We start from the raw sequence: 56,286 nt of genomic DNA, 5'->3' as shown, positions 1-56,286 counted from the left end.
CACCGCTCTCGCCGAGGCGCTCGGCGGCACCACCTCCTGACGCGCGCGAGCGCCCACCCGGAAGACCGCACACGATGAACACACACCACTCCGCCGCGGAAACCGGCACGTCCGCACAGAGCCGGGAACTCGACGACGAGTTCGAGCACGGCCCGGTACCGGCCGACCGCCGCAAGTCGCTCCTCACGGTCTCGGCCGTCTGGTTCGGATTCCCGATGATCCTGACCAACGCCATCCCCGGCGGCGTGGTCGTCGCCATGCTCGGCTTCTGGCGCGGGCTCGCGGCCATCCTGGCCGCCAACCTCGTCATGCTCCTGTACGTGGGCGTCCTCAGCCACCGCGCGGGATCCACCGGCGAGAGCTTCTCGCTGCAGGCCTCGCGCACCTTCGGCCGCGGCGGCTACGTCGTGGCCGCCGCGTTCCTCGCCACGATCGTCGTCGGCTGGTTCGCGTTCAACACCGGCGCCACCGGTGCGACGCTGCACGCCTCGTTCGGCTGGCACGAGCGACTCGTCACCGTCCTGGCGGGCCTGGGATTCATAGCCCTGACCTACCTCGGCATCAAGGCACTGTCGTGGCTGGGCGCCGTCGCGGCGCCGCTGTTCATCGTGGCGGGCGTCATCGCCCTCGTGCTCGTGGCCCGCGACCACGACATGGGCGCCGTCTTCTCGTACGACGGCGTCGGCGGCGCCTCCACGCTCACGTTCGGCGCCGCGGTCTCGACGATCATGGCGACGTTCGCCGACTCCGGCACCATGACCGCCGACTTCACCCGCTGGTCCAAGAACGGCCGCCAGGCCGTCCTCGCCACCATCAGCGCCTTCCCGGTCGCGAGCCTCGTCGCCCAGATCGCCGGCGGCCTCGTCGTCGCCGCGGGCGCGATCGCCTCCGCGGGCACCACGGGCGGCGACTTCCTGCCGATCCTGACCGGCGAGCACTCCGGGGTCCTGAACGTGATCGCGGCCGTGTTCGTCTTCGTCAACCTCGGCTCCGTGTGCAGCCACTGCCTCTACAACGGCGCGCTCGGCTGGTCCCACCTCACGGGCACGACGATGCGCCTGATGACGATCGTCCTCGGCCTCATCGGCACACTGGCCGCGCTCGCGGGAGTCTGGGACCACTTCCTCGACTGGCTGGTCATCCTCAGCGTGTTCGTGCCCCCGCTGGGCGGTGTGCTCATCGCCGACCAGCTGTTCGCCCGCGGCGGGCGCGGCGCCATGGACCGCCGCCCCACGGCGACGATCCGTCCCACCGCCTTCGCGGCCTGGGCGATCGGCGCGGCGGCCGCGGGCGCCGCCCACTGGTGGGCCCCGCAACTGTCGGACGCCGTTACGGGCCTGGTCGTCGCGGTGGTGGCGTACGCGGCCCTGGAGCGGGCCGTGCCGGAAATGGGGGTGCGCGCATGATCGGGGCGGCGTTACCGTGGCAGACATGAACGTCATCGGCCTCGGCACCACCGCAACCGCGCGAGCGACCAGCTCCCCGGTTGCCGCCGCCTGACGCACTGCTTCATCCCTCGGCGACCGGAGACGGTCCGCCGAGGGACTTTTTTGTTACGGCCTCCTCCGCGGTCCCGTGTCCGGCGCCCGCCCGCACCCCGCGAAGGAGCCACCCGCCATGAAGCCCGTGAAGCCCGTGAAGCCCATGAAGACGATGCGGACCACGACCGTCGAGGACACGATCCGCACCTTCGTCGAGTACTACGAGGAACGCGGCCACCGTCGCATCACCGGCTCGACCCTGCTGCCGCCGCCCGGCGACCCGGTCCTGTTCACCACCTCGGGCATGCACCCCCTCACCCCGTACCTGGAGGGACGGCAGCATCCGCTCGGGCAGCGCCTGGTGAACGTCCAGCGCTGCCTGCGCACCACCGACCTGGAGGAGGTCGGCGATGCCACCCATCTGACCGTGTTCGAGATGCTCGGCACCTGGTCGCTCGGCGACTACGAGGGACCCCGGAGCCTGGAATGGGGATACGACCTGCTCACGGAGGGGCTCGGCGTCGACCCGGACCTGATCCACGCCACCGTCTTCGGCGGCGACGGCCAAGTCGGCCTCGACACCGCCTCGTTGGAGGTGTGGCAGCGGCGCGGCGTCCCCGTCGAGCGGACCGTCGAGGACAACTGGTGGTCCAACGGCCCGACCGGCCCCTGCGGACCCGACTCGGAGATCTTCGTGTGGACCGGCGACACCCCGCCGCAGTCGACACCCACCCGCGACGACCGCTGGGTCGAGGTCTGGAACCACGTGATGATGCGTCACCGACGCCTGGGCGACGGCACGTTGGTGCCCCTGCCGCAGCGCAACATCGACACCGGGCTCGGCCTCGAGCGACTCCTCGCCCTGCTCCAGGGCGTCGACTCGGTCTTCGAATGCGACGTGTTCACCCCCTGGCGAGAGCGCCTGCCCGGACTGTGGCACCTCGACGAGCCGTCGCTGCGCCTGGTCAGCGACCACCTGCGGTCGGCCGTCGTGGTGACCGGGGACGGCGTGCGCCCCGGCAACACCGGCCGCGCCTACGTGCTGCGCCGCCTGATGCGGCGCGTCCTCACCACGCTGTGGCGCGACGACCCGACCCGCCAACTCACCGACCTGCCCCAGGAGTTGGTGCGGCACACCCTGGACCACTTCCGGCAGTCGGCCGACCCGGACGAGGTGCGCCGCGTCCTGCTCGACGAGGAGCGCCGCTTCGGCGAGCTGCTGCAGCGCGGCCGGCGGATCCTCGACCGCCCCCGGTTCCGCGGCCCCCTCGACGAGGAGGACTTCCACTACCTCCACGACACGCACGGACTGCCACGGGACCTCGTCGTGAGTCTGCGGGGCGACAACTGACCGGAGTGGGCCGCCCGTGACGGGGTAGGCGCAGCGCGTACGAGCTGCGACGCGTGGGCGGCTCACGGCCGAGGGGTTGACCATGGAGCCAGCACGGACGCGTTTCCCGGCGCGCTGGGAGGACGGCGGCGTCCTGGTCGTGGACGTCGTCGGCGAGTTCGGCAGCAGCGCCGCGACCGAGCTCGGCGACCTGCTGAAGCGCATGGGCGCAACCGGACAGCGGGCCTACGTCGTGGACTTCGGCGCCGTAGGACGCTGCGGGCCCGGCGCCGCCCGGCAGTTCGTGGAGACCGCCTCGCGGGCGCTGCCGGCCGACGGGGTCCTCGCGGTCGTCGCGGGAGCCGCCGCCCGGCCCGCCCTGACCACTGCCGGGGCGGGCGACGTCACCGGCGGCCTCCACGACGTGGCCGCACACGCGATCGGCGCCTGCCTGGCCCGCGCGTCCCAGGCCCCGGCCTGACCGGGGGCCGGTCTTCGAACTGGGAGCCCGTCAGTCGTCCAGCGCTGCCCGAACCGCCGCCTCCGCATGCAGCCGCGCGGTGGGGAAGACCGGGACCGGGCTGTCCCCGGCGCCGATCAGCAGCTCGATCTCGGTGCAGCCGAGGACGATCCCCTCGGCGCCGGACGCGACCAGATCGGCGATGACCTCCTGGTACGCGGCGCGCGACGCGTCCCGTACGACACCGAGGCACAACTCCTCGTAGATCACGCGGTGGACGAGTGCCCGCCCCGCGTCGTCCGGGACGCGGACGTCCAGGCCGCCCCGCGCGAGCCGGCCGCGGTAGAAGTCCTGCTCCATCGTGAACGCCGTGCCCAGCAGCCCGACCCGCTTCACCCCCGCCGCGCGTACGGCGTCGGCGGTCGCGTCGGCGAGATGGATCAGCGGCACGGCGGTGGCGGCCTGCACCTGGTCGGCGACCTTGTGCATCGTGTTCGTGCACAGGAGCAGCAGATCGGCGCCCGCCGCCTCCAGGCGTCGCGCGGCCTCGGCGAGGATCCGGCCCGCCTGCTCCCAGTCGCCCTCGACCTGCAGCCGCTCGATCTCCGCGAAGTCGACGGAGTAGACGACGCAGCGCGCCGAGTGCAGCCCGCCGAGACGGTCCCGCGTCAGCTCGTTGAGGAGGCGGTAGTACTCCGCCGTCGACTCCCAGCTCATCCCGCCGATCAACCCGATGGTTCTCATCGGCTAATGTTCGCACCCGTACTGCCCGACACGGGGTGCCCCGCACATGCGACGGGGCTGAGATCACACCCGTAGAACCTGAACCAGTTAGCACTGGCGGAGGGATGTCAGCGATGTCGATACCGCACGTTTCCACGGCCTTCGAGGCGGGCCGGTCGGCCGCGCCGGGGGACTGGCGCCCCGAGGCACGCGGCATAGCACCGGTCTGCGAGAGCGACCGGTACGGCGGTGCCGGACGGCTGTTCACCGTCTGGTTCGCCCCGAACCTCACCATGAGCGGCGTCTTCACCGGGACCGTCGGCATCGCCCTCGGCCTCGACTTCGCGACGGCACTCGCCGCCGTGCTCGCGGGCACCGTCATCGGCGCCGTGCCCACCGCCTACCTGGGGACGTGGGGCCCGCGCACCGGCGCCGGCCAACTGCCGCTCGCCCGGCTCGCGTTCGGGCGCGCCGTCGTCGTTCCCGGCGCCCTTCAGTGGCTGTCGTCCATCGCCTGGGACGCGCTGATCGGCCTGTTCGGCGGCGACGCCCTCGCCCGGCTGTGCGGCTGGCCGTTCTGGCTGGGGGCCCTCGTGATGATGGCCGCCCAAGGGGCGTTCGGCGCGCTCGGCTACGAGGCGATCCACCGCCTGCAGAAGGGGATGACCGCCGTGCTCGCCGTCGCGTTCTGCGCGCTCGCGGTGCGCCTCGCGCACGCCGGCGTCACGCCTGCCGGGCACGGGTCCGCGCACGGCGCCGACCGCGTCGGGGCGTTCGTCCTGACCGCCACCATCGCGTTCAGCCTGTCTGTGTCCTGGGCGCCGTACGCCAGCGACTTCAGCCGCTACCTGCCGCGCACCACGTCCTCGGCCCGCATGTTCTGGTACACCCTGTGCGGCATCGTCGTCTCCTTCACCGCCGTGGAGGCGCTCGGCCTGTGGGGCGCCTCCGTCTTCACCGACCAGACCGCCCAGGGCGTCGACACCCTGCTCGGCGGCGGCGTGATCGGCTCGCTCGGACTGCTCGCCGTGGCGCTGGCCGCGCTGTGCAGCAACGCCATGAACGACTACAGCGGCTCGCTCGCGCTCCAGGTCGTCGGCGCCCGCGTGCCGCGCCCGCTCGCCGCCGCACTCGCCGCGCTCCTCGGATTCCCGCTGGTGCTGTGGATGCACGCCGCCGACACCGCGGCCCGCTTCCAGAACGTGCTGCTGTTCGTCGGCTACTGGATCCCCGGCTTCGTCGCGGTCGTCGTCGTGGACTGGCTGGCCCGCACCCGCGCACGCGGCGGCGCCCCCGTCGACCTCGCGGCCGAACAGGCCCATGCGCAGCCGGTGTTGCCCGCCCTGACGGCGTTCCTCGCGGCCTTCGCCGCCACCGTTCCCTTCATGAACACCGCCCTGTACGTGGGACCCGTCGCCGAAGCGCTGCACGGCGCCGACCTCGGCTACTACGTCGCCTTCGTCACCGGGCTCGTCCTCTACGCGCCGTTCAGGCTGCGCCGCGGACAGACGCGGAGCCCCGCCGCGTCGAGCCGGACCTGAGGGCGGCAGTCGAAGGCCCTGTCCAGGGCGCGGGTGACGGCGGGCGCGACGGACCGGATGCGGAACCAGGCCGGGTCGATCACCGCGTAGCGCGCGGCCGGATCGTCCAGACAGCGCAGGTTCTCGCGGAAGCTCGTCAGGCGCGTCACGGCCCGGTCGTAGGACGTGCGCTGGAGGAAGACGGGCGACGGGTAGCGGCAGTGCGTCGGGTTGCCGAGCTGGTAGCCGATGTCGCCGAAGGCCAGGTACACGACCGGGGTGCGGGCGCCGATCCCGGCCCGCAGCGCGGCCAGTTGGGGCTCCAGGCTCTCGCGGGCGTGCAGGCGAGAGAGCGCGGTGTACCCGGCGTGCCGGACGTCGAACGAGTACGGCGCGGTCGGCCACGCGGGCACGGCGGCCGCCAGCGCGAACACCGCGACCGGGACGGCCGCGCGGGACAGCAGGGGAGGGGCGCTCCGGACGCCGCGCGGACGGACGACCACGAGCCACAGCGCCGTCCCGGCCACGACCGCGCACAGGGCGGCATCGACCGGGATCCCGTGGGACGTGCGCCAGGCGAGCGGCCGCGCCGCCGTGAGCGGGGCGGCCACCCCGAGCCCGGCCGTGGCCAGTAGCAGCGGCAGCACCGGACGCCCGGCGCGCACACCGTGCCGGACGACGGCCAGGGCCCACAGGGCGGCCGCGAGCGGAACCACTGCGGCCAAGTGGTAGAGGAAGTACTGCCCTTGGACGACGAGCGCCGCGACCACACCGGCCAGGCCCGCGCCGACGAGCAGCGGCCAGGCCCGGGCGGCACGCGGCGTCCCGGCGGTGCGCATCAGCACCACGACGCTGACCGGCAACAGGGCCACGACGGGCACGAGCAGGGCCTCGTTCGCCAGGACGAGCACCAGCGAACGCACCTGCCCGGACCCGAAGCCCGTACGCATCACACTCTCCGGATTGAGCGCGGAGAACTCCCGCAGCCAGCGCCACTCCCGCGGCTCCACGTACGTCGCCAGGGCCGGCCCGGCAGGGGTGGCGACCAGGGCCCAGGCGGCAGCGGCCAGGGCGCGGCGCCGGTCCAGGACCGCGACCACGCCGAGGCCCAGCAGCGCGGTCGGCGCGGTGGTGTACTTCATCAGCACCGCCAGGGCGAGCAGCAGCCCGGCCGGTGCCGCGCCAAGGAACCGGCCGCGCGCGGTGAGCGCGGCGCCGACGGCCGCCGTGGCCAACACCGCGGCCAGCCACTCCGGTTGGAGGAAGTCCCAGGCCGGAGCGGCGATCAGCGCGACGCCGACAGCGCCCGCGACGGCACCCGCCTCCCGGCGCGGCAGCCGCGTCGCGAGCCCGCGGCGCAGCCACAGCGCGACCCCGGCGACGCACACGACGACCAGGATCCGCAGCACCGCCTCCCGCACGGCGAGCGAACCGAAGGCCGGTGCGTCGAGGCCGGCCATCAGCCACCGGTACGCCAACGGGCGGTGCACGAACGTCTCCGCCGCGCTCAGCCCACCGGCCCCCGTGACGTGCAGGCCACCGAGCACGTAGCGCACGTCGTGGTTGAGCCCGCTCACACACAGAGCGGCGAGAACGCCTGCGGCGACCACCGCAGCAGCGGCTCCGCCGACGCGGCGGCCCACGATCCCGGTCCCGGACCCCGGGCCGTCCGCCACCGACCGGACCCGGCCGGAGGGTTCTCGAAGACCGGAAGGCTCGTGAAGACCGGAAGGCTCGTGAAGAACTGACACGAGCGCAGACGCTAACCCGCGCCGCCACCACCGAAGGACGCGGATACGGACAATTCCGCCGCGTGCACCCACTGTTCACCGGGGGTTCGCCGCCTCGGTGGGCGTACGGGGCGGGTGGGCGGCCGCCCCGCGACATGTCATCATGCAATGACATCGCTTGATGACAAGAACGGGAAGCCTTCCTTGCAGCCCTCCATACCGGAGCCCGCGTCCACTCCTGCCGCACCGCCCACCGCCCTGCGGCACCCCCGGACCCTCGTGCCCGTCCTCGTCTCGCTCGGCATGCTCGTCGCCGTGGTCAGCAGCCTCGGCGCACCGCTCATCCCGACCATCGCGGCCGAGGACCACGTCGGCGTCTCCACCGCGCAGTGGGCGCTGACGGTCACGATGCTGGTCGGCGCCGTCGCCACTCCCGTCATGGGACGCCTCGGCGACGGCCCGCACCGCAAGGGCGTCATCCTCGGCGGGCTCGCCTTCGTCCTCGCGGGCAGCCTCCTCGCGGCCCTGCCCCTCGGCTTCGCCTGCCTGCTCGCGGGACGGGCGCTGCAGGGCGTCGGCATGGGGCTGGTGCCGCTCGCCATCGCCACGGCCCGCGACGCACTGCCCCCGGAGCGGGCGCGGTCGGCGGTGGCCACGCTCTCCCTGACCACCGCCGCGGGCATCGGGCTCGGCTACCCCATCACCGGGCTGTTCGCCGAGTACCTCGGGATGTACGCCGGCTTCTGGTTCGCGGCGGCCACCGCCCTGGCCGCGCTCACCGCCGCCGCGCTCGTCGTGCCCGCGGCCCCGCACCGACCCGCCCTTCCGATGGACGTGCCCGGGGCGCTGCTGCTCGCCGGAGGCATGGCGGCCCTGCTGATGGCACTGGCCGAGGGCGAGCGATGGGGATGGGGCTCGGCGCCGCTGCTCGCGCTCGCCGCCGCGACCGTCGTCCTGCTCGCCGGATGGGTCCTGCACTCCCTGCGCAGCACCCACCCGCTGGTGCGCGTGCGGCTCGTCAAGGACCGCGGCGTCCTCGTCGCCAACCTGACCACGATGGTCGGCGGCGTCGGCACGTACCTGCTCATCGCCCTCGTCACCCGTTACGTGCAGACGCCCGAGTCCGCGGGATACGGCTTCTCCGCGTCCATCGTCCTCACCGGCCTGCTGCTCGTCCCGTTCTCCGTGGCCAGCCTGATCACCGGCCGGCTCGTCCGCGGCATGGGACGCGCCGCGACACCCGGCCGGATGCTGCCCCTTGGCTGTCTGCTCTCGCTGGGCTCCCTGGTCTGCTTCCTGCTCGCCCGCTCCAGCCTGTGGGGCATCGGCGCGATGATGGCGATCGCCGGGCTCGGCGTGGGCGTGACCTTCGCGGTGACGCCCGGCCTGATCGTCGCCGGGGTGCCCGCGCAGGAGACGGGCAGCGCGATGAGTTTCAATCAGGTCGTGAAGTACATCGGATACTCGACCGGCAGCGCGCTCAGCGCCGTCATCCTGCAGGCCGCCACCGCCCCCGGCTCGGCCCTGCCGGGCAACGACGGCTACCGCACCGCGGGCCTCGTCGGCTGCGCCGCGTTCCTGGCCACCGGCATCATCGCCGTGGCGCTGACCCGCCGGGGCACCGGGACCCGGCCGTCCGTCGTCGCGGCGGGATCGCCCGCCGTCGCGGGCGACCAGGCACCTGCCGCGCCGAGCCGCTCGTGAGCGCGGCGACGCCGGGCCCGCGCCGCGACTCCGCCCGCAGTCGCGAGGCCCTGCTGCGGGCGGCGACCGCCCTCTTCTCCGAGCGCGGCTACGACCGCACCACCATCCGCGAGATCGGCGACCGGGCCGGCGTCGACCCCGCCCTCATCGCCCGCTACTTCGGCAGCAAACCCCTGCTGTACGTGGAAGTGCTGCGGGCCGAGCACGGCGACAGCGCGCCGGACGACCTGCTCACCGAACCCCGGCTCCGCGACGTCGCGGCGCGTGCCGAGCGGCGCGGACCCGTGCCGCTGCTGCGGGTCGCCGTCCAGCCGCTGAGCGACGCGGCCGCGCAGGACGCCACCCGCGCCGCGCTGCAGGACCGCCTCGTGCACCCGCTGCGCGCACGGTTCGAGCGCGAGGGGCACGACCGGCCCGGGCTGCGGGCCGACATCCTCGTCGCGGCCGTCTCCGGGGTACTGCTCGCCCGCCACTCCGGGGCCTTCGACGACCTGGCGGAGGCGAAGGTGGACGACGTCGTCGACGTCCTTCTCGACATGCTCGGCGCGGACCCGCGCGACCTCGGGTGATACAGATGTTCCTGCAGTGATCGTCACCGGAAGGAACCCTCGTTGACCTCCGACGCCGCCCCCGTGCTGGTTGCCGTCGACGGACGCACCGCCCGCATCACCTTGAACCGGCCCCGGGCCCTGAACGCGCTCACCCCCGCCATGGTGCGCCGGATCGCCTCGGTACTCGACACCCTCGAGAGCGATCCCGCGGTCCGGACCGTGGTGCTCGACGGCGCGGGGGAGCGAGGCCTGTGCGCGGGCGCCGACATCCGGCTGTTCCACGACGACGCGCGCAGCGGCGACCACACCGCCTCACAGGACTTCCTGCGCGACGAGTACCGCCTCAACTCCCGTATCGCGCACTACCCGAAGCCCTACGTCGCCGTCATGGACGGCATCGTCATGGGCGGCGGCGTCGGCCTGTCCGCGCACGGCAGCGTGCGCCTGGTCACCGAGCGGTCGAGGATCGCCATGCCCGAGGTCGGCATCGGCCTCGTCCCCGACGTCGGCGGCACCTGGCTGCTCGCCCGCGCACCCGGCCACCTCGGCACCCATCTCGCCCTGACGGGTGCGTCGATCGGCGCCGCCGACGCCCTGCTGTGCGGCCTCGCCGACCACTGCGTACCGTCGTCGCAGCTGCCTCAACTCCTAGCGGATCTCGCCGAGTCGACGCCCGACGAAGCCGTGGCACGCCATGAGCGGCCCGCGCCCGTGGGCGTACTCGCCGAGCAGCGTGCCTGGATCGACGCCTGTTACGCCGCGGACACCGTCGAGGAGATCGTGGACCGGCTCGTCTCCTGCGGTGAACCCGCTGCGAAGGAAGCCGCCGAAACCCTGCACTCCCGCTCGCCCGCCGCCCTCAAGGCCACGCTGGAGTCGCTGCGCCGCGCGGCCCGGCTCGACTCCCTGGAGCAGGCGCTCGACCAGGAGTACCGCGTCTCCTGCGCGGCCCTCGGCACCCACGATCTGCCCGAGGGGATCCGCGCCCAGATCATCGACAAGGACCGCAACCCGCAATGGTCCCCGGCGACCCTCGCCGAGGTCGAACAGGCCGACGTGGAACGCTACTTCGCGCCGCTGGGGGAGCGGGAACTGGGCCTCGGCTGAGCAGCGGGCGACTGCGTGGACCGGGGCGCTCAGAGAGCGGCGAGCAGGCTGTCGAGCGGGGCGGGCGTCCGGGCCGGGTCGAGCGCCGCCACGAGCACATGGCCGTACCGGATCTTGCGGCCCTTCTTCGTACCGAAAAAGCGCCGGAACTGCTGCTGCGGGGTACGGCCCCGCTGCGCGGGCTGGCGCAGGAACGTCTCCAGGGAGCGCAGATCGCCCTCCTGCCCGACGAGTTCCCGCACCCGCGTCACCCCGAGCGCGCGGATCAGCTCGTCCTCCAGGTCCGCCGCGCAGACGAAGAACTCCGGCCGCGACGCACCGGCCCGCTCCCAGCCGCGCTCGTAGTAGCCGCGCTCCGCCTCGTCGCACAGGCCCGTCAGCCGCAGGCCGAGCCCCGACGGGCCGAGCAGCCCGGCGAAACGGCCGACGCTCATCGCACCGCCCATCGACACGACGCAGATCCCCTCGGCCGCGAGATCCCGCCCCCGGCGCGCGGCCAGCGTCGAGACGGCGGCCGCGTCGCTCGGCCCCTCGAGCAGGACGACGGTCCGCACCGGCAGCAGCGCGGCCAACTCCCGCGCCGGGTCACCGGGGCCACCGGCCGCCCACGCCACGACGGCCTCCTGGAACGCTCTCATGTCAGCCACGGGCACGAGTCTGCGTCCTTTCGCGCAGCACCGGTAGGCAATATCCGCAGGCAGCCGTAGCCAGTCAGCCGCAGTCAGCCGTGGGACGAGGCCGTCCGTACGGATGCCGTACGCCTGCCGCGGGAACGGGGTCGTTTCACGCGATCCGAAAAAGTCCCGAAGAAAATTGCGCCGACGATGTCGAGAACCGGTGACCGGCTCCGTCCCCGCCGTGCACGCGACCACAATGGGCCGCACCCGTACCGAGGAGAACGACCATGGCCAAGTACCTGCTCCTGAAGCACTACCGAGGCGCCCCGGCAGCGGTCAACGACGCGCCCATGGACCAGTGGACGCCGGAGGAGATCACGGCGCACGTGCAGTACATGCAGGACTTCGCGACCCGCCTCGAAGAGACCGGCGAGTTCGTCGACGGCAAGGCCCTCGCCCCGGAGGGGACGTGGGTCCGCTACGACGGTGAGGGGCGCCCGCCCGTCACCGACGGCCCGTTCGCCGAGACGAAGGACCTCATCGCGGGCTGGATGGTGATCGACGTCGACAGCTACGAGCGCGCCGTCGAACTGGCCGGAGAGCTGTCCGCCGCTCCCGGCGCGGGCGGCAAGCCGATCCACGAGTGGCTGGAGCTGCGCCCCTTCCTGGCCCCGCACCCCACCGTCACGGACGACTGCCCCCACCGATGAACCCGATGAACGAGGCCCTGCTGAGGAACCTCACGCCGAGCGTGATCGGCATCCTCGTCCGCCGCGGAGCAGACTTCGCGGCGGCCGAGGACGCCGTGCAGGACGCCCTCGTCGAGGCCGTCCGCGTCTGGCCGGACGAGCAGCCGCGGGACCCCAAGGGCTGGCTCGTCACCGTGGCCTGGCGCCGGTTCCTCGACGCGACCCGGGCGGACACCGCCCGCCGCAGGCGCGAGGACCTCCTCGACGGAGAACCGGAGCCCGGGCCCGCGCCCGCCGTGGACGACACACTGCAGCTGTACTTCCTGTGCGCCCACCCGTCGCTGTCGCCGTCGTCCGCGGTCGCGCTCACCCTGCGCGCCGTGGGCGGCCTGACCACCCGGCAGATCGCCGCGGCCTACCTGGTGCCCGAGGCGACCATGGCCCAGCGGATCAGCCGCGCCAAGCGCACGGTCTCGGCCGTACGCCTGGACCGGCCGGGCGACGTCGCCACCGTGCTCCGCGTCCTGTACCTCGTCTTCAACGAGGGCTACTCCGGCGACGTCGACCTCGCCGCCGAGGCCATCCGCCTGACCCGCGGGCTCGCCGCCGCCATCGACCACCCCGAGGTGGCCGGACTGCTCGCGCTGATGCTGCTGCACCACGCCAGGCGCGCCGCCAGAACCGCACCCGACGGCAGCCTGGTGCCGCTCGCCGAACAGGACCGCGGCCGCTGGGACACCGCCGCGATCGCCGAGGGCGTCACGATCCTGCAGGCGGCACTCGCCCGCGACCGGCTCGGCGAGTTCCAGGCCCAGGCCGCCATCGCCGCGCTGCACGCCGACGCCCGCACCGCCGAGGAGACCGACTGGGTGCAGATCGTCGAGTGGTACGACGAACTCGCGCGGCTCACCGACAACCCGGTCGTGCGGCTCAACCGCGCCGTGGCCGTCGGCGAGGCGGACGGCCCGCGCGCAGGCCTCGCGGCGCTCGCGCCCCTGGACGCCGCACTGCCCCGGCACAGCGCCGTGGCCGCGTACCTCCACGAACGCGACGGGGATCTGACGGCGGCGGCACGGCTGTACGCGGAGGCCGCCCTGAAGGCCACCAACGTCGCCGAACGCGACCACCTGACGCGCGAGGCCGCCCGGCTCAACGCCCGCCGCAGTCGCTGACGAGGCATGGACGCCCGCGCCCGGATCCGTGAGGATGTCCGTCATGCCCGCCTGGAGGATCACAGCAGAGCCCGTCACCGACGACGTGGTCGACGAGGTGATGCGGCAGTACTTCACCGAGATGGGACAGCAGGTTCTCGGCCGTGCGGTCACCGAGGCCGAGGTCGACGCGGTGCTCGCCGAGGACCCGCACGACGAACTCGCCCCGCCCGACGGCGAGTTCCTCGTCGCACGCGACGCCCACGGCGCGTTCCTGGGCTGCGCGGGCCTGCGCCTGTCGCCGCGCCTCCCCGCGACCGCGGAGCTCAAGCGCATGTACGTGCTGCCCGCCGGCCGGGGTTCCGGTCTCGGCCGCGGCCTGCTCCTCGCCGTCGAGGAGGCCGCGCGCAGGCTCGGCGCGTCCCGGATCGTCTGCGAGACCAACACCCAGCTCACCGCCGCCCGGGCCCTGTACACCCGGCACGGCTACGAGGAGACGGCGCCCTACGAGGGCCACGGCCGGGCCGACCACTGGTACGCCAAGGCCCTCGGCTAGCAGCCGAGCGACGGCAGCGTGGTGTTGCCGGTCCGCATGCGGTTCTTGATACGCGGACGATATGTGCCCGCTCGTACCATCGAGAGCATGCGTGTGCTGATCGTCGAGGACGAGCCCTACATGGCAGAGGCCATCCGCGATGGCCTGCGCCTGGAAGCAATCGCGGCCGACCTCGCGGGCGACGGCGACACCGCCCTGGAAATGCTGAGCGTCAACAGCTACGACATCGCGGTCCTCGACCGCGACGTCCCCGGCCCGTCCGGCGACGAGATCGCCCAGCACATCGTCGCCTCGGGCAGCGGCATGCCGATCCTCATGCTGACCGCGGCCGACCGACTCGACGACAAGGCGTCCGGCTTCGGGCTCGGCGCCGACGACTACCTCACGAAACCGTTCGAACTGCAGGAGCTCGTCCTCAGGCTCCGGGCGCTCGACCGCAGGCGCGCCCACAGCCGCCCCCCGGTCCGTGAGATCGCGGGCCTGCGTCTTGATCCGTTCCGGCGCGAGGTCTACCGGGACGGCCGCTACGTCGCGCTGACGCGCAAGCAGTTCGCCGTGCTCGAGGTCCTCATCGCCGCCGAGGGCGGCGTCGTCAGCGCCGAGGAACTTCTGGAACGCGCGTGGGACGAGAACGCCGACCCGTTCACCAACGCCGTCCGCATCACCGTGTCGGCGCTGCGCAAGCGGCTCGGCGAACCCTGGATCATCGCCACCGTGCCCGGCGTCGGCTACCGCATCGGAGGCGACGGTGGATAGGTCCCCCGGCCTCAGCGTCCGCCTCAAGCTCACCCTCAGCTACGCCGGATTCCTCATGGTCGCCGGTGCCCTGCTGCTCGCCGCCGTGGGCTGGTGGCTCCTGCAGGAGGGGTGGCTGCAGACCAACGAAGAGGGGGCATGGAAATCAACTCCGGGCACCACCTTCGTACGCGGCTTCGCTCCCGTCGCGGGCGCGGTCATGGTGTTCCTGCTGGTGTTCGGCCTCCTCGGCGGATGGTTCCTCGCCGGCCGGATGCTCGCCCCCCTGACCCGCATCACGGACGCCACCCGCACCGCCGCGACGGGGTCGCTCGCGCACCGTATCCGGCTGCCCGGTCGCCAGGACGAGTTCCGCGAACTGGCCGACGCCTTCGACGCGATGCTCGAACGGCTGGAAGCGCACGTCGCCGAACAGCAGCGTTTCGCGGCCAACGCCTCGCACGAACTGCGCACCCCACTGGCCATCTCGAAGTCACTTCTCGACGTGGCCCGCAGCGATCCGTCACACGACACCCGCGAGGTCCTCGACCGCCTCGAAGCCGTCAATACCCGAGCGATCGACCTCACGGAAGCACTGCTCCTGCTCAGCCGAGCCGGCCAGCGGTCCTTCAGCCGAGAACGGGTCGACCTGTCCCTCCTGGCGGAGGAAGCCACCGAAACGCTGCTGCCCCTCGCAGAGAAGAACGGCGTCACCATCGAGACCCGCGGCGACATCACGCCCACGAGCGGATCGCCGGCGCTCCTGCTGCAACTGACCATGAACCTCCTGCACAACGCGATCGTCCACAATCTGCCCGGCCAGGGCATGGTGTGGGTCACCACCGGCGTCCACCCCGGCACCGTGGTGCTCACGGTCGAGAACACCGGCAGGAAGCTGACTCCACGCCTGGTCTCGACGCTCACCGAACCGTTCCAGCGAGGCACCGAGCGCATCCACGCCGACCAGGCGGGCGTCGGCCTCGGCCTGGCCATCGTCACCACCATCACGCGCGCACACGACGGCGTCCTCACCCTCACCCCGCGCGAGACCGGCGGCCTGCGCATCACGGTGCAACTGCCCGCGCGTACGCACCCGCAATAGACGGGTCGACCACTTATCGGCGGCGTATCAAAAACCGCATACGCGCCGGCAACGCCGTGTTTCCTTCAATGGAGGCATGACCTACAGCGAACCAGTGGGAATCACCGCCTTCGGATGCGGGCGGGACGAAGCCGCACGGTTCCGGGAGCTGGCTCCCCGATTCGGAGTGACGCCGACGATCACGGAATCCGCGGTGTCGCAGGAGACCGCCCGTCTGGCATCCGGAAACCGGTGCATCAGCGTCGGGCACAAGACCCGGATCACCCCGGAGACACTGGGTGCACTGAGCCGCGTCGGCGTCTCCTACATCTCCACAAGAAGCGTCGGGTACGACCACATCGACGTCGAGAGTGCGGGCCGCTTCGGCATTTCCGTCGGGAACGTCCGCTATTCCCCCGACAGCGTCGCCGACTACACGGTGATGATGCTGCTGATGGCGGTGCGCCACGCCAAGTCCACCGTCCGCCGCGCGGATGTGCACGACTACCGTCTGCACGACGTACGCGGCAGAGAGCTGCGCGACCTGACCGTCGGCGTGGTCGGAACCGGGCGCATCGGCACCGCCGTCATGGAAAGGCTCCGCGCCTTCGGATGCCGGATTCTGGCGTACGGAAATCGCGTCGGAGAGTCCGAGGAGTCCGGGAAGTCCGGGAAGTCCGGGAAGTCCGGAGAATTCGGGGAGTCCGGGGAATTCAGAGATTCCAGGGAATCCGGTGAATTCGGCGACTGCGGTGGCCTCGGCGACGAGGTGCCGCTCGATCAATTGCTGAGGTCGAGCGACGTCGTCACGCTCCACGCACCGCTCAACGCCGACACGTACCACCTTCTCGACCGCGAGCGCATCCAGCGGATGAAACCCGGCGCGTTCGTGGTCAACACCGGGCGCGGTGCCCTCATCGATTCGACCGCGCTGGTCGCGGCGCTGGAGGACGGACGCCTGGGTGGTGTCGCGCTCGACGTCGTCGAGGGCGAGGAAGGCGTGTTCTACGCCGACCGACGGAACGCGCCCATCGACAGCAAGCCACTGCTGCGGCTGCAGGAAATGCCGAACGCGTTCATCAGTCCGCACACCGCGTATTACACGGACCGTGCCCTGAGCGACACGGTCGAGAACTCGATCACCAACTGCCTGGAATTCGAAAGCAGGAACAAGCGTGCCTAAGACCAAGCTTCAGGTGGGAATCCTCTTCGGCGGCTGCTCGGAGGAACACCCCATCTCCGTCAAGTCCGCGCGGGAGATCGCACGGAACCTCGACCCGGACACGTACGAGCCGTACTTCATCGGGATCACGCGCGGCGGAGCCTGGAAACTCTGCGAGGGCCCCGCCGCGGACTGGGAGAGCGGCGCATCCCGGACCGCCGTGCTGTCCCCGGACCGTGACGTGCCCGGACTGCTCGTCCTCGACCAGGGGAAGTACGAGACGATCGGCCTGGATGTCGTGGTGCCCGTCCTGCACGGAAAGCTCGGGGAGGACGGCGCGATCCAGGGTCTGCTCGAACTGTCCGGCATCCCGTACGTGGGCTGCGACGTCCAGAGTTCCGCGCTGGGCATGGACAAGTCCCTCGCCTATGTCGTCGCCGCCGGCGCCGGAATCGCCACGCCGAACTTCCGGACGGTCGCGGAGGGCGAGGACATCGATGCCGAACGGCTCACCTATCCCGTCTTCGTGAAGCCGGCCCGCTCGGGATCGTCCTTCGGGGTCAGCAAGGTGGCGCATGCGGAAGAGCTGCCGGGCGCGCTCGACATCGCCCGCCGGTACGACACGAAGGTCCTGGTCGAGGAGGCGGTCGTCGGCAGTGAAGTCGGCTGCGCGATCCTGGGTCGCGGAACGGACCTGACCGCGGGAGAAGTCGACCGCATCGCCCTGTCCCACGGATTCTTCCGGATCCACCAGGAGGACGAACCCGAGACAGGCTCCGACAATTCGACGCCGATCGTCCCCGCCGACATTCCCGCTGAATCCCGGGCACGCGTCCAGGAAACGGCGAAGGCCGTCTACCGCGCCCTGGGCTGCAGCGGACTCGCCCGCGTGGACCTGTTCTTGAAGGACGACGGGCAGGTCGTCCTCAACGAGGTCAACACCTTCCCCGGCATGACCTCGTACAGCCGCTATCCGCGGATGATGGCCGCTGCCGGAATTCCGCTGTCCGCGGTCATGGACCGCCTGGTGGCCGGGGCACTGCACCGGCCCCTGACCACGACGGAGCCGGCCGGTGCGTAACGACTTCGTCTTCATGGACGAGTTCCTGCCCGGGGTCCGCTGGGACGCCAAGTACGCCACCTGGGACAATTTCACCGGAAGACCGGTCGACGGATATCTGGCCAATCGCATCGTCGGCACCAGGGCCCTGTGCGCGGCATTGCAGACCGCACGAGAAGAGGCGGCCGCTCACGGATTCGGCCTGCTCCTCTGGGACGGCTATCGCCCACAACGCGCCGTGGACTCCTTCCTGCGCTGGTCGGAGCAGCCGGAGGACGGCCGTACCAAGCACCGCCACTACCCCCGTATCGACCGGCCCGCGATGTTCGAGAACGGATACGTGGCCACCAAGTCGGGCCACAGTCGCGGCAGCACCGTCGACCTGACGCTGTACCACCTGGACAGCGGCGACCTTGCCGCCATGGGCGGCGACCACGATCTGATGGACACGGTCTCCCACCACGGAGCGGAAGGAATCTCGCGGACCGAGGCGGACAACCGCAGGAGTCTTCGATCCGTCATGGAGAACAGCGGATTCAGCTCCTACGCCTGCGAATGGTGGCATTACACGCTCAAGGACGAGCCCTACCCGGACACCTATTTCGACTTTCCCATCACGCAGGTCAGTCTGGGTTGAAGGGCGAAGGGTGAATACGGCGAGGTTGGCGAGCCCTGGCGGGGCCCGCCACCTATCGCCCGCGTATCGAGAACCGCATACGCACCGGCAACACCCCGCCGTCTTCACTGGAGTCATGACTCAGAGCCGGCCGTCCCCCGCCCCGCACCCCCTCTCGCTCGCGGAGATCGCCGCGCTCGTCGGCGGCCGGGTGGCGGGTGACGCGACCGTCACCGTGCGGGCGCCGGCCGTGCTCGACAGCCGGCACGGCGAACCGGGTGGTCTCTTCGTCGCCATGGCCGGTGAGCGCGTCGACGGCCACGACTACGCGGGCCGCACCCGTGCGACCGCCGTGCTCGGCTCGCGGCCGACACCGCTGCCCACCGTCGTCGTCGGCGACGTACAGGACGCACTGCAGACGCTCGCCGCCCACGCCGTGGCCCGGCTGCGCGACCGGCTGACCGTCGTCGCCGTGACGGGCTCACAGGGCAAGACCAGCACCAAGGACCTGCTGTCCGCGGTCCTTTCGGGCGCCGGGCCGACCGTCGCCACGCACGGTTCGTACAACAACGAACTCGGCGTACCCCTGACCATGCTGCGCGCCGACGCGCACACCCGCTTCCTCGCCCTCGAAATGGGCGCCCGCCACCTCGGCGACATATCCCACCTCACCGGCCTGGTCGCACCCGACATCGCGGTCGTGCTCAACGTCGGCCAGGCCCACATCGGGGAGTTCGGCTCGCGCGCGGCCATCGCACGGACCAAGGGCGAACTCGTGCGCGGCCTCGCACCCGGCGGCACCGCCGTCCTCAACGCCGACGACCCCCGCGTCGTCGCGATGCGTGCGCTGACCGGCGGGCCGGTCCTGACCTTCGGCCGCGCCGCACACGCCGACGTGCGGGTCCAGGACCTGGTCCTCGACCGCCTGGGCCGGGCGACGTTCACGCTGCGTGCCTCCGGCGCCTGCGCCCGTGTCGCGCTGCCGTTCGCGGGCGCCCACCAGGCACTCAACGCGGCGGCCGCCGCCGCGGCGGGACTCGCGGCCGGCATCCCCCTGCTCACCTCGGCGGTGGCCCTCAGCACCGCCTCACTGTCCAGGTGGCGCATGGAGCTCCGCACCCTGGCCTGCGGCGCGACCCTGCTCAACGACTCCTACAACGCCAACCCCGATTCCACCCGAGCCGCCCTGGACACGCTCGCAGCCGTCGCGGGCCGCCGCCGTATCGCCGTACTCGGCGCGATGCTCGAACTCGGCGCCGACAGCGAGGCCGAACACCGGGCGGTGGGCGCGTACGCGGCCGCGCGCGCCGACCTGGTGGCCGTCGTCGGCGCGACCGCCCGCCCCGTCGCCGACGCCCCGGGGGAGCGGGCGATCGCCTTCAGCGACAACCAGGCGGCCGTCGCCTGGCTGCGCGAGACCCTGACCGGCGGCGACGTCGTCCTCGTCAAGGCGTCGCGCGGCGCCCGTCTCGACGAGGTGGCCGCCGCACTCGGGTAGCCGTGCGGCGCGGGCTCAGCGCGCGCGGCGCCGCATGTACAGGTCGAACGCGCGGTGCACCAGCGGTCGCAGCGGCAGGTCCCACTCCCCGACGTACCGCACCGCCCGGCCCCCGGTACCGACCTTGAAGCGGATCAGCCCCACCTGCGGATCAGCGGCGTCCAGCGTCGGCGTGATGCCCCGCAGGTCGTACACGTCGCAGCCCGCCGCCAAGGCGTCACGGATCATCGCCCACTGGCACGCGTTGGATCCCCGCACCTCGCGCTTGGCCGTCGACGAGGCGCCGTACACGTACCAGGCGTGCCCGCCGACCAGCACCAGGATCGTGGCGGCCACCAACTCGCCCTCGTGGCGCGCGAGATAGAGCGAGATCCGCCCGGGATCCTCGGCACTCAACTCCGCGAACATCGTCTCGAAGTACGCCGGCGGCCGCGGCCTGAATCCGTCGCGCGCGGCGGTGTGCACATAGAGCTCGTGGAACGCCGGGAGGTCCGACGCGCCACCGACCGTGACCTCGACGCCCGCCTTCGAGGCCTTCTTGATGTTGCGGCGCCACTGCTGGTTCATGCCCCTCAGGACGTCGTCCTGTGACCGTCCCGCCAGCGGTACCTCGTACGTGAACTGCGGCTGCCCGGCGCCGAACCCGTCCTCGGGGCTCTGCGGCAGCCAGCCGGCCGCCCGCAGCCGCCGGCTCACCTCGGCACCGACCGGATCGACGTGCCCGCCGGGCAGTCCCGTGAGCCGCCGCACGCCCGGATCGGCCACGCCGTCCTTGACCTGCGCCGCATCCCACGTGTGCGTCCGCACCGGCGGGCACAGTCGGATCGCGAACGCACCGCGGGCCTTGAGGTAGGACGCCAGCGGGTCGAGCCACGCACCGATGTCCCCGGACCAGTCGATGTCGGGGCCCCACGGCAGATACGCGAGCGTGAACCGCGACAGCCCCGGCACCGGCCGGTGAAGAACAAGCCCCGCCCCCACGAGCCGTCCGCCGTCGAACCATCCGAGCGACTCACTGCGCCAATCCGTCTTCACCCGCCCCCACGCCGGGGTCTGCACGAAGTTCACCGACCGCCGCGCCCGTACGAAGGACAGGTGCTCGGTGTCGCTCAGCGGCGCGACGGTCAGTGTCACAGGGAGGGACAGGGGTGGCGGTTCGCGGTATGACATGGCGCCAGTCAAGTCGGCGCTGTGTCGCCGGCACGTATCCGCTTTTCGATACGCCGACGATAGGCGCCGATGCCCCTACGGCACGCGGGCGACCCCGACGTAGAAGCCGCTCAGCTCATCGGCGGGCGCGGGCTCGTCCTTGTACCACCTGGTCGCCGTCACCAGGCCGGGCTCGACCAGGTCGAGGCCCTCGAAGAACGGCTCGACCTCGGCCCGCGTCCGCATCCGCAGCGGGATCTCGCCCTTGCGGTACGTGTTCTTCACCGACTGTGCGAGGTGCGGGTGCTCGTCGGTGGTGCCGTGGGAGAACATGAAGTAACTGCCCGACGGCAGCGCGTCGACGAGCGTCCGCGTCAGGCCGTAGGGGTCCTCGTCGTCCGTGATGAAGTGCATCAGCGCGACCATCGACAGCGCGACGGGACGGCTGAAGTCCAGGAACGTACGCGCGTGGTCGAGGATCGCCTCGGGCCGGCGCACATCCGCCTCGATGTAGTCGGTGGCCCCTTCCGGGGTGCTCACCAGCAGGGCCTCCGCGTGCCGCAGCACGATGGGGTCGTTGTCGGTGTACGCGATCCGGGCCGAGGGCACGATGCCCTGCACGATCTGGTGCAGGTTCGGCCGGGTCGGGATGCCGGTGCCGATGTCGAGATACTGGTCGACCCCCTGGCCCGCCAGCCAGGCCGCGGCGCGGTGCATGAACGCGCGGTTGCGCCGCGCGCTCCGCTGGGACTCCGGCGGCAGCTTCTCCGCCACCTCCTGATCGACCGGATAGTTGTCCTTGCCGCCGAGCAGCCAGTCGTAGACACGGGCCGGGTGGGGCCTGCTCGTGTCGATGCGGTGGGGGGAGGACTGTGCCGTCATGCCTGACTCCAGCGTGTGCTCGATCGCTGACCGGTTCACCAGGATCGTGCCGCGCCCTGGATGTGGCCGTTGAGGACCCTGGGATTATGTCATTGGCCATGGCATCGCACAGCGTCGCCGTGGACGTCCGATCATCCCCATCTGCCGTGCAGGCGAGGGGTGTTGGACCGGCAGCGGTCCGTCAGCTCTCCGCCATCCCTCGGACGGCCCTCCGTCATGCGCGACGCCGACGGCGACGGCAGGAGCCGCAGCCGCGAGTTCGGCGGTAGCCCGCGACTTCACTCCCGAAGGCAGTGTGGGATGTGACATGAGAACCCCCGATGCGGCGTCCGGACCACCACGGCATGACAGAGCGTGACCTCGACGTCCGGCCCGCAATGCGCCTACTCCCCAATGCCGCTTCGGCGTTGGGCGGGAGCGAGGGCCGAAGGGGCCAGTTGGGCGGCGCGTCAGGGAGAGGGAAGGGGCGCAGCCGTGCATACGCACGGGAGGCGCGGCGTGAGATTACTGTCGTAGCCATGACTGACAACGCACTGCGCTCCGTCACCATCGAGCGTGCCGGTCCCGGCCGGTTCACCGCGACCAATGCCCGTGGCGGCACACTCGACTTCGGGACCGGCTCGGGCACCGACTTCACGCCCGTCGAACTCTTCCTCGCCGCGATCGGCGGCTGTACCGCGGCCGATGTGGAGGTCGCCACGAGCCGTCACACGGAACCGACGACGTTCACCGTCACCGTGAACGGCAACAAGGTCGAGGACGAGAGCGGCAACCGGATGGCGGACCTCGGGGTCACCTTCTCCGTGACATTCCCGGACGGCCCTTCGGGCGATCGGGCCCGCGCGATCCTGCCGCGGGCGGTGAAGACCTCGCACGACCGGCTGTGCACGGTCAGCCGGACCGTCGAGGCGGGCACGCCGGTCGATGCGACTGTGTCCGACACGGCCGGGGGCAACTAGCCGGTGTAACCAGGGGGGCACCTGGAAGCGGCGACCAACTGACGCACGGGCCATCGCACCGTCCTGGCCGAGGCCGACCGAGGCCGGTGCGGCGGCCCGGCCTCGTTCACAGGGAGCGGGAGAATTCCTGGCGGTCGGCGAAATTCTCGTAGCCCGCTCGCGCGAACGCCTTGCTCATGGCGGTGTTGGCCCGGTCGCAGTCGCCCCGGATCTCCTGGGCTCCCGCCTCCACCAGCACCTTCGTCCCGCGGGCGACGACCGCGGTCGCGTAGCCGTTGCCGCGGTGGGCGGGGGCGACGGCGACCAGCCCGATGACCGCCACCGACGGATTGCGGGCGGGCAGGCTCAGGGCGGCCGGTGTGCCGTCCGGCGCGTGGCCGATCTCCCACCAGTGGGGTTCGTACGCAAACGCCTCCATGTCCGCGAGGACCTCCTCGGCCGCCCCGCGGGCGCCGTGCCGGGCCACCCCCGCGGCGAAATGAGCATCGGCGCTCGTCGGCAGCGTCTCCGCGAGCAGCGCGAGGAACGGCTCCCGGCCGAGCTCGGCCAGGGAACGCCAGGTCAACCGGTCGTCCTGCGGCGGGAGTTCACCTCCCGCCGCGCGGCGGAAGCGGCGGCCGTCACGGGCGAGCGAAAAGCCCGCGAGACGGAGCAGCTCGGCACGCCGCTCGGGATCCGCCTGGAACTGCGGCGCCTGCGCAGGAGAGTCGATGACGTGCTCCAACTCCGAGGCCCCCAGCGAGGCGGCCAGCTTCCCGGCCTCGGCCAACAACGCCTGCCCGGTGGCCAGTTCCGGCTCGTCCCACGGAACTTCGAGGAGCACCAGGGCTCTTGGGACGTCACTGCCGGGAAGCGTCCACAAGGCGGTGGCCGCGCCGACGCGCCCGTCACCGTCCTCGGCGACGAGACACCACTCGGGTCGGGTGCACTTCTGCGAGAGCAGGTCGGCGAGGTAAGCGGCGGTCCCGGCGTTGTGCTCGGGCCGGTCGGCGTACTGGACGAGGGCGGGCAACTCGGATGCGTGGGCGACACGTAGGTCCATGGCGGCGAGTGTTCCATATACAGAACGATGCGTAAACGGGGTTGCCGACCGCGAGGCGCGGGATCCGCTCGGGGCGCGGCCATCTGGCAGCTCGGGACTGAGCGAGCGGAAAGTCGGCCCCTCACAGAAGACTCAACCCCCACCCGGCACACGCACACGATCGTCCGCCCCGACGAACCGGACCGCTCCTCCTCGTGGTGGCCGACGAAGTGTCGCGCGGTGTCGCTGCCCTACCTTCCGGACAACACCGGTTCGAAGCCTCGGAGATGGGGGTCCGCATGTCGACGACGGACGAGTGCACGCGGGAGTGGGGATGAGAGGCGGCGCGGGACACGCCGTGCGCGTCGGGCCCGTGGTGGTGGTCGCCGCGCTGCTCGCCGCCGGGTGTGGGGGAGGGGGCTCCGGCTCGGGTGCGGGTGGGAAGGGGGCGTTGGCGGACGGGGGGAACTTCACCGTGGCGTACGCGTCCGATCCGGGGAGTCTCGACCCGGCGAAGACCGTCATGTCGATCGCCATCGGTATCAACCGTTATGTGTACGACTCGTTGGTGGGTCTCGACCGAAACGGCGAGCCCGTCGCGGGGCTCGCGCAGAGCTGGCAGGCGACGACAACGAAGGCGACCTTCACGCTGCGGCCCGGCGTCACCTGCTCCGACGGTGCGCCGCTGACCGCGAGCGACGTCGCCGCGAACATCGACTACATCGGCGACCCGAAGAACAAGTCGCCGCTGGCCGGTGTGCAGATCCAGCCCGGCACCACGGCGAAGGCCGACGACGCGCAGCGCACGGTCACCCTCACCAGCGGTGCCCCGGACGCGTTCCTGTTGCGCAACGCGGGCTCCGTGCCGATCGCCTGCGGGCGCGGCCTGAAGGACCGTACGGTCCTGGCCCAGGGCGGCAAGGGGAGCGGCACCGGCATGTTCGCCATGACCGAGGCCGTCGCCGGCGACCACTACACCCTGACCCGGCGCAAGGACTACAAAGGGCCCGCGGCAGCGGCCAAGGGGCTCCCCGACAAGGTGACGGTCCGCGTCGTCGCCAACGAGACCACGACCGCCAACCTACTGCTCTCCGGAGAGCTGAACGCGGCCGCGGTGGCCGGGCCCGAGCAACAGCGGCTGGCCGCGCAGAAGATGTTCCACGCCGATGTGCAGGCGCCGCTGGGCGAGATGTACTTCAACCAGGCCGGCACCCGCCCCGGCGCCGACGAACGGGTGCGGCGCGCGCTGGTCCAGGCGCTCGACCTGTCCGACCTCGGCAAGGTCATCACCAGCGGCACCGGAAAGCCGTCCCGGGGCATGCTCACCGACGAACCGCGGGCCTGCACCGGTGACTCCGTCACGGGCAACCTGCCCGCACACGACCTCGACGCCGCCAAGTCCGCACTGGACGCGGCCGGTTGGACCCAGGGCGCGGGCGGCACCCGTACCAAGGGCGGCAAGAAGCTGACCCTGAGCCTGCTGTACGGAAGCCAGAACGGGCCCACCATGGCCGCGGGCGCCGAGCTGATCCAGAAGGTGTGGAAGAGCGCCGGCGCCGAGGTCACGCTGAAGGCGGTGGACAGTCCCGGACTGAACAGCACCCTGTTCGGCTCCGGCAACTGGGACGTGTCCATGGGGCCGGTCGCCCTCTCGGTCCCCACCCAGCTCGTTCCGTTCATGTCGGGGCCCACGCCGCCGAAGGGCGTGAACTTCTCCGGGGTCGACAACTCCGCGTACACGGCCCTCGTACAGAAGGCGTCGCAGCAGGTCGGCGCCGCCGGCTGCGCGCAGTGGCAGCAGGCCGAAGCGGCGCTCATCAAGCACGTCGACGTCGTGCCCTACTACAACTCGCTCACCCCCGTCTTCGGCAAGTCGGCCCGCTTCGAGGTCGGCCAGGGCTCGATCGTCCCGTCCTCGATCCGCATGTACGCGGAATAGGGGGTCGCTGCGATGACGACAGTGATGACGCCGGCGGCGGCCGGAGCCGCTCCGCCGTCGACGGCGCCCGCGCCCTCCTGGCGGCACAACCGCTGGCTCCGGTTCGGCGTCCGGCGCGCGGCCCGGCTCGTGCTGTCGCTGTGGGTGCTCGTCACCGCCGCGTTCCTGATGATCCACCTCGTCCCCGGTGACCCGGTGCGCGCCGCCCTGGGCATGACCGCCTCGCCGGACGTCGTCGCGGCGCGCCGCGCGGAGCTCGGGCTCGACGACTCGCTGTGGCGGCAGTACGCGCACTTCCTCGGCGGACTGTGCACCGGAGACCTCGGCAGCTCCACGATCTCCGGGCTGCCGGTGACCCGGACCATCGCCGACCGGCTGCCCGCGACCGCCCAACTGGCCTGTCTCGCCTTCCTGTTGGCGCTCGCCGTCGCCGTCCCGCTGGGCACGGCGACGGCTGCCCTGACCCGGTCGGGGCGCCGCCGCGGCGCCGAGCTGGCCTTCACCTCGGTGAGCGGACTGCTGGCCGCCGTACCGGAGTTCCTGCTCGCCGTCGTCCTCGCCTACGTGTTCGCGGTGCGCCTCGGCTGGTTCCCCGTCGCGGGACGGCAGGGCCCCGGCTCGTACGTCCTGCCGGTGCTCGCCCTGTCCGCCGGGCCGGCCGCGGTGCTGGCCAGGATCTGCCGCGTGGAGGTGCTGTCGGTGCTGTCCCGCGACTACGTGCGCACCGCGCGCGCCAAACGGCTGCCGCCGCGCCGCGTGTACCTGCGCCACGCCCTGCCCAACGCGGTGACCGCCACCCTCACCCTCGGCGGCCTGCTGCTGTCGGCGCTGGTCGCGGGCACGGTCCTGGTGGAGAACGTGTTCGCCTGGCCCGGGCTCGGCTCGACGATCGTGCAGTCCATCCTGCAGAAGGACTATCCGCTGGTGCAGGGCATCGTGCTGGTCTACGGCGCCGGGGTGCTGGCCGTGAACCTGCTGGTCGACGTGGCGCTGGCCGTGCTCGACCCGCGCTCCGCGATCGGGGAGGTCTGATGTCCGCGGCACACTCCCGATGGCGCGCGGTCGCCCGCACCCCCGTCGGCGCCTGCGCGGGGCTGCTGCTCCTCGCGGTCGTCGCCCTGGCCGTCCTCGCTCCGGTCCTGTGGGGCGATCGGGCCGACGTGGTCGACACGGCCGCGATCCAGCAAGGCCCGTCCGGCGCCCACCTGTTGGGCACGGACGCGCTCGGCCGCGACGTCTTCCTGCGCGTGCTCGTGGCCACCCGCCTCTCCCTGTTCCTGGCGGTGACCGCGACCCTGCTGGGCGTGGCCCTGGGTCTGCTGCTGGGTGCGGCGCCCTCGGTGCTGCCCCGCCGCACCGGCCGCCTCGTCACCTCCGTGGTGAACATCGCCGTCGCGTTCCCCGGCCTGCTCCTCGCGCTGTTCTTCGCCGTCGTCATCGGCGTGGGCACGCGCGGCGCCGTCCTGGCGATCGGGCTCGCGACGGCCCCGGCGTTCGCCCGGCTCGCCCAGACGCTGAGCGCGTCGGTCGCGGGGCAGGACTTCGTGGCCGCCGCCCGCACCGTCGGCGTCGGCCGCATCCGGCTGCTGACCCGCCACATCCTGCCGAACATCGCCGAACCCCTGGCCGTCAACGCCACGATCGGCGCGGGCAGTTCACTCCTCGCCTTCGCCGGGCTCTCGTTCCTGGGCCTGGGCGTCCAGCCCCCGGACTACGACTGGGGCCGGCTCCTCGGCGAGGGCCTCGGCAGGATCAACCTGACCCCGGCGCCCGCCCTCGGCCCCTGCGTGGCCGTCGTCGTCACCGGCCTGGCGTTCCACCTCTTCGGCGAGGCCGCGGCCGCCGCCCTCGGCATCCGCACCCTGCCCCGCGCCACCGCGGCCCGTCGCCCGCCGGTCCCGCCCGGGCCCGCCGCCGCACCGCAACCCGTGGACGGGGAACCGGTCCTCGCCGTGGAGGACCTGCGGGTCGCCTTCCCCGGCCCCGACGGGTGGATCACCCCGGTGCGCGGCGTCAGCTTCCGCGTCCACCCCGGTGAAGCCGTCGGCGTCGTCGGCGAGTCCGGATCCGGCAAGAGCCTCACCGCGCTCGCCGTCTCCCGGATCCTGGAACCACCCGCCCACGTGACCGCCCGCCGCCTGGAGTTCACCGGGCAGCCGCTGCTGGACACCGGGCCCCGCGCACTGCGTACCCTGCTCGGCACCTCGCTGGCGATGGTCTTCCAGGACCCGGCGTCCTCGTTCAACCCCGTGACGAGCGTCGGACGCCAGCTCGCCGAGGTCGCCGAACAGCACCAACACCTGTCACGGCGCGCCGCGTTCGCCCGCGCCGAGGACCGGCTGCGTGCCGTCCGCGTGCCCGCACCCGAGCGGCGCGCCCGGCAGTACCCGCACGAGTTCTCCGGCGGGATGCGCCAGCGCGCCATGATCGGCATGGGCCTCATGGGCGACCCCCGGCTGATCGTCGCGGACGAACCGACCACCGCCCTCGACGTCACCGTGCAGCGCCAAGTGCTGCGCCTGCTCGCCGAGGTGCGGGAACAGCGGGGCGCCGCCGTCCTGCTCATCAGCCACGACATCACCGTCGTCGCCCGCACCTGCGACCGGGTGCTGGTCATGTACGCGGGCCGCATCGTCGAGGACCTGCCCGCCGCCGACCTGTTCAGCCGGGCCCAACACCCTTACACGCGTGCCCTGTTGGCCGCGGTGCCCGACCTCGACACCGACCGGGACCGGCCGCTCGCCGTGATCCCCGGACGCCCGCCGGAACCCGACGGGATGCCCGCGGGATGCGCCTTCGCCCCGCGCTGCCCGTACGCCGACGACCAGTGCCGCCGCGAGGACCCGGAGCCGGTCGTGTACCCGGCCGGGCACCGGGTCGCGTGCTGGCACCCCGCTACGGGCAAGGGCGAGTTGGCCGAGAACCGCACGACAGGAGGGACGGCATGAGCGAGCTCGTCTTCGACGACGTGAGCGTGCGCTACGGCAGCCGGCGCCACGCCCTGACCGCCGTGGCAGGGGCGCACCTGACCGTCCCGTCCGGTCAAGTGGTCGGCCTGGTGGGGGAGTCGGGCTCGGGGAAGTCGACACTGGCCCGCGCCGCCGTCGGCCTCGCGCCGCTCGCCCGCGGGCGGATCCTGCTGGACGGCACCGACGTGCGCGCCCTGCCGCGGCGCCACCGCCCGCTGCAGATGGTGTTCCAGGACCCGTACGCGTCCCTGGACCCGCGCATGACCGTCGGCGCGTCCATCGCCGAGGCGCTGCCCCGCGCACGCGACCGGGGCCGGGCGGACCGGCGTACCGAAGTCGCCCGGCTGCTCGACCAGGTGAACCTCGATCCGGACCGCGCCTCGATGCTGCCCGGACAGCTCTCCGGCGGTCAGCGCCAACGCGTCGCCGTCGCCCGCGCGCTCGCCGGGCGGCCGCAGGTCGTCATCGCCGACGAGATCACCTCCGCACTCGACGTCTCCGTCCAGGGCGCCGTGCTCAACCTGATGCGCGATGTACAGCGGCGGCTGCGCCTGAGCATGCTGTTCATCTCCCACAACCTGGCCGTCGTGCGCCACCTCAGCGACCACATCGCCGTGATGTACCTCGGTGCGATCGTCGAGGCGGGCCCCACGGAACAGGTCCTCGCCGACCCCCAACACCCGTACACCCGCGACCTGTTGGCCGCCGTGCCCCGCCGCACCTCGGCCTGGGACATCGCCACGGAACCCGCGCTCGACACCGCGGAACCGGCCGACCCGCACCACCCTCCCACCGGCTGCGCCTACCATCCGCGCTGCCCCGCAGGACCCCTCGCCCACGCCGGGCGCGACGTGTGCCGCACCACGGATCCCGCCGTGGCCGCCGCGACCCGGCCCCACCGCGCCGCCTGCCACTTCGCCCTCCCCAAAGAGCCACGGGAGGACGGAAGTTCATGACTCGAGCACACACCCCGCACCCATCCACCCCCGTCCGCGAGGAGACCGCACACCGTGACGCGACGCCTGGGCCTCGACGATCTGTACGCCATCGCCCTGCCGGAACAGCCGGCCATCGCCCCGGACGGCACCCGCATCGCCTACGTGCTGCGCACCGCCGACCGTGAACACGACCGGAACGAGCGCGCGTTGTGGACCGTGCCCACCGGCGGCGGCCCCGCGCGACGCCTGACCCGCGGCCCGGCCGACACCGCCCCTGCCTGGTCCCCCGACGGCCGCCGGATCGCGTTCCTGCGCGGCGGCGACGGACCCGCCCAGGTGTGGCTGCTGCCCGCCGACGGCGGTGAACCCGAGCCGCTCACCGACCTTCCGGCGGGCGCGGGAGCCCCGGTGTGGTCCCCGGACGGCACCGCGATCGCCTTCACCGCACCCACCGGACCCGCCCGGGGCAAGGAGCCGGTCGTCACGGACCGGCTCACCTACAAGGCCGACGGACCGGGCCTGTTCGGCACGGCCCGCAGCCATCTGCACGTCGTGGACGTCTTGGAGGGCGACCGGCGGACCGTCCGGCAGATCACCCACGGCGACTGGCACGCCGGACACCCGGCCTGGTCGCCGGACGGCCGCGGCCTCGCCTTCTGCGCGGCACGCGGCACCGACGCCGATCTGACGCGACGCTCCGCGGCGTACGTCGTGAACGCCACGGGCTCCGGCGCCGCACCGCGCCTCGTCGGCCCGCGCGAAGGCCTCGCGTACGCCGCCGCATGGGCCGCCGACGGGGACGCGCTCCTGGTCGCCGGCCGCACGGACACCGCCCTCGGCCACGCACACGTGCTGCGCATCCCCGTGGACGGGGGCGCACCGGCCGTCCTCACCGCCGGGCTCGACCGCAACGTCATGCCCGGCGGCCCCGGCTACCCGGGCGCGGTACCCCGGCCCACCGCCGACGGCGGCTCGGTGCTGTTCTGCGTACGGGAGCACGGCTGCACCCACCTCTACGCGACGGACCCCGACGGCGGTGCACCACGCGTCCTCGTCGGCGGCGCGGGACGGGTCGTCTCTGGACTGTCCGTCGCCGCCGGCCGCGCCGCGCTCGTCCTGGCGACCCCCATCTCGTACGGCGAGATCACCACCGTCGACCTCACCACCGGCCGCGAGCGGGTGCTCACCCGGCACGGTGCCGCACTGGGCGAGGTGGCCCTGTTCACGCCGCAGGAACGGGAGTTCACCGTGTCCGACGGCACCACCGTGCAGGGCTGGCTGCTGCGCGACCCGGCCGCCGACGGGCCGACCCCGCTGCTGCTCGACATCCACGGCGGCCCGCACAACGCGTGGAACGGCGCGGCCGACCCCCACCACCTCTACCACCAGGCGCTCGTCGCACGCGGCTGGTCGGTGCTGCTGCTCAACCCCCGGGGCAGCGACGGCTACGGCGAGGAGTTCTTCACCGCCGCCCGCACGGCGTGGGGCGAGGCCGACGCGGCGGACCTCCTCGAACCGCTGGACGCCCTCGTTGCCGAACGGATCGCGGACGCAGCCAAGTTGGCCGTAGCCGGTTACAGCTACGGCGGGTTCATGACCTGCTGGCTGACCAGCCGCGACCACCGCTTCGCGGCCGCCGTCGCCGGTGGCGTGGTCAGCGACCTCACCAGCATGTGCGGCACCAGCGACGAGGCCCACGCCCTCGCCGAGGCCGAACTCGGCGGGCAGCCGTGGGAACAGCGCGAACGCTACGCCGCACTGTCCCCGTACGCGCGCGTGCAGGACGTGCGCACCCCGACCCTGGTGGTGCACGGCGCGGCCGACGAACGCTGTCCGGTCGGGCAGGCCGAGCAGTGGTTCAGCGCGCTGCGCGTGCGCGGCGTTCCCACCCGGCTGGTGCGCTACCCGGACGGAGCGCACCTGTTCCTGCTCGACGGGCCGCCCTCGCACCGCGTCGACCTCGCGCGGCGCGTCGTCGACTGGGTGGAACGGCACGCGGGCACCGGCCGTCCCCCTCTGGACGTCGCGCACTGGCAGCGGCGCCTCGACGCACTCGCCGCCCGCCACCGCGTGCCCGGCGCCGTCCTCGGCATCGCCCGCGGCGACGAGACCGCCCTGGCCGCAACCGGTGTGCTGAACAAGGACACCGGCGTCACGGCCACCCAGGACTCGTTGTTCCAGATCGGCTCGATCACCAAGGTGTGGACCACCACACTGATCATGCAACTCGTCGACGAGGGCAGGCTCGACCTCGACGCACCCGTCACCGACGTCCTGCCGGACCTGCGCCTCGCCGACCCGCACACGGCGAAACAGGTGACCGTACGCCATCTGCTGACCCACACCAGCGGCATCGACGGCGACGTCTTCACCGACACCGGCCGCGGCGACGACTGCCTCGAGCGGTACGTCGACCAGCTGGACGCGGCGGCGCAGAACCACCCCCTGGGCGCGACCTTCTCGTACTGCAACTCCGGTTTCGTGCTCGCCGGCCGGATCGTCGAAAAGCTCACCGGCACCAGCTGGGACGCCGCCGTCAAGGAGCGGATCTGCTCCCCGCTCGGCCTCGCGCACACCGTCACCCTGCCCGAGGAGGCGCTGCGTTTCCGCGCCGCCACGGGGCACGACGCGCAGGGCGACGACGACCCGCGGCCCGTCCCCGTCTGGGGGCTGCCCCGGTCGGCGGGACCCGCCGGACTGATCACCGCGTCCGCCGCCGACGTCCTCGCCTTCGCACGCCTGCACCTCGCGGACGGCCGTGCCGCGGACGGCACCCGCGTCCTGTCGCCGCAGGCGGCACGCGCCATGACCGAGAAGCAGGTCGACCTGCCGGACGTGCACACCCTCGGGGACTCCTGGGGCCTCGGCTGGATCCGCTTCGACTGGGACGGCCACCGGCTCGTCGGGCACGACGGCAACACCATCGGCCAGTCGGCGTTCCTGCGCCTGCTGCCCGAACAGGACCTCGCCGTCACGCTGCTCACCAACGGCGGCGCCACCCACGACCTGTACCTGGAGCTGTTCCGGGAGATCTTCGCCGAACTGGCTGACGTCGCCATGCCCGCTCCGCTCGCACCGCCCGCCGGGCCGAACACCGCCGACATCCAGCGCCACACGGGCAGGTACGAGAGGGAAGGCGCGCGCATCGAGATCCTGCAGGGCGCCGACGGGCCGAGGCTGCGCCACACCGTGACCGGCCCGCTCGCCGCGCTCGTGCCTCAGACGGTCCAGGAGGCCGCTCTGGTGCCCGTGAGCGACGACCTCTTCGTCGTACGGCTGCCGGGAACCCGCTCCTGGACCCCCGTGACCTTCTACTCGCTGCCCACCGGCGAGCCGTACCTGCACTTCGGCGTGCGCGCGACCCCGAAGGTGTCCTGACATGAACCAGAAGGTGTCCTGACGTGAACCAACAGCACAGCGGCGTCGGCCGGTTCGACGCCGCACTTCCCGCCATGGTCGACGAGATCGGACGCCTGGTGCGCACCGAGTCGCCGTCGTCCGACCTCGCCGCCGTGGCACACAGCGCCGAGGCGGTCGCAGCCCTCGGCGCCTCGCACCTCGGCGCCGAGCCCGACCGGATCGTCCTCGACGGCCGCACCCACCTGCGCTGGCGTCTGGGCGGCGGACCACGCCGCGTCCTGCTCCTCGGACACCACGACACGGTGTGGCCGCTCGGCTCGCTGACCGGCCACCCGTTCACGGTCGAGGGCGGCATCCTGCGCGGCCCCGGCTGCTTCGACATGAAGGCCGGTCTGGTGATGGGCCTGCACGCGCTCGCCGCGCTCGGGCCCGTCGACGACGTGACGTTCCTGGTCACCGGGGACGAGGAGCTCGGCTCGCCGTCGTCGCGCGCGCTCATCGAGTCCGAGGCGGCCGGCTGCGACGCCGCGCTGGTCCTGGAGGCCTCCGCCGACGGCGGCGCACTCAAGACGGCACGCAAAGGCGTGTCCCTGTACGAGATACGCGTCGACGGGCGGGCCGCCCACGCCGGACTGGAACCGGAGCGCGGCGTGAACGCCGGGGTCGAGCTCGCCCATCAGATCCTCGCCGTGTGCGCACTGTCCGACAGCGCCGCGGGCACGACCGTCACGCCGACGTCGTCGCGGGCCGGAACCACCACCAACACCGTCCCCGCCCACGGGCGGTTCGCCGTGGACGTCCGCGTCCGTGACACCGCCGAACAGGCCCGCGTGGACGCCGCCCTGCACGGCCTGCGCCCCGCCCTCGACGGCGCGCGCGTCCACGTGACGGGCGGACCCAACCGGCCGCCGCTGTCGGCCGCCGCGTCCGGCGCGCTGTACCGGCGCGCCCGGCTGCTCGCCGACGACCTGGGCATCGGACCGCTGTCGGCCGCCGCCGTGGGAGGAGCGTCGGACGGCAACTTCACCGCGGGCATCGGCGTCCCCACCCTCGACGGACTCGGCGCGGTGGGCGGCGGCGCACACGCCGACGACGAACACGTCCTGGTCGCCGAACTCCCGCGCCGCACCGCCCTGTTGGCCGCCCTGATCGACGCCCTGCGCACCGCCGACCGCACGGACAAGAGCGTGGCCGACAGGAGCGCCCGATGACCAACCCGCCCGCCGCCACCCCGCTCGCCCCCGGGACGCGGCAGCGCATCGCGGCCGACGCCCTCGACGCCGCCACCGCGGCGGCCCGCGCGGCAGGCTGCCACGTGCGGCCCATCAGCGCCCTGCCCGACCTGGAAGCGACCTGCCGGCTCTTCGAAGGCATCTGGAAACCGGCCGGCGAGAACGGCCTCGCGACCACCGAGCTGCTGCGCGCGATGGACAAGGCAGGAAGCTACGTCGCCGCCGCGTTCGACGCGGCCGACGGCGGCGACCTCGTCGGCGCCTGCATCGGCTTCTTCGGACCGCCGCCCGACGGCTCCCTGCACAGCCACATCGCGGGCGTCTCGGCCCGCATGCGCGGCCGCAGCGTCGGCTTCGCCCTCAAGGCGCACCAGCGCGCCTGGGCACTGGAACGGCGCACGGGCCACGTGTCCTGGACCTTCGACCCGCTGGTGCGCCGCAACGCCTACTTCAACCTCGGCAAACTCGCCGGGCGGGCCGTCCAGTACCTGCCCAACTTCTACGGCCCCATGAACGACGGCATCAACGGCGCCGACGACACCGACCGCCTCCTCGTCGAGTGGCACCTGGCCGCACCCGAGGTCGCCGCCGCCTGCCACGGACACCCGCCGCGCGCACGGCGACTGCCCGACGCCGCCGTCGCCCTGGGCGCCACCTCCGACGGCCGCCCGCACGCACGGGCCGCGACCGGCCCCATGGCCCTGGTCGCCGTGCCCGCGGACATCGAGCGGCTGCGCCACAGCGACCCGCGGTCCGCGGCGGCCTGGCGCTCCGCCGTCCGCGACGTCCTCGGCGGACTCCTCGCCGACGGCTGGCAGGTGACGGGATTCGACCGCGCCGGCTGGTACCTCCTCGTACGAAAGGACACACCGTGAAGCTCACCGGCGTCGAACTCCGCGAGATCCGGCTGCCGTTGGTGGCCCCCTTCCGCACCTCCTTCGGCACCATGACGGACCGCACGGCGCTGCTGCTGCGCGCGGAGACCGCCGACGCGGAGGGCTGGGGCGAGTGCGTCGCGATGGCCGACCCCCGCTACTCGTCGGAGTACGCGGCCGCCTGCGCCGACGTGCTGCGCCGCTTCCTCGTGCCCGCGCTGGGCGGCGGACGGCAACTCGACGCGGCGGGCGTCGCACCGGCCCTGGCACCGTTGCGGGGACACCGGATGGCCAAGGCCGCCCTGGAGACGGCCGTCCTGGACGCCGAACTGCGCGGCCACGGCGAGCCGTTGGCGCGCGCACTGGGCGCCGTCCACGACCGCGTCCCGTGCGGCGTCTCCGTCGGGATCATGGACTCGGTGCCCCACCTGCTCGACGTCGTCGCCGGATACCTCGCCGAGGGATACCGCCGCATCAAGCTCAAGATCGAACCGGGCTGGGACCTCGCACCCGTACGCGCCGTGCGCGAACGCTTCGGGGACGACCTGCTGCTGCAGGTCGACGCCAACACCGCCTACACCCTCGCCGACGCGCGGCACCTGGCCCGACTCGACCCGTACGGGCTCCTGTTGATCGAGCAGCCGCTGGAGGAGGAGGACCTCATCGGCCACGCCCAGCTGGCCCGAACGCTCACCACGCCGATCTGCCTGGACGAGTCGATCACCTCGGCCCGCTCCGCCGCCGCGGCCATCACCCTGGGTGCCTGCGCCGTCGTCAACATCAAACCCGGCCGCGTCGGCGGCTACCTGGAAGCCCGCCGCATCCACGACGTCTGCGCTGCGCACGGCGTCCCGGTGTGGTGCGGCGGCATGCTGGAGACCGGACTCGGCCGCGCCGCGAACGTCGCCCTGGCCGCACTGCCCGGCTTCACCCTGCCCGGCGACACCTCCGCGTCCGACCGCTACTACCGCACCGACATCACCGAGCCGTTCGTCCTGGCCGACGGCCACCTGCCGGTGCCGGACGGGCCGGGCATCGGGGTGGTCCCGCTCCCGGACGCGCTCGACGAGGTCACCGTCGGCACCGAGTGGATCGCCCTGTGAGGGCCGCACCGCCCGGGGCGGATGCGACGCGCCCCTTGTGCCCGGCGACGAAAACGCCGCACAATCCCGTCCACGCCGACCACGTACGGCCGTGACCCCGGCCGGGGGGACCGTCGCGACAGGGGGAGCGGGCACCGTGAACACCCAGCCGAGGGCCAGCCTCAGCCGGGTCCTGGAAGACCTCGGGACCACCCTGCTCGACCTCGTGTGCGGCGACCCGGACACGGCGGACGAGATCGGCGGCGTCGTCATCCACGACCCCCTCGACGAACCCGTCCTGCCCCGCCGGGCCCTGGTGCTCGGCATCGGCGTCCACGGGCCGCACGACACCGCCCGGCTGCTCACCGCCCTCGGCGACACCGGCGCGGCGGCCCTGGTGGTCCGCGCCCCCGCACCGAACGACCCGGAGGTGACCGCGGCCGCGCGGCACTCCGGCGTCGCGCTGCTCGCGCTGACCCGCGGCGCCTCCTGGGCCCAACTCGCCGCACTGCTGCGCTCGTTGCTCGCGGACGGCGACATCGGCGAGGCGGGTCCGCAGACGCTCGGCGGCACCCCGTCCGGCGATCTGTTCGCCCTGGCCAACGCGGTGGCCGCACTCCTCGACGCCCCCGTCACCATCGAGGACCGCAGCTCCCGCGTCCTCGCCTTCTCCGGCCGCCAGGACGAGGCCGACCCCTCCCGGGTGGAGACCGTCCTCGGCCGCCAGGTCCCGGAACGCTTCACGCGGTTCCTCGAGGACCAGGGCGTCTTCCGCTCCCTCTACCGCAGCGACCGGCCCGTCCACGTCGTCCCGCCCGAGATCGACGGCTTCCACATCCCGCGCGCCGCCATCGCCGTCCGCGCCGGGGACGAGTTCCTCGGCTCCATCTGGGCCGCGACGCACACCCCGCTCAGCGCCGAGCGCGGCCGGGCCCTGCACGACGCCGCCCAGTTGGTGGCCCTGCACCTGCTGCGCCTGCGGGCAGGTGCCGACGTCGAACGCCGGCTGCGCACCGACCTCGTCTCCACCGCCCTGGAAGGCGGCCCGGGCGCCGCCGAGGCACTGGGCCGCCTCGGCCTGACCGACCACGCCGGTGTCGTCCTCGCCCTGACGGTGCCCGACCCGCCCGAACTCACCGGCTCCACCGACCTGCACGCCCAGCACGCGGCCGAACGACAGCGCCTGGCCGACGCGTTCGCCATGCACCTCTGCGCGATCCACGCCCGCGCCGCCACGGCCCTCATCGGCGACGTCGCCTACGGCATCCTGCCCGTGCCGCACCACCTGGCGGACGCGGAGGAGCGCGCGGCCCGCATCGGCACCGACTTCCTCACCCGCATCGGCGACCGCCTGAACCCTCTGATCGGCATCGGCCCCACCGCACCGAACGGCAGCGCGCTGGCCCGCTCCCGGCAGGGGGCCGACCGCGCCCTGCGCGTCCTGCGCGCGGACGGCGGCCCGCGCCGCCTCGCCCGCATCAGCGACATCCACGTAGAGGCACTGCTCCTCGACCTCGCCGACCTGGCGGCCGAGCGGGACGACCCGCCGACCGGACCGCTGGCCCGCCTCCTCGCGTACGACCGCCTGCACGACTCGCACCTGACCGACACCCTCAGTACGTGGCTCGACGCCTTCGGCGACGTGCCCGCCGCGGCCGAGGCGATGTACGTCCACCAGAACACCTTCCGCTACCGCCTGCGCCGGGCCACCGAAGTCGCGGAGACCGACCTCGCCGACCCCGGCATCCGCTTCGCGCTCATGCTCCAACTGCGCCTGCTGCGCCGCCCGGACGCGTAGGGCGGCGCAACAGACGGCGGGCCTCACTGCGGGCAGTACTCGGCCTCCAGGACGGACTGGGTGTCACCGGCCCAGTCGCCGTTGAAGTTGAAGGCCAGGGAGTGCTTGCCGTCCGCCGTGGTGACCGCCTCGGACGCCGACCCCTGGATGTTGCCGCCGTGCCCCCACACCGACGTCCCGCACGACAGGTCGAACTTCATCAGCCCCAGGCCGTACCCGGTGAAGGGAGCGCCGGAACCGGGCGGGACGGCGACGGTGGTCTTCATCTCCGCGAGCTGCCGCGCGGGCAGCAGCTTGCCGCCGAGCAGGGCGGAGTAGAAGCGGTTCAGATCCCCCGACTCGGAGATCATCGCGCCCGCCGAACCGGCCGCGGAGGGATTGAGCTCGGTGACGTCGTAGACCTGTCCGCCCGGTTGCGGCTGCAGGGACAGCTTCGAGTACGCACGTGAACTCGGCTGCGGCAGCGAGGAGTTGGTGCGCGGCACGGACGTGCCGTACAGGCCGAGCGGCTTGACGATCCGGCGGTCGATCTCGTCCGCGTACGAACGCCCCGTCACCTTCTCGACGATCATCCCGGCCAGGACGTAGTTCGTGTTCGAGTAGCTCCACCCGGCACCCGGGGCGAACAGCGGCTGATGGCGCACGGCCATGGCCACCAACTGCTCGGGCGTGTACGTGTCGTAGCGGTGCTCCAGGAACTTCTCGGTGAAGCCGTTCTCCAGGAACTCCGGATCCATGACGTAGTTGAAGAGGCCGCTGGTGTGGTCGAGCAGCTGCCGCACGCTCACCAGACGCCCGTCGTTGCCGTTGCCCTGCACCACGCCCGGCAGCCACGTCTCCACCGGGTCGTCCAGATCGATCTTCCCCTCGGCCTCCAGCTGGAGGAGCACGGTCGCGACGAACGTCTTCGTCATGCTCCCGATCCGATAGCGGTCGAACGCCGAACGCGGCTGCCGCGTCTGGAGGTTGCCCACCCCCGATGTCCCCGGCCACACCGAGATCCCGTCCTTGACCTGCGCCGCGACCCCGGGCACCCCGGCCTTCACCGCGGCGTCCATGGCCGCCTGCGTCCCGGCGTGCACGGTCCCGCCGGTGCCGCCGGAGGCCACCGCGGGCGCCCCCGCCGAGGTGACGGCCAGCATCGCCACGGCCGCCAGCCCCGCCGCACCGATCCGCACTCTGCCCACTGACATCTGCTGCCCCTCTCGTCGTCCACGTGCTCTCGTCGTCTGCTGCTCCGGTCGTCTGCTGCGATGACGGGAAGGTAGGCCGACCGCCGGGGCCGCAGCTTCGTCGTGCGCGACAACGTGCGCAGCGGCGCTTATGCGGAGGAACGAACGGCCTGTGGGACAGCCGGTAGGGTCCTGGCGGTGCGGGCCGCCGACGATGGGCGCCCGGGCACGACCACGATCGTCGGCCAGGAGGCTTCGATGGATGTACTGCTGCGTGAAGTGAGCGACTCCGACCTGCCCGTTTTCTTCGCCCACATGAACGAGCCCGAGGCGATCCGGATGGCGGCGTTCACCGCCGAGGACCCTGCGGACAGGGAGCGATTCGAGGCGCACTGGGCGCGCAACCGCCAGGATCCGACGGTCGTCCTGCGCACCGTCGTGACCGACAGCGGTGAAGTCGTGGGCCACGTCGCGGTGTTCGGGCCGCCCGAGGAACGCGAGGTCACGTACTGGATCGGGCGGCGGTTCTGGGGCCGGGGCGCCGCCATCGCCGCGCTGCGCGCGCTGCTCGCCCTCGCGCCGCAGCGCCCGGTGCACGCCCGTGTGGCCGCGGACAACGGCGGCTCCCTCCATGTCCTCAAGACCTGCGGATTCGTGACCACCGGCAGCGAGCGGGACTTCGCACACGGGCGGGGCGAGGACGTCGACGAGGTGCTCCTCACGCTGCTGGAGTGACCTCGGCATCGTCCTGCGGAGCCGCGCGGCGCAGGGTGCGGATCGCGGGGATCACGAACAACGCCGCACAGCCCGCCACACAGGCACCCGCCGACACGAGCAGCAGCCGGCCGGGCGGGGCGAGCGCGGTGGCGGGACCCGCCAGGATCTGGCCGAGCGCGATCCCGGACACGGAGCCCGCCTGCTCGTAGGCGGTGACCCGGTTCAGGACCGCGGGCGGCGTGTGGGTCTGCACGCTGGTCGCCCACATCACCGACCAGAAGGCCATGGCGCCGCCGCCGAGCGCGTGCCCGGCCAGCAGCGCGGGCAGTCCGGCGTCCAGGGCGACGCACAACGGCAGCAGCGTGAACAGGGCCATCGCCAGCGCCCCCGCGGCCAGCGGCCTGACCGGGCGCAGGCGCAGGGCCAGCAGGCCGCCGAGCACCGTTCCCACACCGAGGAAGGACACCGCGAGACCGTACGCGTTCGGGCCGAGCCGGTCGCCGATCAGCGTCGAACTCAGCGGCACCAGAGGTCCGAAGACCAGCACGCCGTAGACCATCCAGATCAGGATCACCGCCCACATCCAGGTGCGGGCCCGGAACTCCTGCCAGCCCTGGCGCAGATCGCGGCGCAGCGAACTGCCGGTGCGCGCGGGCGAGTTGGCCTCGACGGCCCGGCTCGACGGGGCGAGGCGGATGAGCGCCAGGCACAGGGCGCTGAGTGCGAAGGTGCCCGCGTCGATCGTGTACACGGTCCCGGCGTTGGTGAGCGCGATCAGTACGCCCGCCAGGACCGGGCCGAGCAGATGGGCGAGGGCGTCGGCCACCTTCAGCGTGGCGTTGGCCCGTTGCGGCTCGTCGGTGACCAGGGGGACCATTCCGTTCACCCCGGGCAGGAACATCGCGACGGCCGCACCGGCCACGGCCGCCATGGTCACCAGGAGCCAGAACGGGGGCGGCCCGGCGAAGAACGCGGCGGCCAGCACGCCCTGGGTCAGCACCCGGACGAGGTCCGCGCCGACCATCATCCGGCGGGCCCCGAACCGGTCGGCGAACACCCCGCCGAACAGGACCAGGAGCACGAACGTCCCCGTCCACACGCCGAGGACGAGGCCGACTCCGGAGACTCCGTACAGTGCGCCGACGGCCAGCGCGGCGGCCACCGGCATCATCGCGTCGCCGATCAGCGAGACCGCGCGGGCGGTGAAGTAGAGCGTGAAGCGCCGGTCCCACAACGGGGGGCGGGCGACGGGCTGTTCGGCCCGGGCGGTGTGTGTCGGTGAGAGGGTCACAGAGAGATGTTGGACTGGACCAATAGGCGAACCCAGTGTCCTGAACGACATGAAGAGGTACTTTCGCGCCATGACGCACGCGACGCCGCACACGATGACACCCGGGACGACGCCCGGGACGACGCCTGCGATGACCCACGCCATGGCTCCTGCCTCGACGCCCGCTTCGACGTCCGTCACGACGCCCGCTTCGACGTCCGTCACGACGCCCGCTTCGACGTCCGTCACGACGCCCGCTTCGACGTCCGTCACGACGCCCGCTTCGACGCCCGTCTCGACGCGCGTCACGGCGCCTCGTTCGCGGCCCACGTCCCCTGCGCCGCACCGGGTCGTGGCCCTGCTGCAGCCCCCGCAGTCGACCTTCCCCCTGGCCTGCGCGACCGAAGTGTTCGGCGACCACGGCCCGGCGATCCCCGCCCGCTACGCGGTCGACATCTGCACCGAACTCCCCGGCCCGGTCCGCACCCAGGCGGGCTACGACATGCTGGTCACGGCCGGCCTCGACGCACTGGAGCGTGCGGACACCGTGCTGGTACCGGGCTGGGACCAACCGCCTGGCACCGAGCCCTCCCCGGCCGTGGTCGACGCGGTCCGGCGGGCGCACGAGCGCGGCGCACGCATCGTCGGCCTCTGCTCCGGCACCTTCGTGCTCGCCGCCGCCGGACTCCTGGACGGTCGCAGGGCCGCCACCCACTGGGCCGGCGCCGCCGCACTGGCCACCCGGTTCCCGCGCGTCCACGTCGACCCCGCCGTCCTGTACGTGGACCACGGCGACGTCGCCACCAGCGCGGGCTCTGCGGCGGGCGTGGACCTCTGCCTGCACCTGGTGAGCCACGACCAGGGAGCCGCCTACGCGCTGCGGGTCGCCCGGCAGTTGGTGATGCCGCCGCACCGCGAGGGCTGCCAGCTCCAGTACGCCGAACTGCCCACCTCCGGACCGGTCGCGGACTCCCTCGCCCCGCTCCTCGACTGGCTGTCCGGGCGGCTCGACCAGCCGGTCAGCGTCGCCGAGATGGCACTGCGCTCACAGGTCTCGGCCCGCACCCTGACCCGCCGCTTCACCGAACAGCTGGGCATCAGCCCCGGCCGCTGGCTCCTCGACCGCCGGATCGACGCCACCCGGGCGCTCCTGGAGGAGACCGACCTGCCCGTGGAGACCATCGCGCGCCGCGTCGGCCTCTCCTCCGCGGTCAATCTGCGGCGCCGCTTCCACGAGTCGCTGCGCACCACTCCGGCCGCCTACCGTCGCGCGTTCCGCGCCGACTCCTCGCGGAGCGCGAGCCATTCCTGAAGTTCGATCAGATTCCGCTCCGGGTCCTCCAGGTAGGCGACGCGCATCCGCTCGCCCATCGGGCCCGGTGCCTTCACGAACTCCGCGCCCCGCGCGCCCAGTTCGGCATGGGCGGCGTCGAGGTCCTCCACCCGCAGCACCACGAGCGCGCGATACCCCTCGGGCTCCGTCCCCAACTGCCCGAGCACGCCCGCCATTTGGGCCCGGTCCTGCAATGCGACGGCGCAGTTCCCGGTGTCGGGGCTCAGCTTCGCGTAGGGGCCGTGCTCGGCCTCGAACTGCGGCTTGAGCCCCAGCACGTCGCGGTAGAAGCGGTAGACGGCGGGGAAGTCCGAGACCAGCAGGCGCACTTGAGTGAGTTCCATGTGGTCCTTTCTAGCTGTATTGACCCGCAGGGTTGTTAACCCGGCTGATGGGTGAGTGTCCATCGAGTGCGGTGTGGCAGCGGTGGTGGTTGTAGGTGTGGAGGAAGTCTGCCAGGGCTGCGGTTCGTTCGGTGTTCGAGGTGTAGGGCCGCAGGTAGGCCCATTCGTCGAGCAGGGTGCGGTTGAAGCGTTCGACCTTGCCGTTTGTCTGTGGACGGTACGGACGGGTGCGCTTGTGGACGATGCCTGTGGCGCTCAAGGCCTGTGCGAACAGCCGGGATCGGTAACAGGATCCGTTGTCGGTGAGGACCCGTTCGACGGTGATGCCGTGCGCGGTGAAGAAGGCGTTCGCGCGTCGCCAGAAGGCGGCGGGCGGTCTCCTTGCGTTCGTCGGTGAGGACCTCGCTGTAGGCGAGCCTGGAGTGGTCGTCGATGGCTGTGTGGATGAAGCTGTAGCCGATCACGGGGCTGCCGCCCTTGCGGGTACTGGTCGTGGCCTGCCGGTTGGCGAGGGCTTGTTGGCGGGGCATGATGCGGTGGCCGCCGCCGTCGGGGATGTTGCCGAGCTTCTTGATGTCGACGTGGACGAGCTCGCCGGGACGTGCGCGTTCGTAGCGGCGGATCACTTGGCCGGTTGGCCGATCCATCCAGCGCAGCCGGTTCAGGCCGCGGCGGGTCAGGACGCGATGGACTGTCGAAGCGGGTATGCCCAGGATCGGGCCGATGCGTGCGGGACCGAGTTTGCGCTCGCGCCGTAGCGCGCAGATGCGGTTCTCGATGTCGGCTGGGTGCGGTGCGGTGTTGTCCGCGGCCGACTTGGGCGGTCGTGCAGGCCCGCGTCGCCTTCGGCTCGCCAGCGGCGAACCCACTTGTGGGCGGTGGTGCGGGAGATGCCCATTTCGTCGGCGACGTGGGCGACGGGTCTGCCGGCACGGACCCGGTCGATCAGGAGCCGTCTGCCATGAGTGGTCAACCGTGCATTGGGATGAGACACGCGTACCTCTGCGATGGTGCGGACGTTGAGGGTGCTGTGCCAGGTGCACGAAGCCGGCCAGTGGCAGAGCAACACGGGAAATGAGTTGAGGAGGCGCCGTACTTGGCGCCTCCTCATTACGCGGCACTCGGCGAATCCGTCCCTGTGTGAGCCCGGTCGGTCCGGAAGCAGCAGGTGGACCGGCCATGTGGTCGGATCGGATCTACTACGGGACTGAGCAGGTCCCCTCCGGCGTGCACATGCCCTCGGCCGCAGGTGTGGCCATGGCCTGAGACGACTCGGCCCACGCCGCCTCAAGCGCGCGTAGGAACGCCTCCGCGCTCTGCCCGCCTTCGACGACGAAGGTGTCATCGATGACGACATACGGAACGCCGCGGGCTCCGCGCCGTACGGCCTCGGCTTCGTCCTCTCGTACGAGTGCGAGATACCGCTGCGGATCGGCGAGCGCCGCGGTCGCCTCTGCCGCGTCGAGCCCCGCCTCACCGACGATGGCGAGCAGCCCTTCGAGCGTGAAGATGTCGCGCGCCTGGGCGAAGTTGGCCCGCATCACGGTCTGCAGCAGTTGCTCCTGGCGGTGCTGTTCGCCGGCCCAGTGCAGCAGTCGGTGGGCATCCAGCGTGCTGCCGACCTGACGGTCGGTGCGATAGCCCAGTCCCTCGCCATGGGCGATGCGTGCAACTCGCTCGTCCATGGCCGCGGCGTCCGGGCCGTAACGCGCGGTCAGGAAGGAGGGCACCGGATTGACATCCCCCTTGGCCCGGCCAGGGTCGAGCTCGAAGGAGCGGTGCACCACCCGCACAGCGTCCCGGTGCGGAAAGCGGTCGAGCGCGGTGCGCAGCCGGGCGTGACCCAGATAGCACCAGGGACAGATGACGTCGGCCCAGAAATCGATACGCATAAGGGGTTCTCCCTGGATGGGCAGAAAGGGACGGAAGTTGTCCCTGCGGTCCGGACGGGTCCTGCCTGGGGCGCCTTGAGGGGCGTCCCAGGCGGTGCGGGCATCAGGCCATAGCGGCGCGGACCGCGGCGGAATCCACGATCTGCTCCATGCGGACGATCTGGCCGGAGCGAACGATGAAAGAGTGCGCGACGCGCGCCTCCATCGCCTTTCCGGTGGCCTTGTTGATTGCGCTGTAACGGGCTAGCACCACAACCCGCTCGCCGTCGGCGATGTAGGTGTCGTCGTGGGTGGTCCAGCCTTCCCAGGCGGCGGCGAGTTGCTCGAACACGCCGGCGACGACGCCGTCGGGGGTGCGGTAGGTGCCCGCCAGCGGGAAGCCCGCCGACTCGGTCCACTCGATGTCCTCGGCGACCACCTCGCGCCAAGCCGTCAGGTCGCCGGTGGCGGCCGCGACGTACTGGCGGCGCACCACTTCGACCGGCGACTGGCCGGTGTCCGACGTGGGCATCAGAACATGCCGTTGGGGTTGGCGGCCTTCAGCGGGACTTCCTGGATGACGTCCCAGTGCTCGACGACCTTGCCGTTCTCCAGGCGGAAGTAGTCCGCGAGTGCCCGGCCCGGGTTCTCGGGGTTGCCCGGCTCCAGGTCGAGGTGGGAGTGGGTGACAACCATGTCGCCTTCGGCGATGATCCGCTTGATGCTCAGCTGCACGTTCGGGTACTCGCCGCGCAGCCACTGGACGAAGCCGATGAACGCTTCCGGGCCGTCGGCCGCGTCCGGGTTGTGCTGGATGTAGACCGGGCCGAAGTGGTCGGCGATGGCCTTCTCCGGGTCGCCGCCGAAAGCCGTCTGGTAGTAGTCGACGACGATCTGCTTGTTGCGCTCGAGCTGGGTCTGCTCAGACATGGGAAAACTCCGTCTTCTGGGTGGGGTCCCAGGTGACGGAGCTGAAGTGAGGATCGAGCTGTGAGTAGCACCAGGGAACCCAGGATGTGATCAACTGGGTGTGCCCTTCGCGTCTGAAATGGCGGCCTGGGCAGGCGGGCCGACGCTGGTTCTACTTTCTCTTGCCAGGCGCAGAGCGCCTGTACGACAGGATCTACCGCAATACCTGCGGCGATCTCCTGACGCACTTTCCAAGGTACAAGCTGATCGGACCCGCGCAACTTGCCGATGGTCCCGTGATCCCCGGACCTTTGGCCCCCGGCCACTCAAGTCCTCCCAGCTGCCCAGAAGCGATCACGTAGGTGTCAACAACGCTCGTGACCAATACATCTAGCCCCACACCGACGGGGAACGCACGGCGGCGCCCGCTCAGGCGCTCTCGCGCTGCTCGCCCTCGTTGTCACGGGCACGGGACTTGTCCGCCGTGGACGGCTTGATCTTCCCGTCCGTGACGTCCGCGAGCTTCTGCGCGCTCTTGCGCAGGATCGTGCCGAAGGACTCGGCGTCGTTCGTGCCGCTGCCCATGTACATCACGGCGACGAGGCTCTGGCCGTAGCGCAGTTGGGCGAGGTCGATGGTCATCTCCGTGCCCTCGTACTCGTCGGTCTCGGGCATCGCCATGGTGAGGCGGGCACCCTGCGCGGCGTCGCCGACATTCGGGACCGACAGCTGACCGACGTGCACCTTCAGCTGCGCCCCGTCCATCGTCGTGTGGAAGCTGGAGTCGCACGCGGCCACCGCGTCGGTGAACCCCTTGTCGGTGCTCGCCGCCTTGCCCGGGGCGAACGTTCCGACCTCCACGGAGACGTGGGCGGGACCGTACTCGCCCGCGTCGGGCCCCTCGAACGACGAACCGTCCTGGGCGGTCGCGGCGCTGCCGACCTTGCCGTTGAGCAGGTCGACCATCGGCTGGCAGCTCTTCTTGTCCGCCCGCCCGAACTCGCCCTCGACGGCCGTCCCGTCCCCGTCCCCGTCCTCGTCCTGGCCGTCGGCGTTCGACCACCCCGTCGGCAGGTCGCCGACCAGCAGGCGCGCGGCCGAGACCTGGGCGGCGGACAGCGACTTCGCCTTCGGATCGGCGGGTGCCTTCGACGCCTTGGGCGCGGGCTTCTCCTCGGCTTCTGCGGCACCCCCGCACGCGGCGGCGAACAGCAGGGACGAGGCGGCGAGGCCGGCGGCGGTGCCGCGCAGCAGACGGGTGCGCATGGGAGGTGCTCCAGATCAGGGAGGCGGCCCACCTCGAGCCCTCGCACGGGGCGGCACCGCATCGACACCGCAAACCTAAAGGGCACGTAAAGCGTCCCTGTGCGCCCGAACGTCCCGACCGGCTGGACCAAAGTCCCGCCTGACAGGATGACCGGGTGCACCAGGACCAGGACCCACCCGCAGCGGCCCCCGTCATCCTCGGGATAGACGACCTGCGCCCCCTGCCGCGAGCGACGCGGATCGCCCGCACCAGCAGCGACGGCGTGCGGCTCCTGGAGGAGCACCGCGAGACCTTCATCGACGAGCTCTGGCTCGATCACGACCTGGGCGGAGCCGACAGCATCCTGCCCGTGGTGACCCTCCTGGAAGAAGCGGCCTTTCACGGACGCCCCTTCCGTATCGGAACGGTCTTCGTGCACAGCGCCAACCCCATCGGTGCGCAGACCGTCGTCCGCTCCCTGACCCGCTGGGACTACCGTGTGCGGCGCGCAGTGGCGTGAGCACGCGTATCCGCGTGGACACGGCCGGTGAACCTTGACGGTGCGGGGTGCGCAGGCCGGTCGTAGCGTGAGGTGGAGGGGACGAACCCGACTCCGCGAGAGGAGCGCCTCCCATGGGCAGCATCTTCGACCAGTACCGAGGTCAGGCGCACGACAAGGCCCGCGACATCTCCGACGACCGCGAGGACAAGCTCACGGGGAAGAAGTCCGATGGGCGGGAGTCCGCCGAGGAGAAGCCCGGTACGCTCCGCGACGAGGATGAGGCGAACCCCGACGAGCAGGCCTGAATCGTCGACCTGCACGTCCTGTAGCGGCGTGCGACGACACCCCGTGCGCCGAGAGCGGAGCGAAGGATGAAGGCGGTCCGGTTCGACCGGTTCGGGGGCCCCGAGGTCCTCGAGATCGTCGAGCTCCCGGAGCCGCACCCGGGGCCCGGTGAGATCCGGATCGCGGTGCGCGCGGCCGGAGTCAACGCCAGCGACTGGAAGAAGCGCCAGGGGCTGATGGACGAGGAACTCCCGCAGACCCTCGGGTACGAGGCGGCGGGCGTGGTCGACGAGCTCGGCGAGGGCGTCACGGACGTGGCCGTCGGGGACCGCGTGTTCGGCTTCTCCACGCAGGGCGCCGCCCAGGCCGAGTCCGCGGTGCTGTCCACCTACGCGCGGATCCCGGCGTCGCTCGACTTCGCCGGCGCCGCCGCGCTGCCCGCCTCCATCGAGACGGCGACGCGCGCGCTCGACCAACTCGGCGTCAAGGGCGGAGTCACGCTGCTCGTCAACGGCGCGTCCGGAAGCGTGGGCAGCTCCGCGGTCCAGTTCGCCGTGGCGCGCGGTGCCCGCGTCATCGGCACCGCCAGTCCGGCGAACCACGCGTACCTGAGCTCGCTCGGGGCCGAACCCGTGGCCTACGGCGAGGGCCTCGTCGAGCACGTACGCGCCCTCGCGCCCGGCGGCGTCGACCTGGCGTTGGACGTCGCCGGCAGTGGCGTCCTGCCCGAACTCGTCGGACTCGCGGGCGGCCCGGAGCACGTGGTGACGATCGCGGACTTCGCGGGCGCGCGGGAGCACGGGGTGACCTTCAGCCGCGGCGACTCCGGCCGCGCCGTCCATGTCCTGGCGGAGATCGGCGAGTTGATCGAGGCCGGGCGCTTCTCGCTCCCCGTCGCGCGGACGTTCCCGCTCGCCGAGGTAGCCGAGGCGCACCGCGTCGGTGAACAGGGCCACGGGCGCGGAAAGCTCGTCCTCCTGATCGACTGACGCCGCCACCGCGACCTCGCGGCCGTAAACCGGTGGACAGCCGCGCGGTGCCGGGCGACCATCACCGCGATGAACAGCGAATCTCTCTCCCCGCCCCGGCGCATCCGCTTCGTCGAGCTCAACGCCAAGGCGCTGCGGGCCCTCGCCGACGGCGACCTGGCCGGCGGCAGCGCCGAGGCCGGAGTCGACCTGGACGAACACTTCGTCGGCGAACGGGCCCGGTGGATCTTCGGCTACCGCGCCGACCAGCTCGACCGGGACCCCTCCGCGGCTCCCTGGCTCACCCGGGCCGTGGTGTCCGAGCCGGACGGAACAGTCATCGGCGACGCCGGTTTCCACGGGCCGCCGGACGAGGCGGGCGTGCTCGAGATCGGCTACACCGTCGTGCCCCCGTACCGCCGCCGGGGCTATGCCCGCGCGATGGTGAGAGCGCTGCTCGACCGGGCCGCCGCCGAACCCGGTGTCAGGACCGTGCGCGCCACGATCCGCTCCGACAACGAAGCCTCCCTGGCCACTCTCGCGGGCTTCGGCTTCACGCGCGTCGGGGAGAAGGGGAACGAGAGCGAGGGCATCGCGTTCGTCTTCGAGATCCCCGTTCAGGAGGCGTGACCCCGGTCCGCCGACGGCTTCACGCGCGCCCGGGGGCGTTCCCCCTGCGGCCCGAACATGACCAGGTACTCGACGGGCGCGCCCAGCCCCGCGTTCGCGACTCCGTGCGGCGTGCGTGTGTCGAACTCGGCGACTTCCCCGGCGGTCAGCACGAGATCGTGCTCACCGAGCGCCAGCCACAGCCGCCCCGACAGCACGCACAGCCACTCATGCCCCTCGTGCGACTTCTGGCGCGGCCGCGAGGGGCGTTCGTCGACGGCGGGCAGGACGTGCTTGTGGGCGTGCAGGCCCCCTACGTAGCGGGTCAGCGGCAGAACTGCCTTGTCGTCCACGGACCGAGCCGTAACGGGAGCCGGGCCAGGAGCCGTGCCGGCCAACTCGTCCAAGGAGACGCCGTACGCCTTCGACAGGCGCAGCAGCAGTTCCAGATGCGGCTTGCGTCGACCGTGCTCGACCCGGGACAGCGTGCTGAGGGCGATGCCGGACGCGCGGCTCACGTCGGTGAGCGTCTCGCCGCGCCGCTCGCGCACGGCCCGGAGCCGTGGCCCGATGGCGGCCAGCACACCAGCGATCTCGTCGTCCTCCGCCATCTCGTCCGTCAGCTCGTCCGGCATCCCGTCCTGCCCTCTCCTCACGCGCCCTGCCTGCAAGTTTGCCAAAGTGTCAAGCTTCGTCGTGTTCCCCGCCGCCGCACCGCATGATCAAGGGGACGCGTGGTCAGCAGGGACCCCCCTGGTCCGCAGGGAGCCCGCGGCCACCAGGAAGCACGTGGTCACCAGGAAGCACGTGGTCACCATGAAGCCGAGGAGAAGCCATGCACCGTCCCACGCCCACCGCAGGCCCGCGCCACCGCACGATCGACGCCCCCGCAGGACGGCTGCACCTCGTCGAGCAGGGGACCGGCCCGCTGGTCCTGCTCGTCCACGGCTTCCCCGAGTCCTGGTACTCCTGGCGCCACCAGCTTCCGGCACTCGCCGCGGCCGGACACCGGGCGGTGGCACTCGACGTACGCGGCTACGGCCGCTCCTCCAAGCCGACGGCTACCGAGGCCTACCGGATGCGCGCCCTCGTCGATGACAACCTCGCCGTCGTCCGCGCCCTCGGCGAAGAGACGGCAGTGATCATCGGGCACGACTGGGGTTCCTCCATCGCGGCCACCTCCGCCCTGCTCCACCCCGACGTCTTCCACGCGGTCGGCCTGCTGAGCGTCCCCTACGCCCCGCCCGGCGGCCCCCGCCCCAGCGACGTCTTCGCGGGGATGGGCGGGGACGAGGAGTTCTACGTCTCGTACTTCCAGCGGCCTGGCCGGGCCGAAGCGGAGATCGAACCCGACGTACGCGGCTGGCTCGCGGGTTTCTACGCCGCTCTGTCCGCCGACACGATGCCGGCGCCGGGCGAGCCCGACCCGCACTTCGTAGCCGCGGGCGGCACCCTGCGCGAAAGGTTCCCCAAGGGCCCACTGCCCTCCTGGCTCACCGAGACCGCACTCGACCACTATGCCGGGGAGTTCGAGCGCACCGGCCTGACCGGAGCGCTCAACCGCTACCGGAACATGGACCGCGACTGGGAAGACCTCGCCGCGTTCAACGGCGCCCCCCTCACCCAGCCGTCCCTCTTCATCGGCGGCACCCTCGACGCCTCCACGACCTGGATGACCGACGCCATCGACGCCTACCCCGCCACGCTCCCCGCCCTGGTCTCCTCCCACCTCCTCGACAACTGCGGCCACTGGCTCCAGCAGGAACGCCCCGAGGAGGTCAACCGGCTGCTGGTGTCCTGGCTCTCGGCAGTGTCCGGGCAGTGAACTCAGCGACCGGCATCGCCCCGGCACACCGCGTCACGCGTCACGCGTCACGCGTCACGCGTCGCGCACGAGCGTGACGCTGCCGTTCTCGGAGCCGAGGCCCTGCGGATCGGGGCGGCGGGCCAGGCGGTGGTCGAGTTCCTCGGGCCACTGGGCGTCGGCGACTGCGTCCAGCGCGGCGACGCGTGCGCGCAGCGGTGCCCTTTGCTCGGGCGCGCACGCGAGTGCCACCGTGGCGTAGAGCGCGCGCAACCGTCGCTGCACCTGGAGCGCTGTGCCGCTGAAGTGGCGGATCTCGTCGGTGGCGATGCACACGTAGTCCGCCCAGGAGCGGGTGCGGTAGCGGAAGGCGCCGCGGCCGGTCGTGGACGCGGGTTCGTGCAGGACGGGGGCGAGCACCATCAGGAGGTCCTCGATGTGATCGAGGGCCTGGACCGCGCGGCCCGGGTCGTTGACCGCGGGCGACAGCGCCTTGAGCGCGACGTCGACCAGGGCGCGCAGCGCTCCGCCGGGGTCGGTGGTGGCGCCGTGCGTGTCACCGAAGAGCAGACAGCCGATCAGGGTCTCCCGGTCGATCTGCTCGATGTGCTCGACAGGGCCGTACACAAAGAACAGGGGCGCCTGCCGGGCGATGAAGTCCCCGACGGCCGGGACCAGTTCGAGCCCCACGCCGGTCTCGCGCGCGTACTCCTCGAGCCGACGCGCGTCGAAGGACAGCAGGACCTGCCCCTGACGCGGGACGGTGCCGAGGCGGATCACGGCCGGTTCGGCGGCGTGCTCGGCGGCGTCCTGGTGCGGGGGCGCCGCTTCCGGGTCGTCGGCCGTGACCCGCGGGTGTGCGCGCCGGACCGCCTCATGGCCCTCGGCGGCCAGATAGCGCAGCAGATAGCCGGAGTTGAGCACGCCGGTGACGCGGGTGACGAGGGCCAGGACCAGCAGCGCGCAGACCACCGAGAGGCCGATGGCGAACAGCATGGACAGAACGGGCCGGTAGTCCTCCTCCCGTACGGCGAGGCGTACCGAGATGAGCAACGTGTAGACGAAGGTGGCCAGGAACGTGCCGATCGACCAGCGCATGATGGGGTCTTCGCGCAGCATCGGCACCACCCGCAGCGACAACTGCGCCGAACCGAACTGCATGGCCAGGGTGATCGCCGTGAACACCAGACCGGTCAGCGTGATCATTCCGCCGGCGACCGCGCTGAGCAGGTTCGACATCGCGCCACCGTCGACCTCGGGGAAGAGCGCCTCGTCGTAGTCGTGCTCCCAGTGGGCCAGGACGCGGTCGAGGTACGGCAGCAGCCAGGCCAGCAGGACGCCCGCGGCCAGCAGGGTCAGCGGCAGCCGCCACACCGGGCGGGCGTGCAGCCGACGCCGGGTGCGGCGCCAGCGTGAAGACGGGGTGGGCACGGTGCACCGTCCTGGAGATCTGGGCCGTCACGGCCTGCGGGGTCGATCGACGGGCGCGCGGGGCGCGGTGTGGATCAACGACGCCACGAGCCTCGCACGCGAGCGGCCCGCAGCATGCCTGGCGCGCTGCTCCGCCGGACGTGTCTCCGTCTGACCCGTCTCCGGCGGACGGTTCGATTGTCAGTGCCGACTGGCAGGGTGTCTCTCATTACGAGGGAGCACGTGGAAGCCGCGGAAGTACGAGCAAGTACGAGCAAGTACGAGCAAGCACCTGGGAGGCACGCAATGATCAAGGGACTGCGCAAGCTCGACGTCATCACGCTGTTCGCCGAGGACCTGGCCGCGACGACGGCCTTCTACACCGAAGTCCTCGGCCTGGACGTCGTGTTCCAGAACGAGGACTCCGCGGTGGTCGCACTCGACAACGTGCTGATCAACGTACTGACCGTGGCGAACGCGCCGGAGCTCGTCGCGCCCGCCGCGGTCGGCGACGCACGGTCAGGAGCCCGGGCGCTGTTCACCATCGAGGTGGCGGACGCCAGAGCGGTATGCACCGAGCTCGAACAGCACGGCGTACAGCTGCTCAACGGCCCGGTCGACCGCCCCTGGGGCCGCCGGACCGCGGCGTTCGCCGACCCGTCGGGGAACGTGTGGGAGATCGCCGAGGTCCTGCCGGCGGGCTGACTTCGAGGGCTGACTCCGGCACGCCTCCCTACGCGGGTACTACGTTGTCCAGGGCCTCGGCGATGCCCGCGTCGAGGTCGGTCTGGTAGCCGGTGTGGAAGGCGCGGTCGTACGCGGACTCACCGAGCGCCTCCCGGGTGCGGCCGACGCAGTCCTCGTGGGCCGCCACCCAGGTGGGGATGCCGACCTGCGGCCGGCCGAGGGTGTCCCACAACTGGTGTGCCAGGCCGAGCAGTCGGGCCGCACGTTCGGCCTCGCCCTCGGCGATCGCGCACTGTGCGATCGCCTCCAGGCACATGCCGGAGCCGAAGCTGTCGTGCATCCGGTGCTTGACCCGCAGCGACGCCTGGGCGGAGCGTTCGGCGTCCTGGACGCGCCCCAGGGCCAGTTCCGCCTGGGCGCGGATGGAGTCGCCCCACGCGCGCATCCAGCTCTCGCCCGACTCGTCGCAGACCCGCCGCATCTCGTCCAGACCGTGCAGGGCCTCCTCGGCCATGCCCATGGCGATGCGGGCGTGACTGCCGACGGAGAGGGAACCCAGGCCGGGCACGCTGAGCATGGCCTCGGGCGACCGGCTGTGCCGGGCGTACAGCTCGTCGGTCAGCTTCAGCACGGTGACCGCGTCGCCGCGCAGCGCCGCCGCCACCGCGGCCACGGACTTGGCGAGGCTGTCCTCGGCCTCACCGAACCGTGTCGCGAGGGCGGTGGACTCGACGGCGCACTCCTCGAGCGCGGGCAGGTCGCCCAGCTCGGTCAGCACCAGCCCTTGTGCGTAGAGGGCCTTGAGCCGCAGCGGGCTGGGTCCGGTGAACGCCTCCAGGGCGCGGTCGAGATAGTGCCTGCCCTCCCGGGCGAGACCGCACGCGTACCAGAGGAACCACAGGTCCGCGGCCATGCCGAGGCCGAGCCTGCTCTCGGCGGATCCGAGGCAGGAGTCCAGCGCGAGACGGAGGTTGTCGAACTCGGCGTGCATCCGCTCGTACCAGATGTACTGGTCGGGCCCCATGAAGGCGGCGTCGCCCTCGCGGGCCAGGCGCAGGTACCAGGTGCGGTGGCGGCGGCGGAACTCCCGCCCCTCGCCCAGACTGCGCAGCCAGCCCTCTCCGTACTCGCGGATCGTGTCCAGCATCCGATAGCGCTCACCGGCCGCCGTCGGCTGCCACGTGATGATCGACTTGTCCACGAGCGCGGCCAGCAGCTGGGGAATCTCCTCCTGCGGCAGGCGGTCGTCGCCGCACACCTGGACGACGCCCTCGGTGTCGAAGCTGCCCACGAACACCGAAAGGCGTGCCCACAGCAGCCGTTCGGCAGGCGTGCACAGCTGGTGGCTCCACCCGATCGCCGTGCGCAGCGCCTGGTGCCACAGGGGATCCGCCTGCTCGATGGCGGCCTTGGCCTCGCCGAGCACCTCGAACCGGTCCGACACCCGGTCCGAGAGCCGGTCGGCCAGCTCGGCCGGCGTCAGCTCCCGCAGCCGGGCGGCCGCCAGCTCGATCGCCAGCGGCAGGCCCTCCAATTGGCGGCACAGCCGCTCCAGATCGGGCCGGTCCGCCTCGCTGATCGCGAACCCGGGCGAGGCGTCCGCCGCCCGCTCGGCCAGCAGCACCAGGGCGTCGGCGTCCGGCCCGCCGCCCGGCCCCTTGGCAGGACCGGGGACCGGCAGCGGCTGCACCGTCAGGACCTCTTCCGCCGCGAGCCCCAGGGGCCGCCGGCTCGTGGCCAGGATGCGCAGACCCGGCGCGGCCCCGATCAGCCGCTCCACCACGGGCCGGATCTCCTGCGTGAGGTGCTCGCACGTGTCGAGGACCAGCAGGACGTCGCGCTCGGCCAGATAGTGCGCCAGCGCGTCGACCACCGGCACGGCGGTCTGGTGCGCCATCGGCAGCGCCTCGGCGATCGTGTGCGGCAGCAACTCCCCGTCGCGCAGGCCCGACAGCGCGATCCACCACGCCCCGTCCCTGGGCTCCGGCTCCATCCGGGCGGCGACGCTCTGCGCCAGCCGGGTCTTGCCCACGCCGCCGACCCCGACGAGCGTCACCACGCGGCGCGCGTCGAGCGCCTCCGAGATCTGCGCCGACTCGGTCACTCGGCCGACCAGTTCACCGTTCTCCCGCGGCAGATCGCCCACCCGCCGCTCTCGTTGCTTGTCTGCCGCCATCGTTCCACTCCCGCGCCGAGGCCCCTTGTACCGACAGTGCTATCAACTCGGCGGGCCCGGCGGGAGAGTTATCGACGAACCGCGAGCGGTATCCGACGTGCAGTTGACTTCGGGCGCTCCTGCGCGGGAGCCGCGCGCCGGAGGCGATCGTGGGACGCAGAGGAGCGGAGAGCCGCCGCGGGGGACGGGGGACCCTCCGCGGCGGCCACCACCCACCGTAGGGAGATCCGGCGCCCCGGACCCGCGCCTCGGGAAAGCTTGGCCGGATGCGCATCCCCGGTACGCCGCGGATTCCCAGCAGGGGCCGGGTGGGAACTCGGGGCTGCGCGCCGGGAGTTCGGCCGGATTCCGTCCGCGGCACCCGTCCCCGCACGCCTGCCGTCAGACCTCGGGGCGTGCCGTGTAGACCGTCGCCGTCATCGGTGCCGTCACCGGGCCGGTGCCGAGGAGGTCCGTCATCTCCCGGGCGACGGCCGCCTGGAAGGCCCCCGCGTCCGGACGGGCCCCCAGCGCGGCGCTCACCGGCGTCCCGGCGAGGAAGCCGGTGGCCACGGAAGCGGCCGACTCCGCGACGCCGACCGACGTCACCTCCACCGCCGTGTCCAGGACAAGACCGGCGGCCGCGAGGTCCCCGGCCACCACGGCCGGATCGCCGTAGCCGTGCGGTACGTCGCGGAGGAAGGAGGGGGCTCCGTCGGGAACCACCCGTTCCAGGGCGGCCTGGAACGCGGCCCCGAACCCGTGGGTGGCCAGCGGGCCCCAACTGTTGAACAGGAAGCGCCCGTTCGGGGCGAGGACCCGGCGCACCTCGGCGTAGGCGGCGGGCCTGTCGGGGAAGAACATGACCCCGAACTGACACAGGACGAGGTCGAAGGTGCCGTCCTCGAACGGCAGGTCCTGGGCATCCGCCCGCCGCCACTTCGCGCCGGGCACCCGCGCGGCACCGGCGGTGACCATCGCCGCGTTGAGGTCGGTCGCCACCACGGACGCCTCGGGTGAGGCGGCGAG

Annotated in this window: 52 protein-coding genes, 1 pseudogene and 1 riboswitch (2 of these 54 only partly in view); of the genes and pseudogenes, 35 read left to right on the top strand and 18 right to left on the bottom strand. The window is 72.3% G+C overall.

Going from position 1 to position 56,286, the window contains the following annotated elements:
• The 4 genes from ACIBUY_RS24635 to ACIBUY_RS24620 all read left to right on the top strand — a co-directional run.
• Positions 1-40, top strand: partial view of a DUF1116 domain-containing protein gene (locus tag ACIBUY_RS24635; RefSeq protein WP_399153720.1) — the final stretch only. Its footprint begins 1,427 nt before the window's first position; 40 of the gene's 1,467 nt are visible here — the last part of the coding sequence; its start codon lies beyond the left edge, outside the window; it ends in the stop codon at positions 38-40.
• Between the two features lie 34 nt (positions 41-74).
• Positions 75-1,406 carry a cytosine permease gene (locus tag ACIBUY_RS24630; protein ID WP_399153719.1) on the top strand — a complete coding sequence of 444 codons (1,332 nt, stop codon included), beginning with the start codon at positions 75-77 and terminating at the stop codon, positions 1,404-1,406.
• 247 nt (positions 1,407-1,653) lie between these two features.
• A complete protein-coding gene (locus tag ACIBUY_RS24625) occupies positions 1,654-2,832 on the top strand; it encodes an alanine--tRNA ligase-related protein (protein ID WP_399153798.1) in 1,179 nt (392 codons plus the stop codon).
• An 82-nt stretch (positions 2,833-2,914) separates the two neighbouring features.
• A complete protein-coding gene (locus ACIBUY_RS24620; RefSeq protein ID WP_399153718.1) occupies positions 2,915-3,292 on the top strand; it encodes a hypothetical protein in 378 nt (125 codons plus the stop codon).
• A gap of 30 nt (positions 3,293-3,322) precedes the next feature.
• On the opposite strand, the gene ACIBUY_RS24615 is transcribed toward ACIBUY_RS24620, so the two are convergent.
• Positions 3,323-4,015: an aspartate/glutamate racemase family protein gene (locus tag ACIBUY_RS24615; protein ID WP_399153717.1), complete on the bottom strand. Its 693-nt coding sequence runs from the start codon at positions 4,013-4,015 to the stop codon at positions 3,323-3,325.
• A 21-nt stretch (positions 4,016-4,036) separates the two neighbouring features.
• Positions 4,037-4,137: riboswitch (TPP riboswitch) on the top strand.
• Between ACIBUY_RS24615 and ACIBUY_RS24610 the strand changes: the two genes are divergently transcribed.
• On the top strand, positions 4,120-5,535 hold the full coding sequence (locus ACIBUY_RS24610) for a purine-cytosine permease family protein (protein ID WP_399153716.1): 1,416 nt from the start codon (positions 4,120-4,122) through the stop codon (positions 5,533-5,535). It overlaps the preceding riboswitch by 18 nt.
• Here the strand turns inward: ACIBUY_RS24610 and ACIBUY_RS24605 are convergent.
• A complete protein-coding gene (locus ACIBUY_RS24605; RefSeq protein ID WP_399153715.1) occupies positions 5,472-7,190 on the bottom strand; it encodes a hypothetical protein in 1,719 nt (572 codons plus the stop codon). The two genes, ACIBUY_RS24610 and ACIBUY_RS24605, sit on opposite strands and share 64 nt — an antisense overlap.
• Before the next feature lie 222 nt (positions 7,191-7,412).
• On the opposite strand from ACIBUY_RS24605, the gene ACIBUY_RS24600 reads away from it, so the two are divergent.
• Genes ACIBUY_RS24600 through ACIBUY_RS24590 form a run of 3 tightly spaced genes read left to right on the top strand, consistent with a single transcriptional unit; the run spans position 7,413 to position 10,606 of the window.
• Positions 7,413-8,948, top strand: coding sequence for an MFS transporter (locus ACIBUY_RS24600; protein ID WP_399153714.1), 1,536 nt, complete (start codon positions 7,413-7,415; stop codon positions 8,946-8,948).
• Positions 8,945-9,517, top strand: a complete 573-nt coding sequence (locus tag ACIBUY_RS24595) for a helix-turn-helix domain-containing protein (RefSeq protein ID WP_365575809.1) — start codon at positions 8,945-8,947, stop codon at positions 9,515-9,517. Before ACIBUY_RS24600 ends, ACIBUY_RS24595 begins: the two co-directional genes overlap by 4 nt.
• Before the next feature lie 42 nt (positions 9,518-9,559).
• Positions 9,560-10,606, top strand: coding sequence for an enoyl-CoA hydratase/isomerase family protein (locus ACIBUY_RS24590; RefSeq protein WP_399153713.1), 1,047 nt, complete (start codon positions 9,560-9,562; stop codon positions 10,604-10,606).
• Between the two features lie 29 nt (positions 10,607-10,635).
• On the opposite strand, the gene ACIBUY_RS24585 is transcribed toward ACIBUY_RS24590, so the two are convergent.
• Positions 10,636-11,253: a TOPRIM nucleotidyl transferase/hydrolase domain-containing protein gene (locus ACIBUY_RS24585; RefSeq protein WP_399153712.1), complete on the bottom strand. Its 618-nt coding sequence runs from the start codon at positions 11,251-11,253 to the stop codon at positions 10,636-10,638.
• A gap of 257 nt (positions 11,254-11,510) precedes the next feature.
• Here ACIBUY_RS24585 and ACIBUY_RS24580 point away from each other — a divergent pair, with 257 nt between their 5' ends.
• From ACIBUY_RS24580 to murF, 9 genes are all read left to right on the top strand, one after another.
• Positions 11,511-11,933 (top strand): YciI family protein, encoded by a 423-nt coding sequence (locus ACIBUY_RS24580; protein ID WP_365575815.1) that lies wholly within the window; start codon positions 11,511-11,513, stop codon positions 11,931-11,933.
• Positions 11,934-11,938: 5 nt separating this feature from the next.
• Positions 11,939-13,084 carry an RNA polymerase sigma factor gene (locus tag ACIBUY_RS24575; protein ID WP_399153797.1) on the top strand — a complete coding sequence of 382 codons (1,146 nt, stop codon included), beginning with the start codon at positions 11,939-11,941 and terminating at the stop codon, positions 13,082-13,084.
• A gap of 43 nt (positions 13,085-13,127) precedes the next feature.
• A complete protein-coding gene (locus tag ACIBUY_RS24570) occupies positions 13,128-13,619 on the top strand; it encodes a GNAT family N-acetyltransferase (protein WP_365575816.1) in 492 nt (163 codons plus the stop codon).
• 87 nt (positions 13,620-13,706) lie between these two features.
• Positions 13,707-14,375: a response regulator transcription factor gene (locus tag ACIBUY_RS24565; protein WP_365575818.1), complete on the top strand. Its 669-nt coding sequence runs from the start codon at positions 13,707-13,709 to the stop codon at positions 14,373-14,375.
• Positions 14,368-15,456, top strand: a complete 1,089-nt coding sequence (locus tag ACIBUY_RS24560) for a sensor histidine kinase (RefSeq protein WP_399153711.1) — start codon at positions 14,368-14,370, stop codon at positions 15,454-15,456. The genes ACIBUY_RS24565 and ACIBUY_RS24560 overlap by 8 nt, the downstream gene beginning before the upstream one ends.
• A 76-nt stretch (positions 15,457-15,532) precedes the next feature.
• Positions 15,533-16,618, top strand: coding sequence for a D-isomer specific 2-hydroxyacid dehydrogenase family protein (locus tag ACIBUY_RS24555; protein WP_399153710.1), 1,086 nt, complete (start codon positions 15,533-15,535; stop codon positions 16,616-16,618).
• Positions 16,611-17,678 (top strand): D-alanine--(R)-lactate ligase, encoded by a 1,068-nt coding sequence (vanA, locus tag ACIBUY_RS24550; protein ID WP_399153709.1) that lies wholly within the window; start codon positions 16,611-16,613, stop codon positions 17,676-17,678. Before ACIBUY_RS24555 ends, vanA begins: the two co-directional genes overlap by 8 nt.
• A complete protein-coding gene (gene vanX / locus ACIBUY_RS24545; RefSeq protein WP_399153708.1) occupies positions 17,671-18,294 on the top strand; it encodes a D-Ala-D-Ala dipeptidase VanX in 624 nt (207 codons plus the stop codon). Before vanA ends, vanX begins: the two co-directional genes overlap by 8 nt.
• A 115-nt stretch (positions 18,295-18,409) precedes the next feature.
• Positions 18,410-19,771 carry a UDP-N-acetylmuramoyl-tripeptide--D-alanyl-D-alanine ligase gene (gene murF / locus ACIBUY_RS24540; RefSeq protein ID WP_365575828.1) on the top strand — a complete coding sequence of 454 codons (1,362 nt, stop codon included), beginning with the start codon at positions 18,410-18,412 and terminating at the stop codon, positions 19,769-19,771.
• 15 nt (positions 19,772-19,786) lie between these two features.
• On the opposite strand, the gene ACIBUY_RS24535 is transcribed toward murF, so the two are convergent.
• Positions 19,787-20,941: a lipid II:glycine glycyltransferase FemX gene (locus ACIBUY_RS24535; RefSeq protein ID WP_399153707.1), complete on the bottom strand. Its 1,155-nt coding sequence runs from the start codon at positions 20,939-20,941 to the stop codon at positions 19,787-19,789.
• Positions 20,942-21,016: 75 nt separating this feature from the next.
• Positions 21,017-21,802 carry an SAM-dependent methyltransferase gene (locus tag ACIBUY_RS24530; RefSeq protein WP_399153706.1) on the bottom strand — a complete coding sequence of 262 codons (786 nt, stop codon included), beginning with the start codon at positions 21,800-21,802 and terminating at the stop codon, positions 21,017-21,019.
• Between the two features lie 518 nt (positions 21,803-22,320).
• Here ACIBUY_RS24530 and ACIBUY_RS24525 point away from each other — a divergent pair.
• On the top strand, positions 22,321-22,761 hold the full coding sequence (locus tag ACIBUY_RS24525; RefSeq protein ID WP_365575834.1) for an OsmC family protein: 441 nt from the start codon (positions 22,321-22,323) through the stop codon (positions 22,759-22,761).
• 106 nt (positions 22,762-22,867) lie between these two features.
• Here the strand turns inward: ACIBUY_RS24525 and ACIBUY_RS24520 are convergent, their stop codons facing one another.
• Complete coding sequence (locus ACIBUY_RS24520; RefSeq protein ID WP_399153705.1) at positions 22,868-23,803, bottom strand: GNAT family N-acetyltransferase; 936 nt, start codon at positions 23,801-23,803, stop codon at positions 22,868-22,870.
• Positions 23,804-24,116: 313 nt separating this feature from the next.
• Between ACIBUY_RS24520 and ACIBUY_RS24515 the strand changes: the two genes are divergently transcribed.
• The 9 genes from ACIBUY_RS24515 to ACIBUY_RS24475 all read left to right on the top strand — a co-directional run bounded on the left by ACIBUY_RS24515 (position 24,117) and on the right by ACIBUY_RS24475 (position 37,975).
• On the top strand, positions 24,117-25,721 hold the full coding sequence (locus tag ACIBUY_RS24515; RefSeq protein WP_399153704.1) for an ABC transporter substrate-binding protein: 1,605 nt from the start codon (positions 24,117-24,119) through the stop codon (positions 25,719-25,721).
• Positions 25,722-25,733: 12 nt separating this feature from the next.
• Positions 25,734-26,753: an ABC transporter permease gene (locus tag ACIBUY_RS24510; RefSeq protein ID WP_399153703.1), complete on the top strand. Its 1,020-nt coding sequence runs from the start codon at positions 25,734-25,736 to the stop codon at positions 26,751-26,753.
• The gene (locus ACIBUY_RS24505; protein ID WP_399153702.1) at positions 26,753-28,669 is read left to right on the top strand and encodes a dipeptide/oligopeptide/nickel ABC transporter permease/ATP-binding protein; all 1,917 of its coding nucleotides are present in this window, start codon (positions 26,753-26,755) and stop codon (positions 28,667-28,669) included. Before ACIBUY_RS24510 ends, ACIBUY_RS24505 begins: the two co-directional genes overlap by 1 nt.
• Positions 28,666-29,646, top strand: coding sequence for an ABC transporter ATP-binding protein (locus ACIBUY_RS24500; RefSeq protein WP_399153701.1), 981 nt, complete (start codon positions 28,666-28,668; stop codon positions 29,644-29,646). The genes ACIBUY_RS24505 and ACIBUY_RS24500 overlap by 4 nt, the downstream gene beginning before the upstream one ends.
• A gap of 54 nt (positions 29,647-29,700) precedes the next feature.
• Positions 29,701-33,006, top strand: a complete 3,306-nt coding sequence (locus tag ACIBUY_RS24495; protein ID WP_399153700.1) for a serine hydrolase — start codon at positions 29,701-29,703, stop codon at positions 33,004-33,006.
• A 74-nt stretch (positions 33,007-33,080) separates the two neighbouring features.
• Positions 33,081-34,199, top strand: coding sequence for a M20 family metallopeptidase (locus ACIBUY_RS24490; protein ID WP_399153796.1), 1,119 nt, complete (start codon positions 33,081-33,083; stop codon positions 34,197-34,199).
• Positions 34,196-35,095 (top strand): GNAT family N-acetyltransferase, encoded by a 900-nt coding sequence (locus tag ACIBUY_RS24485; protein WP_399153699.1) that lies wholly within the window; start codon positions 34,196-34,198, stop codon positions 35,093-35,095. Before ACIBUY_RS24490 ends, ACIBUY_RS24485 begins: the two co-directional genes overlap by 4 nt.
• Entirely contained in the window at positions 35,092-36,198 is a 1,107-nt protein-coding gene (gene menC, locus ACIBUY_RS24480) for an o-succinylbenzoate synthase (protein WP_399153698.1), read from the top strand. The genes ACIBUY_RS24485 and menC overlap by 4 nt, the downstream gene beginning before the upstream one ends.
• A 136-nt stretch (positions 36,199-36,334) precedes the next feature.
• Entirely contained in the window at positions 36,335-37,975 is a 1,641-nt protein-coding gene (locus tag ACIBUY_RS24475; protein ID WP_399153697.1) for a PucR family transcriptional regulator, read from the top strand.
• A 23-nt stretch (positions 37,976-37,998) separates the two neighbouring features.
• Here the strand turns inward: ACIBUY_RS24475 and ACIBUY_RS24470 are convergent, their stop codons facing one another.
• A complete protein-coding gene (locus ACIBUY_RS24470) occupies positions 37,999-39,168 on the bottom strand; it encodes a serine hydrolase domain-containing protein (RefSeq protein ID WP_399153696.1) in 1,170 nt (389 codons plus the stop codon).
• A 237-nt stretch (positions 39,169-39,405) separates the two neighbouring features.
• On the opposite strand from ACIBUY_RS24470, the gene ACIBUY_RS24465 reads away from it, so the two are divergent.
• The gene (locus tag ACIBUY_RS24465; RefSeq protein WP_399153695.1) at positions 39,406-39,882 is read left to right on the top strand and encodes a GNAT family N-acetyltransferase; all 477 of its coding nucleotides are present in this window, start codon (positions 39,406-39,408) and stop codon (positions 39,880-39,882) included.
• Here ACIBUY_RS24465 and ACIBUY_RS24460 read toward each other — a convergent pair.
• Entirely contained in the window at positions 39,866-41,443 is a 1,578-nt protein-coding gene (locus ACIBUY_RS24460; RefSeq protein WP_399153694.1) for an MFS transporter, read from the bottom strand. The genes ACIBUY_RS24465 and ACIBUY_RS24460 overlap by 17 nt on opposite strands.
• A 43-nt stretch (positions 41,444-41,486) precedes the next feature.
• On the opposite strand from ACIBUY_RS24460, the gene ACIBUY_RS24455 reads away from it, so the two are divergent.
• Positions 41,487-42,446 (top strand): GlxA family transcriptional regulator, encoded by a 960-nt coding sequence (locus ACIBUY_RS24455; RefSeq protein WP_399153693.1) that lies wholly within the window; start codon positions 41,487-41,489, stop codon positions 42,444-42,446.
• Here the strand turns inward: ACIBUY_RS24455 and ACIBUY_RS24450 are convergent.
• The 6 genes and pseudogenes from ACIBUY_RS24450 to ACIBUY_RS24425 form a co-directional block, all read right to left on the bottom strand.
• Complete coding sequence (locus ACIBUY_RS24450; RefSeq protein ID WP_399153692.1) at positions 42,395-42,811, bottom strand: VOC family protein; 417 nt, start codon at positions 42,809-42,811, stop codon at positions 42,395-42,397. The two genes, ACIBUY_RS24455 and ACIBUY_RS24450, sit on opposite strands and share 52 nt — an antisense overlap.
• A 10-nt stretch (positions 42,812-42,821) precedes the next feature.
• Positions 42,822-43,805, bottom strand: a pseudogene (locus ACIBUY_RS24445) (IS481 family transposase).
• 205 nt (positions 43,806-44,010) lie between these two features.
• Entirely contained in the window at positions 44,011-44,703 is a 693-nt protein-coding gene (locus tag ACIBUY_RS24440; protein WP_365575867.1) for a DsbA family oxidoreductase, read from the bottom strand.
• 103 nt (positions 44,704-44,806) lie between these two features.
• Positions 44,807-45,214: a nuclear transport factor 2 family protein gene (locus tag ACIBUY_RS24435; protein WP_365575869.1), complete on the bottom strand. Its 408-nt coding sequence runs from the start codon at positions 45,212-45,214 to the stop codon at positions 44,807-44,809.
• The gene (locus ACIBUY_RS24430) at positions 45,214-45,612 is read right to left on the bottom strand and encodes an ester cyclase (protein WP_365575871.1); all 399 of its coding nucleotides are present in this window, start codon (positions 45,610-45,612) and stop codon (positions 45,214-45,216) included. Before ACIBUY_RS24430 ends, ACIBUY_RS24435 begins: the two co-directional genes overlap by 1 nt.
• Before the next feature lie 408 nt (positions 45,613-46,020).
• Positions 46,021-46,857, bottom strand: coding sequence for a hypothetical protein (locus ACIBUY_RS24425; RefSeq protein ID WP_399153691.1), 837 nt, complete (start codon positions 46,855-46,857; stop codon positions 46,021-46,023).
• Positions 46,858-47,012: 155 nt separating this feature from the next.
• On the opposite strand from ACIBUY_RS24425, the gene ACIBUY_RS24420 reads away from it, so the two are divergent.
• From ACIBUY_RS24420 to ACIBUY_RS24405, 4 genes are all read left to right on the top strand, one after another.
• Positions 47,013-47,357 (top strand): cyclic-phosphate processing receiver domain-containing protein, encoded by a 345-nt coding sequence (locus ACIBUY_RS24420; protein WP_365575875.1) that lies wholly within the window; start codon positions 47,013-47,015, stop codon positions 47,355-47,357.
• 113 nt (positions 47,358-47,470) lie between these two features.
• Positions 47,471-47,644: a hypothetical protein gene (locus ACIBUY_RS24415; protein ID WP_365575877.1), complete on the top strand. Its 174-nt coding sequence runs from the start codon at positions 47,471-47,473 to the stop codon at positions 47,642-47,644.
• A gap of 66 nt (positions 47,645-47,710) precedes the next feature.
• Positions 47,711-48,613, top strand: a complete 903-nt coding sequence (locus tag ACIBUY_RS24410; protein ID WP_399153690.1) for an NADP-dependent oxidoreductase — start codon at positions 47,711-47,713, stop codon at positions 48,611-48,613.
• Between the two features lie 69 nt (positions 48,614-48,682).
• Positions 48,683-49,222: a GNAT family N-acetyltransferase gene (locus ACIBUY_RS24405; protein WP_365575881.1), complete on the top strand. Its 540-nt coding sequence runs from the start codon at positions 48,683-48,685 to the stop codon at positions 49,220-49,222.
• Here the strand turns inward: ACIBUY_RS24405 and ACIBUY_RS24400 are convergent.
• Positions 49,210-49,836: a helix-turn-helix domain-containing protein gene (locus tag ACIBUY_RS24400; protein ID WP_399153689.1), complete on the bottom strand. Its 627-nt coding sequence runs from the start codon at positions 49,834-49,836 to the stop codon at positions 49,210-49,212. The genes ACIBUY_RS24405 and ACIBUY_RS24400 overlap by 13 nt on opposite strands.
• Before the next feature lie 200 nt (positions 49,837-50,036).
• Between ACIBUY_RS24400 and ACIBUY_RS24395 the strand changes: the two genes are divergently transcribed.
• The gene (locus ACIBUY_RS24395; RefSeq protein ID WP_399153688.1) at positions 50,037-51,026 is read left to right on the top strand and encodes an alpha/beta fold hydrolase; all 990 of its coding nucleotides are present in this window, start codon (positions 50,037-50,039) and stop codon (positions 51,024-51,026) included.
• A gap of 54 nt (positions 51,027-51,080) precedes the next feature.
• On the opposite strand, the gene ACIBUY_RS24390 is transcribed toward ACIBUY_RS24395, so the two are convergent.
• Entirely contained in the window at positions 51,081-52,436 is a 1,356-nt protein-coding gene (locus tag ACIBUY_RS24390; protein ID WP_365575885.1) for a DUF2254 domain-containing protein, read from the bottom strand.
• Between the two features lie 285 nt (positions 52,437-52,721).
• Here ACIBUY_RS24390 and ACIBUY_RS24385 point away from each other — a divergent pair, with 285 nt between their 5' ends.
• On the top strand, positions 52,722-53,120 hold the full coding sequence (locus tag ACIBUY_RS24385; protein ID WP_365575887.1) for a VOC family protein: 399 nt from the start codon (positions 52,722-52,724) through the stop codon (positions 53,118-53,120).
• 28 nt (positions 53,121-53,148) lie between these two features.
• On the opposite strand, the gene ACIBUY_RS24380 is transcribed toward ACIBUY_RS24385, so the two are convergent.
• Positions 53,149-55,278 carry an NB-ARC domain-containing protein gene (locus tag ACIBUY_RS24380; protein WP_365575889.1) on the bottom strand — a complete coding sequence of 710 codons (2,130 nt, stop codon included), beginning with the start codon at positions 55,276-55,278 and terminating at the stop codon, positions 53,149-53,151.
• Between the two features lie 381 nt (positions 55,279-55,659).
• Positions 55,660-56,286, bottom strand: partial view of a class I SAM-dependent methyltransferase gene (locus ACIBUY_RS24375; RefSeq protein ID WP_365575891.1) — the 3' portion only. Its footprint extends 141 nt past the window's final position; only the last 627 of its 768 coding nucleotides appear in the window; the start codon falls outside the window, past its right edge; the stop codon is at positions 55,660-55,662.

Origin of the sequence: Streptomyces sp. NPDC050085 (assembly GCF_044460595.1) — a bacterium.
In the GTDB taxonomy this organism is placed as follows: Bacteria; Actinomycetota; Actinomycetes; order Streptomycetales; family Streptomycetaceae; genus Streptomyces.
The sequence above is the reverse complement of the archived record's forward strand: the minus strand, read 5'-3'. Positions and strand labels throughout refer to the sequence as shown.

Bases quoted from the DNA above. Each gene is read 5' to 3' on its own strand.
- ACIBUY_RS24450 (WP_399153692.1), bottom strand. From the start codon at position 42,811: ATGGAACTCACTCAAGTGCGCCTGCTGGTCTCGGACTTCCCCGCCGTC.
- ACIBUY_RS24520 (WP_399153705.1), bottom strand. From the start codon at position 23,803: ATGGACCTACGTGTCGCCCACGCATCCGAGTTGCCCGCCCTCGTCCAG.
- ACIBUY_RS24620 (WP_399153718.1), top strand. From the start codon at position 2,915: ATGGAGCCAGCACGGACGCGTTTCCCGGCGCGCTGGGAGGACGGCGGC.
- ACIBUY_RS24470 (WP_399153696.1), bottom strand. From the start codon at position 39,168: ATGTCAGTGGGCAGAGTGCGGATCGGTGCGGCGGGGCTGGCGGCCGTG.
- ACIBUY_RS24555 (WP_399153710.1), top strand. From the start codon at position 15,533: ATGACCTACAGCGAACCAGTGGGAATCACCGCCTTCGGATGCGGGCGG.
- ACIBUY_RS24490 (WP_399153796.1), top strand. From the start codon at position 33,081: ATGGTCGACGAGATCGGACGCCTGGTGCGCACCGAGTCGCCGTCGTCC.
- ACIBUY_RS24435 (WP_365575869.1), bottom strand. From the start codon at position 45,214: ATGCCCACGTCGGACACCGGCCAGTCGCCGGTCGAAGTGGTGCGCCGC.
- ACIBUY_RS24530 (WP_399153706.1), bottom strand. From the start codon at position 21,802: ATGACGGCACAGTCCTCCCCCCACCGCATCGACACGAGCAGGCCCCAC.
- ACIBUY_RS24440 (WP_365575867.1), bottom strand. From the start codon at position 44,703: ATGCGTATCGATTTCTGGGCCGACGTCATCTGTCCCTGGTGCTATCTG.
- ACIBUY_RS24515 (WP_399153704.1), top strand. From the start codon at position 24,117: ATGAGAGGCGGCGCGGGACACGCCGTGCGCGTCGGGCCCGTGGTGGTG.
- ACIBUY_RS24580 (WP_365575815.1), top strand. From the start codon at position 11,511: ATGGCCAAGTACCTGCTCCTGAAGCACTACCGAGGCGCCCCGGCAGCG.
- ACIBUY_RS24380 (WP_365575889.1), bottom strand. From the start codon at position 55,278: ATGGCGGCAGACAAGCAACGAGAGCGGCGGGTGGGCGATCTGCCGCGG.
- ACIBUY_RS24405 (WP_365575881.1), top strand. From the start codon at position 48,683: ATGAACAGCGAATCTCTCTCCCCGCCCCGGCGCATCCGCTTCGTCGAG.
- ACIBUY_RS24600 (WP_399153714.1), top strand. From the start codon at position 7,413: ATGACATCGCTTGATGACAAGAACGGGAAGCCTTCCTTGCAGCCCTCC.
- ACIBUY_RS24565 (WP_365575818.1), top strand. From the start codon at position 13,707: ATGCGTGTGCTGATCGTCGAGGACGAGCCCTACATGGCAGAGGCCATC.
- ACIBUY_RS24525 (WP_365575834.1), top strand. From the start codon at position 22,321: ATGACTGACAACGCACTGCGCTCCGTCACCATCGAGCGTGCCGGTCCC.
- ACIBUY_RS24625 (WP_399153798.1), top strand. From the start codon at position 1,654: ATGCGGACCACGACCGTCGAGGACACGATCCGCACCTTCGTCGAGTAC.
- ACIBUY_RS24615 (WP_399153717.1), bottom strand. From the start codon at position 4,015: ATGAGAACCATCGGGTTGATCGGCGGGATGAGCTGGGAGTCGACGGCG.
- ACIBUY_RS24505 (WP_399153702.1), top strand. From the start codon at position 26,753: ATGTCCGCGGCACACTCCCGATGGCGCGCGGTCGCCCGCACCCCCGTC.
- murF (WP_365575828.1), top strand. From the start codon at position 18,410: ATGACTCAGAGCCGGCCGTCCCCCGCCCCGCACCCCCTCTCGCTCGCG.
- ACIBUY_RS24415 (WP_365575877.1), top strand. From the start codon at position 47,471: ATGGGCAGCATCTTCGACCAGTACCGAGGTCAGGCGCACGACAAGGCC.
- ACIBUY_RS24425 (WP_399153691.1), bottom strand. From the start codon at position 46,857: ATGCGCACCCGTCTGCTGCGCGGCACCGCCGCCGGCCTCGCCGCCTCG.
- ACIBUY_RS24385 (WP_365575887.1), top strand. From the start codon at position 52,722: ATGATCAAGGGACTGCGCAAGCTCGACGTCATCACGCTGTTCGCCGAG.
- ACIBUY_RS24610 (WP_399153716.1), top strand. From the start codon at position 4,120: ATGTCAGCGATGTCGATACCGCACGTTTCCACGGCCTTCGAGGCGGGC.
- ACIBUY_RS24570 (WP_365575816.1), top strand. From the start codon at position 13,128: ATGCCCGCCTGGAGGATCACAGCAGAGCCCGTCACCGACGACGTGGTC.
- ACIBUY_RS24630 (WP_399153719.1), top strand. From the start codon at position 75: ATGAACACACACCACTCCGCCGCGGAAACCGGCACGTCCGCACAGAGC.
- ACIBUY_RS24430 (WP_365575871.1), bottom strand. From the start codon at position 45,612: ATGTCTGAGCAGACCCAGCTCGAGCGCAACAAGCAGATCGTCGTCGAC.
- ACIBUY_RS24465 (WP_399153695.1), top strand. From the start codon at position 39,406: ATGGATGTACTGCTGCGTGAAGTGAGCGACTCCGACCTGCCCGTTTTC.
- ACIBUY_RS24535 (WP_399153707.1), bottom strand. From the start codon at position 20,941: ATGTCATACCGCGAACCGCCACCCCTGTCCCTCCCTGTGACACTGACC.
- ACIBUY_RS24410 (WP_399153690.1), top strand. From the start codon at position 47,711: ATGAAGGCGGTCCGGTTCGACCGGTTCGGGGGCCCCGAGGTCCTCGAG.
- ACIBUY_RS24500 (WP_399153701.1), top strand. From the start codon at position 28,666: ATGAGCGAGCTCGTCTTCGACGACGTGAGCGTGCGCTACGGCAGCCGG.
- ACIBUY_RS24510 (WP_399153703.1), top strand. From the start codon at position 25,734: ATGACGACAGTGATGACGCCGGCGGCGGCCGGAGCCGCTCCGCCGTCG.
- ACIBUY_RS24575 (WP_399153797.1), top strand. From the start codon at position 11,939: ATGAACGAGGCCCTGCTGAGGAACCTCACGCCGAGCGTGATCGGCATC.
- ACIBUY_RS24395 (WP_399153688.1), top strand. From the start codon at position 50,037: ATGCACCGTCCCACGCCCACCGCAGGCCCGCGCCACCGCACGATCGAC.
- ACIBUY_RS24485 (WP_399153699.1), top strand. From the start codon at position 34,196: ATGACCAACCCGCCCGCCGCCACCCCGCTCGCCCCCGGGACGCGGCAG.
- ACIBUY_RS24400 (WP_399153689.1), bottom strand. From the start codon at position 49,836: ATGCCGGACGAGCTGACGGACGAGATGGCGGAGGACGACGAGATCGCT.